38 protein-coding genes (1 of these 38 cut by a window edge) are annotated in these 44,105 nt (G+C 56.1%); 18 read left to right on the top strand and 20 right to left on the bottom strand.

The genetic code is table 11. The features are described from left to right. Positions 1-72: 72 nt before the first annotated feature. Positions 73-1,050 (top strand): HpcH/HpaI aldolase/citrate lyase family protein, encoded by a 978-nt coding sequence (locus tag GOX61_RS17035; protein ID WP_170335631.1) that lies wholly within the window; start codon positions 73-75, stop codon positions 1,048-1,050. Positions 1,051-1,113: 63 nt separating this feature from the next. Here the strand turns inward: GOX61_RS17035 and GOX61_RS17030 are convergent, their stop codons facing one another. Both GOX61_RS17030 and GOX61_RS17025 read right to left on the bottom strand, forming a co-directional pair. Then, entirely contained in the window at positions 1,114-2,244 is a 1,131-nt protein-coding gene (locus tag GOX61_RS17030) for an aminotransferase (RefSeq protein ID WP_170335629.1), read from the bottom strand. Between the two features lie 16 nt (positions 2,245-2,260). Then, entirely contained in the window at positions 2,261-3,208 is a 948-nt protein-coding gene (locus tag GOX61_RS17025) for an ornithine cyclodeaminase family protein (protein ID WP_170335627.1), read from the bottom strand. A gap of 116 nt (positions 3,209-3,324) precedes the next feature. Here GOX61_RS17025 and GOX61_RS17020 point away from each other — a divergent pair, with 116 nt between their 5' ends. After that, positions 3,325-4,134: a helix-turn-helix transcriptional regulator gene (locus GOX61_RS17020; RefSeq protein WP_367646978.1), complete on the top strand. Its 810-nt coding sequence runs from the start codon at positions 3,325-3,327 to the stop codon at positions 4,132-4,134. Between the two features lie 19 nt (positions 4,135-4,153). Here the strand turns inward: GOX61_RS17020 and GOX61_RS22560 are convergent, their stop codons facing one another. The 6 genes from GOX61_RS22560 to GOX61_RS16995 form a co-directional block, all read right to left on the bottom strand. Further along, a complete protein-coding gene (locus GOX61_RS22560) occupies positions 4,154-4,276 on the bottom strand; it encodes a hypothetical protein (RefSeq protein ID WP_302478305.1) in 123 nt (40 codons plus the stop codon). A gap of 115 nt (positions 4,277-4,391) precedes the next feature. Further along, entirely contained in the window at positions 4,392-6,071 is a 1,680-nt protein-coding gene (locus tag GOX61_RS17015; protein WP_170335625.1) for a thiamine pyrophosphate-binding protein, read from the bottom strand. 3 nt (positions 6,072-6,074) lie between these two features. Further along, on the bottom strand, positions 6,075-8,486 hold the full coding sequence (locus tag GOX61_RS17010) for an FAD-dependent oxidoreductase (protein ID WP_170335623.1): 2,412 nt from the start codon (positions 8,484-8,486) through the stop codon (positions 6,075-6,077). Further along, positions 8,483-10,873, bottom strand: a complete 2,391-nt coding sequence (locus GOX61_RS17005) for a GcvT family protein (protein ID WP_170335622.1) — start codon at positions 10,871-10,873, stop codon at positions 8,483-8,485. Before GOX61_RS17005 ends, GOX61_RS17010 begins: the two co-directional genes overlap by 4 nt. Beyond that, positions 10,870-12,162, bottom strand: a complete 1,293-nt coding sequence (locus GOX61_RS17000) for an aspartate aminotransferase family protein (RefSeq protein WP_170335620.1) — start codon at positions 12,160-12,162, stop codon at positions 10,870-10,872. Before GOX61_RS17000 ends, GOX61_RS17005 begins: the two co-directional genes overlap by 4 nt. Beyond that, entirely contained in the window at positions 12,159-13,703 is a 1,545-nt protein-coding gene (locus GOX61_RS16995; protein WP_170335618.1) for a trimethylamine methyltransferase family protein, read from the bottom strand. The genes GOX61_RS17000 and GOX61_RS16995 overlap by 4 nt, the downstream gene beginning before the upstream one ends. A 107-nt stretch (positions 13,704-13,810) precedes the next feature. Here GOX61_RS16995 and GOX61_RS16990 point away from each other — a divergent pair, with 107 nt between their 5' ends. Further along, positions 13,811-14,707 carry a LysR substrate-binding domain-containing protein gene (locus GOX61_RS16990; RefSeq protein WP_170335616.1) on the top strand — a complete coding sequence of 299 codons (897 nt, stop codon included), beginning with the start codon at positions 13,811-13,813 and terminating at the stop codon, positions 14,705-14,707. Positions 14,708-14,787: 80 nt separating this feature from the next. Here GOX61_RS16990 and GOX61_RS16985 read toward each other — a convergent pair whose 3' ends face one another. The 7 genes from GOX61_RS16985 to GOX61_RS16955 all read right to left on the bottom strand — a co-directional run bounded on the left by GOX61_RS16985 (position 14,788) and on the right by GOX61_RS16955 (position 26,369). Beyond that, positions 14,788-16,497 (bottom strand): ABC transporter ATP-binding protein, encoded by a 1,710-nt coding sequence (locus GOX61_RS16985; protein ID WP_170335614.1) that lies wholly within the window; start codon positions 16,495-16,497, stop codon positions 14,788-14,790. Between the two features lie 4 nt (positions 16,498-16,501). Next, positions 16,502-17,452: an ABC transporter permease gene (locus GOX61_RS16980; protein WP_170335612.1), complete on the bottom strand. Its 951-nt coding sequence runs from the start codon at positions 17,450-17,452 to the stop codon at positions 16,502-16,504. After that, positions 17,449-18,426: an ABC transporter permease gene (locus GOX61_RS16975; RefSeq protein ID WP_155147931.1), complete on the bottom strand. Its 978-nt coding sequence runs from the start codon at positions 18,424-18,426 to the stop codon at positions 17,449-17,451. The genes GOX61_RS16980 and GOX61_RS16975 overlap by 4 nt, the downstream gene beginning before the upstream one ends. A gap of 221 nt (positions 18,427-18,647) precedes the next feature. After that, the gene (locus tag GOX61_RS16970) at positions 18,648-20,213 is read right to left on the bottom strand and encodes an ABC transporter substrate-binding protein (RefSeq protein WP_170335611.1); all 1,566 of its coding nucleotides are present in this window, start codon (positions 20,211-20,213) and stop codon (positions 18,648-18,650) included. A 180-nt stretch (positions 20,214-20,393) separates the two neighbouring features. Then, entirely contained in the window at positions 20,394-21,974 is a 1,581-nt protein-coding gene (locus GOX61_RS16965) for an ABC transporter substrate-binding protein (protein WP_170335609.1), read from the bottom strand. Between the two features lie 481 nt (positions 21,975-22,455). Next, positions 22,456-24,876 carry a GcvT family protein gene (locus GOX61_RS16960; RefSeq protein WP_170335607.1) on the bottom strand — a complete coding sequence of 807 codons (2,421 nt, stop codon included), beginning with the start codon at positions 24,874-24,876 and terminating at the stop codon, positions 22,456-22,458. Between the two features lie 8 nt (positions 24,877-24,884). Beyond that, complete coding sequence (locus tag GOX61_RS16955) at positions 24,885-26,369, bottom strand: trimethylamine methyltransferase family protein (RefSeq protein ID WP_170335605.1); 1,485 nt, start codon at positions 26,367-26,369, stop codon at positions 24,885-24,887. 154 nt (positions 26,370-26,523) lie between these two features. Between GOX61_RS16955 and GOX61_RS16950 the strand changes: the two genes are divergently transcribed. Together GOX61_RS16950 and GOX61_RS16945 are read left to right on the top strand one after the other, a co-directional pair. Then, positions 26,524-26,958 carry an SRPBCC family protein gene (locus GOX61_RS16950; protein ID WP_170335603.1) on the top strand — a complete coding sequence of 145 codons (435 nt, stop codon included), beginning with the start codon at positions 26,524-26,526 and terminating at the stop codon, positions 26,956-26,958. 1 nt (position 26,959) lies between these two features. Next, positions 26,960-27,661 (top strand): maleate cis-trans isomerase family protein, encoded by a 702-nt coding sequence (locus tag GOX61_RS16945; protein WP_170335601.1) that lies wholly within the window; start codon positions 26,960-26,962, stop codon positions 27,659-27,661. 27 nt (positions 27,662-27,688) lie between these two features. On the opposite strand, the gene GOX61_RS16940 is transcribed toward GOX61_RS16945, so the two are convergent. Next, entirely contained in the window at positions 27,689-28,303 is a 615-nt protein-coding gene (locus GOX61_RS16940) for a TetR/AcrR family transcriptional regulator (RefSeq protein ID WP_170335600.1), read from the bottom strand. A gap of 105 nt (positions 28,304-28,408) precedes the next feature. On the opposite strand from GOX61_RS16940, the gene GOX61_RS16935 reads away from it, so the two are divergent. The 4 genes from GOX61_RS16935 to GOX61_RS16920 are packed head-to-tail and all read left to right on the top strand — an operon-like array spanning position 28,409 to position 33,960. Further along, complete coding sequence (locus GOX61_RS16935; protein ID WP_170335598.1) at positions 28,409-29,557, top strand: efflux RND transporter periplasmic adaptor subunit; 1,149 nt, start codon at positions 28,409-28,411, stop codon at positions 29,555-29,557. Between the two features lie 3 nt (positions 29,558-29,560). Continuing rightward, on the top strand, positions 29,561-32,689 hold the full coding sequence (locus GOX61_RS16930) for an efflux RND transporter permease subunit (RefSeq protein WP_170335596.1): 3,129 nt from the start codon (positions 29,561-29,563) through the stop codon (positions 32,687-32,689). Next, positions 32,686-33,105, top strand: coding sequence for a DUF2141 domain-containing protein (locus GOX61_RS16925; protein WP_170335594.1), 420 nt, complete (start codon positions 32,686-32,688; stop codon positions 33,103-33,105). Before GOX61_RS16930 ends, GOX61_RS16925 begins: the two co-directional genes overlap by 4 nt. A 6-nt stretch (positions 33,106-33,111) precedes the next feature. After that, positions 33,112-33,960, top strand: coding sequence for an ABC transporter six-transmembrane domain-containing protein (locus tag GOX61_RS16920; RefSeq protein WP_170335592.1), 849 nt, complete (start codon positions 33,112-33,114; stop codon positions 33,958-33,960). Between the two features lie 41 nt (positions 33,961-34,001). Here GOX61_RS16920 and GOX61_RS16915 read toward each other — a convergent pair whose 3' ends face one another. Genes GOX61_RS16915 through GOX61_RS16905 form a run of 3 tightly spaced genes read right to left on the bottom strand, consistent with a single transcriptional unit; the run spans position 34,002 to position 36,480 of the window. Then, positions 34,002-34,751 carry a formylglycine-generating enzyme family protein gene (locus GOX61_RS16915; RefSeq protein WP_170335590.1) on the bottom strand — a complete coding sequence of 250 codons (750 nt, stop codon included), beginning with the start codon at positions 34,749-34,751 and terminating at the stop codon, positions 34,002-34,004. Positions 34,752-34,770: 19 nt separating this feature from the next. After that, positions 34,771-35,988, bottom strand: a complete 1,218-nt coding sequence (nirK, locus tag GOX61_RS16910; RefSeq protein WP_170335581.1) for a copper-containing nitrite reductase — start codon at positions 35,986-35,988, stop codon at positions 34,771-34,773. Positions 35,989-36,048: 60 nt separating this feature from the next. After that, a complete protein-coding gene (locus GOX61_RS16905; protein WP_170335579.1) occupies positions 36,049-36,480 on the bottom strand; it encodes a pseudoazurin in 432 nt (143 codons plus the stop codon). 156 nt (positions 36,481-36,636) lie between these two features. Between GOX61_RS16905 and GOX61_RS16900 the strand changes: the two genes are divergently transcribed. Next, positions 36,637-37,347 (top strand): Crp/Fnr family transcriptional regulator, encoded by a 711-nt coding sequence (locus tag GOX61_RS16900; protein WP_170335652.1) that lies wholly within the window; start codon positions 36,637-36,639, stop codon positions 37,345-37,347. 8 nt (positions 37,348-37,355) lie between these two features. Here GOX61_RS16900 and GOX61_RS16895 read toward each other — a convergent pair whose 3' ends face one another. Then, complete coding sequence (locus tag GOX61_RS16895) at positions 37,356-37,571, bottom strand: DUF1858 domain-containing protein (protein ID WP_155147959.1); 216 nt, start codon at positions 37,569-37,571, stop codon at positions 37,356-37,358. 119 nt (positions 37,572-37,690) lie between these two features. Here GOX61_RS16895 and GOX61_RS16890 point away from each other — a divergent pair, with 119 nt between their 5' ends. From GOX61_RS16890 to GOX61_RS16855, 8 genes are all read left to right on the top strand, one after another. Next, the gene (locus tag GOX61_RS16890; protein ID WP_155147961.1) at positions 37,691-38,143 is read left to right on the top strand and encodes a c-type cytochrome; all 453 of its coding nucleotides are present in this window, start codon (positions 37,691-37,693) and stop codon (positions 38,141-38,143) included. Between the two features lie 21 nt (positions 38,144-38,164). Beyond that, entirely contained in the window at positions 38,165-39,514 is a 1,350-nt protein-coding gene (locus tag GOX61_RS16885) for a cbb3-type cytochrome c oxidase subunit I (RefSeq protein ID WP_170335577.1), read from the top strand. A gap of 3 nt (positions 39,515-39,517) precedes the next feature. Further along, positions 39,518-40,312 (top strand): CbbQ/NirQ/NorQ/GpvN family protein, encoded by a 795-nt coding sequence (locus tag GOX61_RS16880; RefSeq protein ID WP_170335575.1) that lies wholly within the window; start codon positions 39,518-39,520, stop codon positions 40,310-40,312. A 5-nt stretch (positions 40,313-40,317) separates the two neighbouring features. Continuing rightward, positions 40,318-42,204 (top strand): nitric oxide reductase activation protein NorD, encoded by a 1,887-nt coding sequence (locus tag GOX61_RS16875; protein ID WP_170335573.1) that lies wholly within the window; start codon positions 40,318-40,320, stop codon positions 42,202-42,204. 1 nt (position 42,205) lies between these two features. Then, positions 42,206-42,379 (top strand): protein NnrT, encoded by a 174-nt coding sequence (locus GOX61_RS16870; protein WP_155147968.1) that lies wholly within the window; start codon positions 42,206-42,208, stop codon positions 42,377-42,379. Beyond that, positions 42,376-42,615, top strand: a complete 240-nt coding sequence (locus GOX61_RS16865; protein ID WP_170335571.1) for an NnrT protein — start codon at positions 42,376-42,378, stop codon at positions 42,613-42,615. Before GOX61_RS16870 ends, GOX61_RS16865 begins: the two co-directional genes overlap by 4 nt. 10 nt (positions 42,616-42,625) lie before the next feature. Next, positions 42,626-43,813, top strand: a complete 1,188-nt coding sequence (locus tag GOX61_RS16860; protein WP_170335569.1) for an NnrS family protein — start codon at positions 42,626-42,628, stop codon at positions 43,811-43,813. A 186-nt stretch (positions 43,814-43,999) separates the two neighbouring features. Next, a protein-coding gene (locus tag GOX61_RS16855) for a patatin-like phospholipase family protein (protein WP_155147973.1) crosses the window boundary here: on the top strand, positions 44,000-44,105 show its beginning. The gene runs 944 nt beyond the window's last position; the window shows 106 of its 1,050 coding nt (coding positions 1-106); the start codon lies at positions 44,000-44,002; its stop codon lies off the right edge, out of view.

The following is a 44,105-nucleotide window of genomic DNA, read 5'->3' as shown; positions in this document are numbered from 1 at the left end:
AAGGCCGAGGTCGCAGAACTCTGCAAACGTTTCCCAATATATCCAAACCTGTAAGTTGAAGGACCCGAACGTATGAGCTTTCATTCCATTGATCAGGCACCAGCCCGTCTGAACCGCAGCGAATTGGCTGTTCCCGGCAGTCAGCCCGGCATGTTCGAAAAGGCAGCACAGTCAGACGTGGACGTCATTTTCCTTGATCTAGAGGATGCTGTCGCACCGGATGAGAAGGAACAGGCGCGCAAGAATATCATCGAGGCGCTGAACGATATCGATTGGGGCAACAAGACCATGTCGGTGCGGATCAATGGTCTGGATACCCACTACATGTACCGCGACGTTGTTGACGTGGTGGAGCAGGCCGGTGAGCGGCTGGACCTGATCATGATCCCCAAGGTTGGCACTGCAGCTGACGTTTACGCGGTCGACATGATGGTCACGCAGATCGAAGATGCGATGGGCTACAAAAAGCGCATCGGTTTCGAACACATCATCGAAACCGCGCTTGGCATGCAGAATGTCAGTGAGATTGCGGCTGCGTCCAAACGGAACGAGAGCCTGCATTTCGGGGTTGCGGATTATGCTGCCTCGACCCGCGCGCGTACAACAATCATTGGCGGTGTAAATCCGGACTATTCGGTTCTGACAGACCCGGATGCCGAAGCGCATCGTGCAACACATTGGGGTGACATGTGGCACTATGCGTTGGCACGTATGGTTGTTGCAGCCCGTGCCAACGGTTTGCGCCCCATCGATGGTCCATTCGGTGATTTTCAGGATTCCGAGGGTTACAAGGCAGCTGCGAAACGAGCAGCAGTTCTGGGCTGTGAAGGAAAATGGGCGATCCACCCCAGCCAGATTGCACTCGCGAATGAAGTGATGTCACCCGGAGACGCCGAGGTGAATAAGGCGCAGCGCATTCTTGAGGCAATGGCCGAAGCCGAAGCAGCTGGTAAGGGTGCCGTTTCGTTGGATGGTCGCCTGATTGACTATGCCTCGATCCGTCAGGCCGAGGTAATGGTAGAAAAGGCCCGGCAGATCGCAGCTGCCTGATCATTAGTCAAAGAGGCGGACACCGGTTTGGACGTTCGCCTCTTTGAAAGATTATCCGTTTGCTTACGCAGCAGCACTCATTTCGGAAAGGTAATCTGAAACGAGCGCCAGACCCTTGTTCAGGATGTCGGGGTTGTTGGCATAACCAATGCGGACATATCCCTCCATGCCCAGTGCCGAACCCGGTGTAAACATGACGCCGGTTTTCTTCAGCAACCCAACGCAGAACTCGCGGGAAGTCATCGGCAATTCATATTTGAGCAGGGCTGTAGTTCCGGACTTGGGTTCGATCCAGGATATCAACGGTTCCTGCGCAACCCAGTCCCGCAGGATTGCGAGGTTACCGCGCGTGATGGACTGACTGCGCGCCAGAACCTGATTCCGGTTCTCCAACGCCAGCGCTGCAAAATGATCGTCGATCATTCCGACCGAGATTGTGTCATAGTCCCGATGGATCGAAACCTGCTCAATCACGTCGGTCGGGCCGACAATCCAACCCAGACGCAACCCCGCCAATGAATAGGCTTTGGACATGCCAGCGGTAGAGATGCCTTTTTGGTAGATATCGGCGATTGAGTCGGTCATGCCCGAACCGCTCTGATCCGTCCCGCGATAAACCTCGTCGCACAGGATCCATGCGTCAGCTTCGCGTGCTATTTCTGCGATTTCTTCCAGCATAGAGCGATCCATCAGGGCACCCGTCGGGTTGTTGGGGTTGTTGATCGCAATCAGGCGGGTGTCGGGGGTTACCAGCGCACAAAGCTCACCCAGATCGGGAAGAAACCCGTTCTCTTCGCGCAGTTTCAACTGATGAACGTCAGCACCAATGCTGGCCGGTATCGAATAATGCTGCTGATATGTTGGTACGACTGCAACGACACGATCCCCAGCAGACACCAGCGCTTTGTGGATCAGCATGTTGGCGCCGATGGTTCCGTGCGTAACGATTGTATTCTCGACCTTTTGTCGATCATAGAGCGCAGCGATGGCGCGGCGCAGGCGATCCGACCCCTCAATCGCTCCGTATGTCATTTTCATCGTCAACAGATCGGACAGGTCCGTATGGTTTTTGCCCGCTAGCTTGAGCAATTCCTCAATCGTCAGGCTTTCCACACATGTTTCGGCGAGGTTCCATTCGCATTTGGTCTCCCACTCGTTCATCCAGATTTCGACGCCAAAGGGTTCGATATGCATATGATCTGTCCTTTTGTCAGGCGCGGGCAGCGCGATAGATGGCATTGGCGATGGCGATGTCTTCCAGGCCCAGGCCCACCGATCGAAAGAAGACAGGTTTACCGGCGTCCGGCAATTCGCTAGAGCCTGTGGCCAGTTCTGCCAGATCCCCTTTGACCTGTTGGGCGTTCCAGCCATGATCACGCGCCGCGATCAGCATCTCACCTGCGGTAGAGGGGGTGGTTTCGCGGTAGTCACAGTAGACTTGCGCAGCGGGCAGGAACGAGGGTGTAATCTCGTGCGCCAGAGCGACGTTGGTGCTGATCGAGGTCACCAACGCATGTGGTGCAACAGATTCCTCATCCAGCACGGGCGTTCCGGATGAGGTGCAAAGCATCACAACGTCCGAATTGAGAGCTGCGGCTTCTGCGCTGGCGGCAAAAGTGATGGCAGGGCAGAGTTCCTGCCACTCTGTTTGCAGTTTCTGATTGGCGGCCAGGTTCGGGGAGTAGATGCAAACCTCTTGCCAGTCTCTCAGTGTTTGTATGTGACGCCAATGGGCCTGTGCTATCGCACCAGATCCAATAATCGCGACGCGTTGGGCGGCTTTGCCAGCAAGCAGATCAACAGCCAGTGCAGTGGTTGCGGCTGTCCGCTCGGTCGTAAGGCGGCCAGAATCGCACAGCATCAACGGCTGCCCGCTCTGCATGGACATCAGTATCGTCCATGCGGTGATGATGGGCCCATTCTCCTGGATAAGGTAGGGGGATAGTTTGGCGCCAAAAGTACCTGCACCGGATGCAGCACCCAGGTAGGTGATAAAGTCACCCTTGTTTTCAGGCAGCAAGGTCAGGGTTTGCGCAGGTTGCACTGCCTGCTTGCGGCCAAGCTCGGTAAAAAGCTGGCGCATCTCCTGCAGGACGTCAATTTGTGGCAACAGCTGATCGACAGCTTCGGCATCTAGAACAAGCGGATGAGAGTTCATTGCGGATTTCCTTCTTTGATGCACTTCTAAGAAATTGAACGTTCCGCCACTATCATCCTCAAGGATGATGCGCTGCGAGTCTGCTCGTGCTACTGCGGCTTCGCTGTGAGGGTGACGTGAATTACAAAGACACCGAAATCGAGAATTTGAATCGCGCCCTTTGCCGGGTGATCGAAGGCGATGGTGACGCATTGGATATGATCAAGGCGGCAGGTCGGGTGCTGACGTTTTCAGCAGCCTTCTGTGTTGTTAATCGCAAGGGGCGGGCACCTGTCTATCTCGGCGACACCTATCCTGATGGTGCGGCAAAAGAGGCGGTGCAACTCTACGTTCGCCAAACCTACCTGCTGAATCCGATCTACAACGCATTTCTGGATGGTTTGCCGCCGGGTATCCATAGGATGATTGATCTGGCCCCGGATAACTGGGTTTTTGCTGCCGAAGGTTCAGAGGTTCTGATCGAGGACGGAGAGGAAATCGGGTATCGAACCCCTGGTTGGCCCGCTGGCCTGCAGGAAATGGCTCTGACAGTAGATCTGGGTGACGGAGCGATGGGGGAACTCAGCTTTGCCCGACCAGCCGAAGAGGGCGGTTTCTCATCTGATTTGATCGATCGGTTGGCCCCATTCCATTCGTTGTTTTCAACTGCATTCCGAAGCCTCTGGTCGAGGCAATCAAAGACAGCAATTGGAAACAAACCGACCGAAGTCGTGCTGAAGGATTTTGCCAGCGACATCCTCTCTCCGCGTGAGGCCGAGATTGTCGGATTGATCCTGAAGGGCCATTCGAGCCTTTCCATAAGTCTGTCTTTGGGTATCGCTTTGCCTACAGTCAAAACTCATCGAAAGAACGCTTATTCTAAGCTGGGCATCAGCACACAGCAGCAGTTGTTTAACGCGTTCTTGCAGTGGAATGGCAATGTTTAGAGCATTATTGGCGGATCTATCAGCCGGAAGCGATCTGGTCGTCAGGCTTTACCAGCGCGATCACCAGCAAGACGACCAAAAACGGATCCTTGATCAGGCCAGTGCCGCCCGGATAGTCGAAAAAGAACGGCCCGAGGAGCATTTCACCGTCCTGAAAAAAGGCCCGAATGTTGCCAACGCCATCTTAGGCGAACCGGATTGTGCCTGCGATAAAGCGGGATTTCCAGCGCTGATTACAATCGAATCTTAGGTGGCCATCACTGCTTTCCATTTTGCGGCGCTTTGAACAGATCTTTGCGCAGTGTCATCAATGCGCCGGGGTCAATTTTTGCCTGAATGATAGTGGTTTGGCCGGAATCAATAGCTTCTTTCAGGGCAGGACCCATGGCCCCAGGACCATCGACCCAGATACCTTTGCCTCCGCAAAGCTCAGCAAATTTGTCATAACGCGGGGATTGGATTTCCGCACCCAGCAGGCGACCGCCGTAGAACTCCTGCTGATAGGCCTTTTCGGCACCCCAGGCTTCGTTATCCAGAACGATGATTGTGATGGGCAACTGATGACTGATCGCGGTTTGAATTTCGATCATGGTGTATCCCACGGCACCATCTCCCATGATGGCAACAGTGTGTCGATCTGGCGCAGCCGCCTTGGCTCCAATCGCTGCGGCAAGGCCAAAGCCCACGAGGCCGAAATCCAATGGGGTAATCAGGCTCATGGGGGCGTAGTGCGCCAGTCGGTCGGCGGCTTGTAGACAGGTATTTCCGGTGTCGAGTGTGACAATCGCGCTTTCGGGCAGGGTATCGCGAATTTCCGCCAAAGCTCTGCGCGGATGCATAGGCAGGGTGTCAATTTCTGCTTCTTCGGCACGCTCGGTCCAAAGTGTATCCATATCGTCTTTGAACGCTTGCCGCCAAGCATCGCATTTTGGTTTTGTAGTCGTTTGGCACAAGGCTTCTGCCGTCAGCCGAGCGTCCCCCTGAGCCGCTATCTCGGCGGGGAAGTACCGCCCAACCGCCGACCCTTCTATGTCCACATGAACAATGCGGGTGTCGGCCCCGACATAGTCATTGCTATGGAAAGTCGAGTTGAACCCAAGGCGCGCTCCCAGAACGACCATTACATCGGCCTCTTTCGTCAGGCGGCTTGCGACGCGATTGCCTCTGGGTCCTGCTTGCCCGGCAAACCAGGGATGGCGATGTGGCATTACATCTGCATGGCCCGTCGAGGCAACAACCGGTATCTCGAGAGTTTCCGCCAGACTGGTAAGAGCCTCGCGACCAATGCTCCATTTAAAGCCGCCACCGGCAAAAATGACGGGGCGTTCCGCTTCTGCCACCAGCGCAGCAATGGCTGCGATGTCGTCATCCGAAGCAGGTCCGGGACGGGCGATATTTACCGGCGCGGGATCAAAATCAGGAAGCTCTTCGGCGAACAGATCGCGCGGCACATGCAGGACGACAGGCCCGCGGCGGCCCGTATTGGCCAACCGGAATGCATCCTCAAGCATAGGTACAAGCCGTGAGGGATCTGTCACCATCACCGACCGTTTGGAGATCGGAGCAAACAGCGCGACCTGGTCGACTTCCTGAAACGTGTCTTTGCATTGATCCGCGCGTGTTATAGCACCAGCAATGACCACCATGGGTGAGTAGGCCAGATGGGCCTCGGCAACTGCGGTGACGATATTGACCACACCGGGACCGGCCTGAGCACCAAGCACGACGCCAGGTTTCCCTGTCATGCGGGCCCAGGCATCTGCCATATGTCCGGCTGCGCGTTCGTCCCGTGCGCCGACATAGGCGATTTCGCCGCCTTGATACATCGCATCATAAAGTTCCAGCATCGAACCACCCAGCAGGCCAAAAACCGTGTCGATACCGTTGGCTTTGAGTACGCGATAGACGGCTTCTCCGCCGGTGATCATGTTAGTCATCACTTAGTCCTCGGATCGGGGCCGCAGATTTTGCGGATCAAACAATGCGGCCTGATGAACGGTTACATCGTAGTTGCGGTTGAGTATCTGAACGGACAAACCCTTGTGCGGCATCCCCTTACGCACGAACAACCAGCCAAGACACTTGTCGACAGTGTACCCGTATCCACCTGAAGTGGTCAGACCGACGGGCTGCCCATTCAGCAGAACGGGTTCACCGCCGTGGATGTCGATGTTATCTGAATGCAGTTCAGCATAGAGAAGCTCCCATCCCGGCTCTGTTGCCATCAAAGCGGTTTTCCCAAGAAAGTCGCGGCCCTCTGAAACCACGAAACGATCCAGCCCGACGTCATAGGGCCCGACATCTGTCGTCAGCTCTCCGGACGCGCGATAGGCCTTCTCCATTCTCATGCCGTTGAATGCATAGCTGCCCAGATCGGTCAGCCCATGTTTTGAACCGGCTTCAAATAGAGCGTCGTAAAGTTGCGCTATCTGGGCCAGCGGCGCGTGCAACTCCCATCCAAGCTCTCCAACGAATGAAACACGCAATGCGTAGCAGGGAATTCCCGCCACGCTTATTTCTTGACCAGAAAGCCAAGGGAAAGCGGCATTTGTCAGATCTGCATCTGTCAGCTCTGACAGAATGCGACGTGACGCAGGTCCTGACAAAGCCAGCATGCCCCAATTGGCCGAGCGGTTTATGACCTGAATATCCTCATCCGGATGGATATGCGATTTGATCCAGTCAAAGTCTGGGTTGGCGCGCGCGATGGGCGACCCGGTGAAATAGCGATCCGCAGCGATGCGCCAGACCGTGATTTCGGTTTCGAAGCGTCCATTGTCCGTAAGCAGATGATTGAGGCTCATCCGGCCATCTTTTTGTGGAAGCTTGTTCGCAGACAGCCGATCAAGAAGTTTGCCTGCATCTTTGCCTGTGATCTCAAACTGGGCGAATGCGCAAAGGTCGATGAGACCCGCGGCTGCACGGGTCGCTCGGGCTTCGCGCTGGGCATTCTCGTGCCACGGTTGGTGTCCCCAGCCAATCTGCTCGACCTCGCCAACTTCACCAAAGTATCGGGGCCGTTCCCAACCGGCGACCTCGCCGAATACCGCGCCTTTTGCGGCAAGCCGATCATACAGCTGGTGCCGATTCAGTGGGCGCAACGAATGGAACTGCTTGCCGGGGCAGGGCGTATCATGGCGGCGCCTGAATTCGTCTTTGGTACGCTCAACGATGAAATGATCATCAGCGAAATTGCCATACCGGCGCGGGTCAAAACTGCGCGTGTTTATTTCGGCCTCGCCATGAACCATCCAATCAGCCAGGACTTTGCCAGCCCCGCCACCCCAGGCAAGACCAATGGAGGAGCCGCAAGACAGCCAAACATTCGGTACCCCCGACGGACCGACCAACATTCCCCCGTCCGGTGTATGGGTGATGGCTCCACGAACCACCCGTTTGATGCCAAGATCAGCCAATATCGGCATTTTATCGAATGCGATCATCAGGAAATCGCCAATAGAATCATAGTCAGCTTCGAAAAGTTCATTCTCAGCCGCCCAAGGCGCACCATCGGGCATTTCCCATACCGTAGGACAGACGTGATCTTCGTAGATGCCGATCAGCCCGGATCTCTGCTCCTGCCGGATATAGCCACCGAAAGCATTGTCACGCATGACCGGCAATTCCGGGCGGTTTGCAAATTCGGGCACGGTGTCTGTGACCAGATAATGGTGCAGGCATGAGACGCTGGGGATGGTAAGGCCGAACCACGCCCCGACTTGGTTGGCATATGACCCTGCAGCAATTACGACATGCTCGGCCAACACGTCCCCTTTTTCAGTCCTGAGCAGCCACATGTCTCTTTTGCGGCTGGCGCCGACCACACGGTTATGGCGCTCGATCTTTGCGCCACGCGCCCGTGTCGCTGCCGCAAGGGCCATGGTCACACCCGATGGGTCGATATGCCCGTCTTCAAAGGTGCGCACTGCCGCTTTGACGTCATCGACCTTGTAGAATGGGTTGACCTTTGCAACGTCTTCTGGCCCCACCAACTCCATAGGCAGGTCCAGCAGTTTGCCGACCCCCATGATGGATTTCATCCAGTCCACCTCGTCATCGGTGGTTGCGATGCGAAAACCGCCGACTTCGTGCCAGCCGATGGATTGGCCAGTTTCTTTTTCAACTCGTTTGTAGGTCTCGATCGACGTCTTGTTTATCCAGCCCATGATCCGGCTGCCAACCGCGTGGGCGATCTGTCCTGCGGCGTGCCAGGTTGAACCGCTGGTCAATTCGGCCTTTTCGAACAGGATCGTGTCCGTCCAGCCGTTTTCAGCCAGCTGAAATTGAGTGGCGACCCCCATGATGCCGCCACCGATGATGGCGACTTGAGTTGTGCGGATAGTGTCGCTCATGCAAACGCCTCCTTGGCGGGCTTTGTCGAGGCTTTGGCGGAAAAGCGGGTGCAAGCGATTTCGACCTCGAAACCACTCACGACGCCGGGTGTGCCCAGTGGCTCGTTGATCAAAGCCAGAGCGATGCTGCGTTCGAACCGATAGCTCCACGCTGATGACGTAACCTGCCCAACGACTTTGTTGTCGAAGTAAACGGGCTCATCATGGATCGGTATTGCGTTTGGATCGTCAAACAGCAGGGAAACAACCTGTCGCTTTGCTGTCCGATCCTGCATGGCATTTTCGCCTACATATCCTGTGCCAAAGGCGCAGAACTTTGCCAGCCCGGCCTCAAGCGGCGTGATGCCGGGCGATAGTTCATGACCAAACGCGCGAAAACCGCTTTCGATACGCAAAGAGCCGCTGGCGTAGAGACCCGCATGTTCCGCACCGGCCTCTGTCAGCGCATCATGAGCCGCCATCGCCATGTCGGCGGGGATATAGAGTTCATACCCTTCTTCGCCGGTGAAACTCAGGCGACCAGCCCAACCGCTGGCCAGACCAATTTCAACCGGTGCAAATTGAAACCGCTTCAGGTCCGGAACTGGCATGGATGTTGTGGATTGCAGGATTTCCCGTGCCTTGGAACCAGCGAGACCCAGGATGGCATAGCCACTTGTAATATCAGTGAACTCGACCTGAAAACGACCCCGCGTTTCGCGCATTCGTTTGAGATCACGCACGACCTCTCCTGCGCCGCAGATTAGTAGATATTCATCTGAACCATGTCGCTGAACAGTGACATCGCTTTCAATGCCGCCACGGGCGTTCAGGATCTGGCTATAGGCGATCCGACCGGATGGGATATCCATCTGTGCTGCGCACAGATGGTTGAGAAAGGCGCAGGCGTCCGGCCCTTGCACCAGGATTTTGCCAAAGGCGCATTGATCCAGAATAGCCGCACCGGTGCGACATGCTTGAACCTCCTGTCCTACCTGATCTCGCCAGGTGGGTATGCCAAAGGTCAGAGGCAAATGCGCTGCTTCCCCACCGAAATGCACCGCACGTTCCCAACCTCCACGCGCTTCGAAGCGCGCGCCTGCCGCTTGCAGTCCTGTATGGATTGGTGATCGGCGCTGGCCACGCGCGGTTTCCATCGAACGGCCGGGGTAGGGGTTGTCATAGTGCCGACCCAGAACTTCGGGTATTCGCGCCTCCAAAGCACCCAGCACGTTCATCTCCGGGCTGAACCGGCGAATATCGGCTTCGTTAAGTTCCATCGTCGGTTCACCCGCAATGATCCATTCAGCCATGGCTTTGCCCGCCCCACCGGCGAGCGCGATACCGGTGGAATTCATACCTCCCATCAGGAACAGGCCGGGAACTTCGGGGCTTTCCCCAAGCATGAACTGACTGTCCAGCGTAAAGCTCTCAGGTCCGTTCAGCAGCATCCGCACCTCAGCCTTTTCCAATGCAGGAATGCGGCGTAGCGCGTTCTCCATCATCGGCATGAAGTGGTCCCAATCCTCGTCCAGAAGATCAAAGCTGAAATCAGCAGGTAAGCGATCCAGTGGCAGGCCCTTCGCATGTGGTTCAAACGAACCAACCAGCAATCCTTCGACGTCGTCACGGGCGTATAGGAACGCATCCTGATCATTCAGCGTTGGCAGATGCGCGCCTTTGCCAAGCGCCTGAACCTCTGGCAGAGGTTTTGTCAGGATGTAGAAGTGTTCGCAGGCATAAAGAGGCATGTGCGCGCGCGCCATTGCGGCCACTTCACGCGACCACAACCCGCAGGCGATCACCACCTCGTCGGCTTCGATAACATGGTCACCGATTTCGACCCCGGATATCCGCCCGTTTTTCTTTTGCAGACCAGTTACGCGAGTATCTTCGAATATCTGAACCCCGCGCGCCCGCGCGCCTTTGGACAATGCCAACGCCACATCTGACGGGTTTACACGACCATCAGCCGGCGACCAGACCGCCCCGATTACATCGTCCACTTCGATCAGAGGCCAAAGCTCTTTTGCACGTCTGGCATCGACCACTTCGGCTTCAAGCCCGAAGGCTCGGCCCAGTGAAACCTGACGCTTGATGTTGGTCAGCCGGTCTTCATTGGTCGCAAGTGTCAGAGAGCCGGTTTGCGTCCAACCTGTGGCCTGACCGGTCTCAAGCTCCAACTCTCCATACAAATCAATCGAATAGTTGATCAGTTTGGTCAGCGTAGCAGATGGCCGCAGGCGCCGAACCAGACCAGCCGCATGCCATGTCGTGCCTGAGGTGAGTTTGGAACGCTCGAGCACCACGATATCTTTTCGGCCTTCGCGCGCCAGATGATAGGCAATCGAACATCCGATGACACCGCCCCCGATCACAACGGTGCGCGCTTGATTGGGAAGCTTCATTGAAGAACTCCGTCGCGGATGAGGTCTGAAATGGTGTCGCGGAAATGGTCGACGGTTTCATCGATCAGTTCAGGTGTGTGTGGCAGACCGGTGACGCAGGAGGTAAAGGACATGAAATCGACGCCACGGGACAGCAGCCCGTCCCTCAGCCCTTTGACCAGTTGTGGAGAGGTCCGGCGGATTGCGGCGGCATCCAACCCATCAATCGTGGTCCCGCCGAAATAGAGATGGCAGGTAGAACTGTCGCCATAGGCCAGCGCCTGAACATCCAAATCACCGAACACTTTGTTGAACCCGTCGCGCAGACGGTTCGCCATGGCATCTGCGTGGTTCTGAACATCGCCAGTAGAGAGAATTTCCATCGCTTTCACGGCCCCGGCCGCAACTATGGGGGCGGCATTGAACGTGCCCTTGTGACTGACTGGCGGTGACAGGCCATCGCGCGTTTCACCGGGGCTCAGCAACTCCATGATGTCAGTTCTGCCAACAACAGCGCCACCGGGCAGCCCCCCGGTCGCCACTTTGGCCAGCGTCGTCAGATCAGGGGTCACGCCATCGCGTGCCTGACGCCCGCCCGGAGCCCAGCGCAACCCTGTGATGACTTCGTCGAAGATAAGCACATGACCCGTTTTCGAAGTCAGTTCACGGATGCCGCTCAGAAAACCTTCTGGCAGGGGCACGGAGCCATAATTTGCACCCGACGCTTCCACAAAGATGGTGCCGATCTCGCAATCGTTATCGAGCGCGTCGGAAATCACTTGCAGATCGGGTTGTGTTACGACGGTCAGATTGCTCACGACTTGGGGAACACCGAGTGAAGGCGGCGAGTTGGTTCCGGGTTTTGACCCTTTCAGCAACATATCGTGCCAGCCATGGAAATGACCGTCTATGCGTAGCACTTTGTCCCGACCTGAATGCGTCCGTCCCAACCTAAGCGCTAGCATCGTCGCCTCGGTGCCTGATCCGGCGAAGCGCACCCGTTCAGCTGATGGGAACAGGCGACAGAGCCATTCGGCCCATTCCACCTCTAGCGGGTGGCAATCGGCGGTGTAGGGCATCCGTGTCATCTGTCGTGCGACAGCTTCGGCAATTTCAGGATGCGCATGACCCAGAATTTGGCTGGCTGCACCGAGTTTGAAATCTATGTACCGCTTACCTTCTACATCCCACTTTTCAGCGCCCTTTGCGCGTTCGAAGTAGATTGGATAAGGCTCCCGGTAGCGCAGTTCGTGGCTGACACCGCCAGGAAGGCACTCCCTGGCGCGTTGGCAGAGGCCGTGATTGTTCATGATAGACGCCCCATTTGCGCCCGTGTCAGCCGGATATCGAAACGCGCCCGAAGCTTTCGATCCAGATCGTCGGACAGGTGGGCCGGGTAATAGTGATCAAGTATTTCGCGGGCTTTCTGTCTGGCCACATCACCCACGCGCAAAGCGCCATCTTCCTGCCACTCACGCGGACTTCGGCGGTCACCGACCTCTGGGTAGAAGTAGTCTGATTTCATGCGGTTGAATGTGTGTTGCTCGCCCAGATAGTGACCTTCGCCTTTGCAGACCGAGGCAATGACGTCAGCAGCGATGTTCTCTGGCGTGGCTTCGACGCCGCGGATGGTGCGCAGGATGTTTCCAAGCAGGTCATTGTCGCTGACGTAAGCGGCATGGCTGACCCCCAATAAGCTAGACATCATGCCTGCGGCCTGCGTGACGATGTTGGAACCGGCATGTGCTGCCATCGTTACGGCAAGGGATTTTTCTGCCCCGTACTGGGCGTCCAACCTTTTCGCATCCGTGATCCCCGCGATCGAGCTTGTTGGCAGATCCCAGTGTCGCCCCATTTGCGCAGCGCCGGCCATCAGGATGGCCTGCTCGCCACCGCCGCCACACATGGAGCCTGTGCGCAAATCAGCAACCAATGGTTTGGGGGCAAAGATTGCCTTCACATTAGGATCTACCAAACGGGCAAACACCAGACCTGCCAGTGTCTCGGCAACAGCCTGAACAAGGGATCCCGCTATCGTTGCCGGGCTTGTGGCTCCGGCTTGGCCGGCGCTGATAAGCTGCACCGGAAAGCCCGCAGTGATGGCGGCTTCTAGAACGTCGCAAGCTTCTTCGGCAAAGCGCATCGGGGGGACCACGTGGCACACCATGACGGTTAGGAACGGTCGTGCTCGGAATTCCGCTTCGCCTCCGGCGATTTGGTAACAAAGCTTGGCGATCTCGGGGACATTCCGAGGTTCAGTGATTGAGATCGACACGTGCTTGGAGGTTCCGCTCAGGCACGCGAAGGCAGTGTTCAGATCCATCGCTGCATTGTCATCGATATCGCGGGCAACCACCGGTCGGCTGAAGTGATGGATGTTTTCCATCCGGTCGACAATTCGCGCAGCGTCATAGAGATCCTGCAATGTTGAATCGCGATATTCGTGTGTGTCGAGATCGAACACTCCTGGCGCGGCACCTCCGGTGGACATATGAACCCGCGCGCCTTCGATCCTCAGGTCATTTTCAGGCACCTGTCCGCAAAGAGTAAAGCCGCGCTGCGCATCCTCGATTGCCCATTCGACTAGATCTCGTGGAAACAGCAGGCGATCATCATCTGTAGTCTGTCCACCTGCTGCAACGACCTGTTCGATCATCGATGGGGTGGCCTGGCTCAGGCCGAGCGTTTCCAGCAACTGAAAGGCCGTCTCTTCGATGAGTGTAGCTTCGGAAGGGGACAGGGGTTTGAAGCGCCCGCTTTCCAATCCCGGCCAGACCGGAGGATTGTCCTCAGGCGCCTTAGCCTGTTGAATCCGGGACTTGCGTCCTCGTCGTTGTTTAGTCTCGCTCATCGGTTGACCGATCTCTTTTGGCTTAGCCAAAGCAGACCATTGATTTGCTGACTTTACAAAGACAGCTTTCTCAGCAACAGATGAGTAAAACTTGACAGTGCTTTGCTATGTTGCCGTCTCTTTCAGCTCTTCGTGCCTTTGATGCAGCCGCCAGACTGGGCAGTTTTCGAGCCGCTGCCGAGAACCTTTCGGTTAGCGCAACGGCGATCAGTCACCATGTGCGCGGGCTGGAGGAGTACTTGCAAACATCTCTGTTTGACAGGGTAGGGCGCAATGTCACTCTGACCGAAGATGGCAAACGGCTTGCTGATGCGACTGCTTCTGCGTTCACCACTTTGCAGGACGCGATCGAGAGTTTCCGGACCGTGCCGCGCAGATCGGTTCGGATAGCGGCCGGTCCCATATTCACAGCACGGTGGCTGATGCCTCGGATCAGTGATTTTTGGGCACAGTATCCGGGTATCGAGCTTGAATTTGTCCCCAGTTATCGCCCCGGGGAATTTCAGCAAAATCATGCGGATATCGTTATTCGATGGGACCGCCTGAGCGAAATGCCCGGCGAGGCGGTGAAGCTGCTTGAGTTGCAACCCATTGCTGTTGCCAGCCCCGAGTTTGTCGAGAGGTTCGGCCCCTTTGAGCAACCTTCTGATCTGCTAAGCGTTCCGATCCTGCATCAACGAAATCACTGGGGTTGGATCGACTGGTTCTCGGCGCAGAATGTCAGAATTCAAGGAACCCCGCGTGGCGCAGTCTTTGAAGATGCTAATGTGCTGATCCGTGGTGCGGCGGAGGGGCAGGGTGCTATTGTCGGCTGGCTTCCATTGATAGATCAGGATCTGAAGGATGGGAGAGTCGTCCGTCTGTTTTCGGAAGAGATGCCGCCGACACACGGTTACTTTGTCCAGCAAAGGGACGGCGCAAGTACTCGACGTGAAACCCGCATTGCGTTCGAATGGCTTTGCGGATTTGGACCAACGAGCCAATCAGAGCATATTCTGAGTTAGATGTAGATTTCTGACGTGAGCAATGCACTTGCGGCAATACTCACGTCAGGTCTTATGTGTCGAACAAGACTGGCTGTCCGCTATTCGGTAACGCCCAGCCCGTCGGTCGAGAGATCATCCAGTTTGGGCATGAGCCTCAGAAGTTCACTGGCGTACTCGGTTTGCGGATTGGCGAACAGTTCGTTGGTTTCTTGCAGCTCAACCACCTTGCCCTGCTTCATCACGGCCACCCGGTCGCACATCTGGCGCACCACTGGCAAATCGTGACTGATGAATAAAAGTGTCAGGCCAAGATGCTCCTGCAGGTCCTTCAAGATGTTCAGGATCTGCGCCTGAATCGACACGTCCAGCGCGCTGGTGGGTTCGTCACAGATCAGGAACCGGGGTTGCGTGGCCAGAGCCCGCGCAATCGAAATCCGCTGGCGCTGACCGCCCGAGAACTCATGCGGATATTTCAGTCCGGCCTCGTGACCCAGCCCCACCTGATCCAGCAACTCGTCAACACGGCGTTTGATATCTGCCCCATCCATCAGTTTGTGATGGCGGATCGGCTCGGCCACGATGTCGTCCACCCGCATACGGGGGTTGAGCGACGAATACGGATCCTGGAAGATCATCTGGATATTCTTGCGATAAGCATCCAGAGCGGCCTTGTTGGTAAGATCACTGACCGTTTGACCTTCGAATTTGATCGTGCCGCCGTCTACGGGATAAAGCCCAGCAATCATGCGTGCGACGGTGGATTTGCCCGAGCCGGATTCTCCTACAACACCGAACACCTCGCCTGCGCGGATATCGAAGCTGACTTCGTCAACCGCGGTGAAATAGGTGCGATCCCACGGCAAAAGGCCGCGCCGCTGCAGGAACTTCTTGGTCAGGTTGCGGATTTCGAACACCGGTTTGCTGGCGTCATTCTCCACTTTGGGCCAGTGCCTGGCCATATCCTCAATCGCGAACCGAGTCTCACGACCGCCATAACTGATCTGCGGGAAGCGGTGCAGTTTTAGTGTCGGGCGCGGGACGGCAGCGATCAGCGACTTTGTATACTCGTGGCTCGGCTGGCCCATAACCTGTGAGGTCGGGCCGGTTTCAACCACCTTGCCCGCATACATCACCGTCACCTTGTCCGTCGTATCCGCGATCACACCCATATCGTGCGTGATCAGGATAACGCCAACCTGACGCTCCTGCGCCAGTTCCTTGATCAGATCCAAAATCTGCGCCTGCACGGACACATCAAGCGCCGTGGTTGGTTCGTCCGCGATGATCACGTCCGGCTCGGTGCACAAAGCTAGCGCGATCACAACACGCTGCCGCATGCCGCCCGAAAACTGGTGCGGGTACTGGTCCAGCCGCGTGTCCGGGTCAGGAATGCCAACGCGGTCGATCAGATCACGGGCGCGCTGGTTCGCCTCGGCATCGGTTCCGCCAAGATGGGCCTGGATCGTCTCGACCAGTTGCTCACGCACGGTGAACAACGGGTTCAGTGAGGTCAGCGGATCCTGGAAGATCATCGAGATCTTCTTGCCGCGCAGGCTGCGCATCGCATCAGCATCCAGACCGCTGATCTGGTCGCCGCTCAGCTTGATGGTTCCGCTGGCAATCCGGCCGGGTCTGTCCAGCAGACCCATGATAGCTGCACCGATGGTGGATTTACCCGCACCGGATTCGCCCACCAGACCGTGGATTTCGCCCGGCTCAACAGACAGGTCCACATGGTCCACGGCGGTGAACAATTGGCGGCGCGTCGGGAATTCGACCGTCAGGTCATTGATCGTCAGAAGGCTCATGTAATCACCGCAGCTTGGGGTTCAGCGCATCGCGCAGCCAGTCACCCAGCAGGTTGACCGAAAGGGCCAGCGCCAGAAGGGTGCAGGCCGGGAAGAACAAGATCCACCACTCACCCGAGAACAGGAAACCCTGCCCGATACGGATCAGTGTGCCCAGTGACGGTTGCGTCGGAGGCGCACCCACGCCCAGGAAGCTGAGCGTTGCCTCGGCAATAATTGCCAGTGCCAGCGAGATCGTGGCAATCACCAGAACCGGGCTGAGCACGTTGGGCAGAATGTGACGGAACATGATCGGGAAAGAACCCCGCCCGATTAAGCGCGCGGCCTGAACGTATTCCTTGTTCTTTTCCACCAGCGCCGCACCGCGCACGACCCGGGCGAACTGCACCCAATCAGACAGCGCGATCGCGATGATCAAAACATAGATCGCCATCTCGTTCCGGTATTCCGGGGGTGTCACCCCCTTGGCGATACCAAAGATCAGCATTGCTACGAGGATTGCAGGGAAAGTCAGCTGCACATCTGCTACCCGCATGATGAAGGTTTCGATCCAACCGCCGTAGTAGGCGGCAATCAGACCAAGGATCACGCCAATGATCATGGCAAGCAGAACAGCAGCGGCTCCAACAAACAGTGAGATGCGCAAACCATAGAGGATGGTCGAAAACACGTCCCGCCCCTGATCATCCGTACCCAACAGGAATGTATCCTGCGTAAAGGCATTTGGCGTGCCGGGAGGAGTAAAACCGTTCATCAGGTTCAGCGTCGCCGGATCGAACGGGTTATAGGGCGCGATCAGCGGAGCGAATATGGCTGCCAGTACCAGGATCACAACCACCAGCGAAGCGATGATAGCAATTGGCGAATGACGGAATGACCATGCAAAGTCGCTGTCCCAGAATTTGGCAAAACGCGACTTGGCGGGGGCTTTTGGGGTTTCGATAGTATCGGTCATGTGGCCCTCGCGTCGACACGCAGGCGCGGGTCAATGGCATAGTAGAGAAGATCCACGATCAGGTTGATCGTAACGAACATGACCGAAATCAGCATCAGATATGCGGCCATGACGGGGATATCGACGAACTGGATCGCGTTGATGAACAGCAGACCGACGCCCGGCCACTGGAACACCGTCTCGGTGATAATGGCGAAGGCGATGATCGAGCCCAGCTGCAATCCGGTGATGGTGATCACGGGAACCAGAGTGTTCTTAAGCGCGTGGCGGAAGTTGATCACCCGATCCGACAACCCACGGGCACGGGCAAACCGGACATAATCAGCACGCATCACCTCAAGCATTTCCGACCGAACCAGACGCATGATCAGCGTCATTTGGTAAAGACCCAGAGTGATAGCAGGCAGGATCAACGCCTTTAGACCAGAAGCTGTCAGGAAGCCGGTGGACCAGCCGCCAATCATAACGGTTTCGCCCCTCCCAAAGCTGGGGAGGAGGTCTAATTCCACCGAGAATATGTAGATCAATAATATCCCGATTAAGAAGGTGGGCAGGGATACTCCGATCAGGGATACGGTCATGATGACATTCGCGGCAATCCCTTGTCGTCGGATGGCCGTGAATACCCCCAGCGCAATCCCCATGGTGATTGCCAGAAATCCTGAAACAAAGGCCAGCTCTAACGTCGCGGGTGCGCGTTCGGCAATAATCGTCGAAACTGGTCGTCCCTGACGATAAGAGACACCGAAATTGCCCTGAACGGCACCTTTCAGAAACTTGAAGTACTGAACCGGAAACGGCTGATCCAAGCCAAGCTCGGTCCTTAGCCGGTCGATATCAGCCTGAGTGCGTTCCTGACCCAGCATGTTGTCGATTGGATCACCGACAAAACGAAACATCGAAAATGCAACCAGACCCACGACCAATAGCACGATCACGGATTGGAACATCCTTCGGACGATATATGCGAACATTCATTTTCCCCGTTGATCCGCCTGTCTATGCTTTCCCCGACCGGATGGTCAAGCAATCGCTAAAGGGAAACGACAGGAAAGTGTGGCTTTCCGGCATTGCGGTTCTGAGACGGCCCGTGCTTTCCAAACTTGGTGCTTTTGGTCGGCACATTCTTGGTTTGTCTGACTATCGGGTGGGCACCGTTATTGAAGACAATACCCACCTGATCGAACAAAGGTATCTAGTTCACTGTAACCCACCGCAAGATAAAGAAGTTATCCGGTCTTTGGGTCAGTTCGATGTTGTTGCGCGTGCCCCAGACGAGTGGCTGGACATATAGTGGCACATAGACCTGTTCATCCTGAATGATCTGCGCAACCTCGTCCAGCATGGCCTGACGTTTACCCTCATCCAGTTCCGACTGGATCATCGGAAGCAGTTCATCGACACGCGCATTCGAAAAGCCGCCAAAGTTCCAGCTGCCCAGTTTCTTTTCCTCGTTGGGCGTTGCAACCAGGAATCGCACCGGGTGTTCTGCATCGAAAGTTCCAGGGCTCCAGCCGAGCAGGTACATATCGTAGTTATCTTCACGAAGTTCTGGCCAGTAGTTGCGTACAGGCATCGCATCAAGCTCCGCCTTTAGCCCGATCTGAGCCAGCATGCTGACGACGGCCTGACAAACAGCTTCGTCATTCAGATAACGATCATTGGGGCATTTGAGGCCGAAGGAGAAGCCATCCTGATATCCGGCCTCTGCCAACAAAGCTTTGGCACCTTCCACGTCAAAAGCCGGGCGATCCGAGTTTGCGTTGGAATAGCCACTCATCGCTGGACTGACCAGTTGCGAGGCTGCTTCGGCATTCCCGCGCATGATGGTGGCAAGGATCGCATCGACATTCACCGCCTTGGCAACCGCCTGACGGACGCGTGCGTCCTGAAACGGATTGGCTTTGCCTGCATCGTCGGTGTATTTGAGAGTCTCTGCTTCGTGGTCAAAACCCAGCATGATCACGCGAGCTTCGATACCCTGAATGACGTCAACATCCCCATTACCTTGCAATCGCGCTACGTCCTGAATCGGCACAGGGTTGATCATGTCAACGTCGCCAGACAACAACGCAGCGACTGCGGTGGCAGGATTCTGGATAGGGTTGAATTCCGCGCGTGTCAGGTTGTGTTCAGGTTCGCCCCACCAACCCTCGAACGGTTCAAGAACCGTGCGCAACCCCGGCTCTCGCGCAGTTACCTTGAATGCCCCGGTTCCGTTAGAGTTGATCGTCGCATAGTTGCCGGTTTCCTTGTCCGGGAGTGCTGCGTCATTTGCCTCGGTCCAGCCTTGATCCATAATCATCCAATTCGCGATCGAAGACGGGAACAGAGGGTTCGGGGCAGTGGTCATGAAGTCGACCGTGTAGTCATCTACCACTTTCACTTCGCTGATCGGTGCGAACCAGCTGCGTGTGTCTGCGACTTCGTCGGAGGCGCGCTGATAACTGAACAGGACGTCCTGCGCGTCAAACGTGCTGCCATCATGAAAGGTAACATCCTCTCGCAGCTTGAAACGCCATCCTTCACCATCTCCGATTGGTTCCCAGCTGACCGCAAGCGCCGGTTCCACGCTCATATCCTTGCCGCGACGAACCAGCCCCTCATAAACGTTGTTGAGAAATCCCAACACCGCGGCAGAGTTCACCGCATGCGGGTCCATCGTTTGCGGATCAGTAGTTGAGGCCCATTTGAATTCCGCGGACTGCGCCGCGCTGGCAAGCAACATGGTCAGGCCGATGGCACTGTTCCTGAAGATCATGGCGAAAACTCCCTGTTTATTCAGCAAGTGTTCTCGGTTTTTGTTGATTGGTAAAGAAAATCTCAATTCGAGATCACGTGTCTGTTACTGCGTAAGGAATGTTTCAGAGAAATCGGTATCTGAAACGGAAAAAAGACAGGGCGCGAAATCGCGCCCTGCTTCCCAGTTCAACTAAGAACCTTAGTTCAGTGTGAAGTACTTGAACTTGGCTGTATCGTCCGGCGCAACACCGGTACCAACATCCGACTTCATGCCCCAGTTCAGCACCTGATGGTGGATCGGGATGTAAAGCTGTTCATCCTGAACAACCTGCCAGATTTCGCCAATTTGCTTGTCACGTTCAGGTAGGTTGGTTTCCGATGCCAATGCTACGATCTTCGCGTCCAGGTCTGGGTTGCTATAGCGTGTACCGTTCCACGAGCCGTACTTTTCACCCTTTGTGTGAACCAGGAAGTTGAAGATGTATTCCGAGTCATAAGTCGGAACGCCCCAACCCAGCATATAGAAGTCGGTTTCCAGGTTGTTGATCAGCGGGAAGTGCTGTGCCTTTGGTTTGGCATCCAGATTCACAGTGATCCCAATTTGCGCCAGCATGCCAACGGCTGCCTGACAGATCGCCTCATCATTGATGTAACGATCATTCGGGCAGTTCAGCGTGATCGAGAAACCGTCAGGATAGCCTGCCTCAGCCATCAGTGCCTTTGCACCTTCGATATCCGTCGAGGACGAACCGTCCATGGTCTCATCCCAGCCGTTGACGAACGGTGGTGAGATCATGCCGGCAGGTGCTGACTGGCCGCGCATCACAACCTGTTTGATTGCATCGCGGTTGATCGCTTTTGACATCGCCTGACGTACGCGCACGTCGGACAGTGGGTTCTTGCCATCGACGTTGTCAGACGACAGGTCTGCATCACCCATGTTCATACCGAAGAAGATCACGCGGTTCTGTGGTGCCGTACGAACATCCAAACCATCGGTACCCGAAACGCGCTGAAGATCTTGCACTGGTACGTCCTGAATGAAGTCCACTTCACCCGACAACAAGGCCGCAACACGGGTTGCCGCGTTCTGGATCGGTGTATAGACGATTTCAGTTACCTGCATCGGGAACTCGTCTTTACCCCAATAGTTCTCGTTTGCCGCCAGAACAGTTTTCACATCAGGCTCACGGCTGACCAGTTTGTAGGGGCCAGTGCCGTTTGCATTTTTGGCGGCATAGGTGTCTTCGCCGCCCTCATAGTCTTGAACCTTGACGGCGTTGTTTGCCTCGGCCCAGCCTTTGTCCATCATGAACATGTTGGTCAGGTTGTTGGGCATGATCGGGTTCGGACCATCGGTTTCGATTTCGACCGTGTATTTGTCGGTCGCGCGAACCTCTTTGACCGACGCCAGAAGTTCTTTGTAGTCGGAATCCGGTGTCATCGCCCGGTTCAGCGAGAACACAACGTCTTCACTGTCGAACCCGGCACCATCGTGGAATGTGACGCCCTCACGCAGCTTGAAAACCCAGATGTTCGGATTTTCTTCCGACGGGCCCCATTCGGTGGCCAGTGCAGGAACCATGGCTCCGGTCATGTCGCGCATGACCAGCGGCTCCATGATCTGGTGTGCCAGAGCAGAAGTCGGACCTTCGTTCTGTGCGTGTGGATCAAGTGTCAGAGCATCGCCAGCACGTGCCCAGCGCAGTGTTTCTGCTGATGCGCCTGCCGCAAGCAGCGCCGTTGCACTGGCAGCAAGCATCAAATTCTTCAGGACCATTTTTAGTCTCCCCAAGTTTATTTATATGAACCGCACCACGTTGCGGGTGACCGATTATTCCGGCCAACATGCGCCTGATCATCCAAATCAATCAGAAAGTTGCAACAACAGAATTTCGGGACGTGAATTGAAAGTACTGGTTTAGAAGAAGATATGAGGGCGTGAGACCAGGGGGTTGCTGTATTGGCGGGTTTGATGGTCGAGCGGCCAAAACCCAATGTCGGTGGGGTAATCGGTTTGGTATTTTTGATTTTCTGCACATGCCTGCCGGGTTGTCTGGGTGGCCTATGTCCTTCCTGATTACGTCGTCTATAACTCTGGGAGTGAGTCAACAGGCGCGATCGATGCGGCAACCAGCGATACTGATCAGAAGGGACTCCCAGGCAATTTCTTGAGACCCCGCAATCGGAGTGGTTCCCCGCCCGTTCTACCCGGGCAGGTTCTAGTAGGGGGCTTCGATGGCATTCTGCACCAAAGAAGTTTACTGGCGCATGCGCTTGTTTTGCGGATCGTATTGGGCAGGGGAATGCCTTGTGGCTTGGTAAGTTTCACCCAGTACACAGATTTCGCATTGTTCCCCCATCGCGATGGTTCCGCGCTGAATATAACCCAGCACAAGCATCTTGCCTGTTCGTGCGCCATGCGTTGCTGAGGTGATGTATCCGACGTTTTGGTTTTCCTTGAGGATTGGCTCAGAGGCCAGCGGCCACGGAGAAGGAGTGGTGACTTCCAGTCCAACCCATTCCCATTCGGCAGCGCTGTTTTGTTGATTTAACAGTGCGGATTTTCCCTGAAAGTCGCCCTTGTCAGGCCTGGCGAAAGCACTCAGGCCTGCATCGAACAGCGTGTATTCAGTGCCAAAATCTGAACCCCAACCATGATATCCTTTTTCGATCCGCATCGAGTTCAACGCGTAAGATCCAAATTGGGTAACCCCGAATTTCGCGCCTTCGGCCATGATTGATTGATAGAGCGCAGGCAGATCAGAACTCGCGACATGCAGCTCCCACCCAAGTTCTCCGACATATGAAACTCGCATCGCGATGACATCGAAGTCGGCGATCTGTATTTCCGCGACAGACATCCACGGTGCCGCCTCAGCCGAAAGATCTGCATCAGTCAGTTGAGCCAGAATATCCCTAGATTTTGGTCCCATGACCATCAGCGCACCGTCTTTTGCGTGGCTGGGTGAAAGGGTAACGCCGTGCTCTGGCAACATTGCATTCAACCAGTCGAAATCCCGAAGGTTTGCGAGCGTTGGGCCACACAGCAGGAAGCGGTCATTGGATAGCCGGGCGATGGTCGCCTCAGACCAGATGCGTCCTTTTGGTGTGAGCATATAGCTCAGTTTTATGCGGCCTGGCTTGGGTATCGTTCCGCAAAATACGCGGTCCAGATAAGCCTCGGCACCAGGGCCTTCTACGGTAAACTTCGTGAAACCACCATGATCCATCACACCCACGGATTCGGCGACTGTCAGACATTCTTGGCGAACGGCGGCGTGCCACGGTTCCTCGATAAAACTCAGCTTGCCAGTATCGAGACATTCGTTAGTTTCAAACCAGAATGCGCGCTCCCAGCCAGCGATCTGGCCCATGACCGCACCTGATGATTTCAGTTGTTCGTACAGAGGCGTCCTTTGCACTGGTCGTCCTGAGGCCATGTTTCGATGCGGGTAGGGGATCGCATATTGCAGATCATAATGTTCGGATGCGCGCGCATGGGCGTAGTCGGGTGTCGCCCATTCACCAAAGCGGCGGGGGTCCCACGCGGCAAGATCCCATTCCGTTTCACCTTCGGTAATCCACTCGGCCATTGCCTTGCCGATGGCCGCAGAGTGCGTAATGCCGATCTGAACGCCCGTCGCATGGTAGAAATTGGGTGCCCCTGCTGAAGGACCGACAAGGGGCAAAGCATCTGGTGCATAGGCAATAGGTCCGTTGACAAAGCGCTGGGCACCCGCCTCAGCCAGCAGCGGAACATGGACAATCGTGTCTTCCAGCACCTCAAGAATGTCTTCGACACTATCCGGAAACAACTGATGGGCAAAATCATCAGGGGGACCGTCTTCAGGCCATGCAGGGCGACCGGCATGAGCATAGGATCCCAACAGGAACGCATTCCGCTCACGCCGCAGATAGAAACGGATGTCAGGGTCCCGTACCAACGGGAACAGTTCAGGATGCTCTTCCAGCGCTGCGAGAGGTTCAGTGACCAGATACTGGTGTTCCAACGTAATCACTGGTGTTTTCAACCCTGCCATCTCTGCGATTTTTGCACCGTAAAATCCTGCAGCGTTGATGACGATTTCGGCGGTAATTTCGTCATTGGCTGTTGAGACTATCCATTCGCCATTTGGCTTGCGGGCAATACTGGTGACCGGTGAAAACCGCCGAACTTCAGCACCCAGTTCTCGCGCGCCTTTGGCCAACGCCTGTGTAAGCTGGCTGGGATCAATGTCACCTTCATAGGGATCCATGATACCACCCAATACAGTGTCATCCGGCGACCAGAACGGATGCATCGCGTCCATCTCGGAAGGGCTCAGCCGATGCAGATCAAACCCCGCGCTGCGGGCGATGCCTTCGATGTGACCGAAGAGTTCCATCCGTTCTTTTGTGTGGGCAGGCCAAAAGGCGCCGGTATGCCGATAGGTAATCGGGCTATCGACTTTCTCGGCCAGATCTTTGTACATCTGCCAACCATAGTTTCCGGCCCTCATTCCAAGCCACGAGGTTGCGTAGGTCGGAATGTTGCCCGCAGCGTGCCATGTTGAACCGCTGGTCAGTTCGTCCCGTTCCAGCAGAAGAGTATCTGTCACCCCGGCCAAGGCCAGATGATAGAGGATCGAGCAACCGACAGCTCCGCCACCGATGACAACAACGCGCTTATGTGATTTCATGAACGATCCTATGATAGTTTGATGTCAAAGGCGGCTCGAATGGCCGCTTCGCGATCCGGTGGCAGGTGATCGGGTGGCTCATCCGTCAACTGGTCAACTTTGTCTCGGGCGCGATCCACAAGATCAGGGCTACCCGCGTCTTGCCAATCCTGTAGGCTCTTCCGATCCGCAAGCGATGGGTAGACGTACTCGCTCTTCATTCGAGCAAGGGTCTGGGCCTCGCCCAGGAAATGCCCCGGTCCACATGCGACGGCTTCAATCATCTCAAGATCAAGCGCGTCGTCCGTCAGCTCCACTCCACGAACTGATCGCAGAATGGCGCCACACATGTCATCGTCAATCACTAATGCCTCGGGTGAGGCCACCATCAGTGAACCCAACATACCAACGCTGAGGTTGATCATGTCAGCGCCCGCCTGAGCAGCCAGAGCCACGGTGTATCCCTTTTCGTATCCGGCCTGAGCATCCGGTACCTTGGAATCCGTCATGCCTGCAGAAACGGTTGAGGGCAGGCCAAGGTTCAGCAGCAACTGAGCAGCGGCAGCATTGGCAACAGCGGCTTCTCCGCTACCACCGGTCATCGCGCCAGTGCGCAAATCACTGATAAAGGGCATGAATGCGAGAATGGTTGGAAACCCGGGCTTGAGAACATTTGCAATTACAAGCCCGGCCAAAGCCTCTGCCAGTCCTTGCGCCAGAGCACCTGCGAGTGTCACAGGGCTGGTCGCACCTGCTTGTGCTGCCGTACAGATCTGCAGTGGCATACCCGCATCTATAGCGGCCTTCATGATCTCAAGACCTTCTTGCGCAAATCGCAAAGGCGAGACCGCATGGACAATTACGCCCATGCAAAACGGTTGCCGCCTGAACGCATCATCCTGTCCCAGCGCCATATCGAACATAGCGGCTACGCTCTGCACATGGGTGGCGTTATCAAAACTTATACCGATGGGTTTTGGGCATGCTTTGAGGCAGGCAAAGCCGGTATTTAGGTCAAGTTCCCAGGGCGAAGGCATGTCTCTGGCCACGATCGGACGAACGCCATAGTGGATGTTCTCCGCGCGACCAACGATCTGCATGAGCTGATAGAGGTCAGCGAGTTGGGCTTCGCGGAATCCACCAGCTTGATCCGGAACTTCCACGGCAGCACCGCCGGTGCCGATATGCACGTTTCCACCGCCGATGGTCAGACCCAAATCCTCAACAAATCCCGGAATGTTCACCCGGCGGGCCGCCTTTGCGATTATGTCGTCCACCATGGTTTTGGGAAAACAAACCCGGCCATCGTCACGTAGGTCGGCTCCGGCTTCAACCGCGAGGGCGGTGATATCGGCCGGGCAATCTGCCATTCCAATCTTCTCAAGTATCGAAAACGCAGCTTCGGTGATCTCAGCAAGTCGTCTGGGACCAAGAGGTTGAAATCGCCCTCCCTGAGGCGGAGGCGTTACCTGCAGTTTTAGCGGTTCCTGAATAACCCTTTTCCGTCTGGCCAATATCGGGGTCCAAACTTGCTGTTGTCTGCTCAGGGAATGCGGTGCGAGGCGCAGATGCTATAGACAAAACGACATCTTTGGCGTCGTTTTCTGCAGGCAGTTGTCGGTCATAGTCGATCTAAGCTGATTACAATTCAAAGGAGTAGGGGTGGCGATGCACGTATTTCGAAGCATGATCCTGGATGCACCGGTTGATCAGGTCTGGTCTGCTGTCCGGGCATTCGACGGTGTGTCGGGTTGGAACCCGGCCGTTGCGAACGCCAGAATGGAAACAGGTTCGGCAACCTCACCGGGCAGTATCAGGCATTTGGACATAGTGGATGGGACGGTGTTTCGCGAAACACTTCTTGAGCTTTCCGATGTCGAACATTTCTACACCTACGATATCATCGAAAGCCCTTTGCCGGTTCGAAATTACGTCTCAACCCATCGGTTTGTGCCAATCACGCATACGGATCAGACCCTCGGTATCTGGGAAAGTCGCTTTGACTGCGACATGGAACTGGAAAACGAGATGGCGGCGATCGTAGGGGAACAGATCTACATCGGCGGCATGACCGGGTTGAACGAATTTCTGAAAGGGAACTGAGATGGCTGACACTCTCGCACCCCGTGCTGTGATCGGTGTAATGACACCAGCAATGAACACAGTCGTGCAACCTGAACTGGAGTTGTTGAGGCCAGAAGGCGTGACCAATCAGATGCAGCGCTTTCGATTGGGCGGTGACAGTGTCTCGGACGACCTGATCGAAGAAGCTGAGAAGCTGATGGATTGCAATCCTGCTGCGTTGTGCATCGGCTTGACCACGGATGCAGGCCCCGGTGGTGTTGAGAGATTGGCGCGCCGCTGCACCGAATTGGAGGAGGCGGTGGGTGTACCGGTGCTGAATGCTTCAGCTGCGGATCATGCGGCGCTGCGGGCACTGGGGGCCAGAAGAGTTGCGGTTGTGACTCCATTCAATGCTGAAATCGACCAGCACGTTAAAGCAAATACCGAAGCTGCGGGATTTGAAGTCGTTGCGATCAAGGGAACCTGCGCACCAAGCTTACCCGAGATATGCGAAACATCGCTTGAAAAAATCCGGGCAGTGTTTCGCGAGGTCGGAGCGGCGGAATGCGATGCTGTCTTGCAAGTTGGGACCGCTTTGCCCGTCGTGTCCTTAATTGGTGAACTCGAGGCAGAACTGGGCAAGCCCATTGTTGCCTGCAGCGCCGCCGTCTATTGGCAAACCTTGCGTGCGATTGGCATCAAAGATTCAGTAACTGGTTACGGCACTCTTATGACGATCTGACTTTCGTTGTTCAGGTCCGCAAAGACTTCAATGCGAAACGACTGACGTCATTATGAAATCCAAAACATTATTGGTGATTTTGCGCATGGGGGTCGTCATCAATACGCTGCGAAAAGCGCTGCCCTCGATGGTCTCGATTATCAGTTGCGATGTCTGATTTGAGTCAGGGAGTTGTCGGAAATCATGCTCTGAAGTACCGCGTTCGAGCAGATCTGTGAGTGCCCCGACAAGTTCGTTCCGGTTTTCCAGAAAAAGCCGCCCAATATCCGGCTGGCGTATTGCTTCGCTGGCGATTTCCACACTCAGAATGACGTTCTCTGGGGCAGCCAGGTATTTGGCATAAGCCTTTATGAATTTGTTCAGAACGCGCGGGGCAGTAGATCGCTCTGCGAGAATTTTGAGAAACGGCTCCATCTCCTGCCGTTCCAGTGCAGCGATCTCAACCAGAACATCGTGCTTGCCGGGGAAGTGATTGTACAGGTTTCCCAGGCTAACGCCGGCCCGAGCGGCGATGTCGCGAACACCAGTCTGGTGATATCCGCGCTCAAGAAAGCACATCACCGCTGCTTCCAGTATCTGGTTGCGCCGTTTGGCGGTGGCTTTGTCACGTTTGGTGGCTTGTTTGCTTTGGCTCTCGGTCATTTTTTATGTCACATATTGAACGAACGATCGTTCATAGTATATAGCGAAAAGCCAGCCTATGCAAGTTGGCTCACTGATTCTGATCGCAATTGAAAGGCTTCGAACATGCCTGAAGAACCTAATGCAAAAGGCGGAACGCACTGGCGCCGATGGTTATGGATCGGCCTCTCGTTGTCGCTTCTGATTGCCGTGGTGCTTTTGGTGTTCGAAGCCGAAGACACAATTGATGTTCAAAAAACGGATACGCCACCGCCTCCACCCATGGTTTCGGTGGTCTCAGTGTCCGCGCAAGCTGTTCAGGCAGAGATTTCAACTTTTGCAGAGGTCCGGCCACGATGGGATGCCGAGCTTCGCTCTGCGGTGACCGGACGAATTACTGCCGTGCACGATGGCGCGCTTGCCGGATCAAGGGTTGATTTGGGTGATCCGTTGTTTTCTGTCGAAAAGGCGCAGTATGAAAGCGCGGTTGCTGCAGCCGAAATGGAACTGGAGCAAGCGCAATTGGCTTTGTTGCGGGCGCAAAACGACGTTACTGTTGCGCGCCGCCAATTCGAGCGTGATAAAAAAGAACCTCCGACGGAACTTGCTATTCGTTTGCCGCAACTGCGTATTGCGGAAAAGACCGTAGCCTCGGCGAAATCAAGACTGAATGCAGCGCAGCGCGATCTGGCAGATACCGAGGTAAGTGCGCCGTTTTCCGGTTTTGTCACCAAACGCGCTGCCAGCCTCGGGCAAACTGTTAGTCCGGGCGATCCTTTAGTGCGATTGTCCGACGATCGCCAGTTTGAGTTGGTCGCAGAATTCAATCAGGACGACTGGGCGTTGCTACAGCATCCAATTTCCGGATCTCTGGCCACTCTGACGCTTCGCAATGGTGACCGGATCGGGCAGGCGCGTATCCGTCGGGGCGGGGGGTTTCTGAATCAGGAAACACGGCAGATGCGCGTTTTTCTGGAGGTTTCCGAGCCGGATGAGCGGGTGCTTGCAGGTGACTTTGTGCGGGTATCCATTCCCGGAAGAACGATTTCTGACACACTGACCTTTCCCGAAAGCTCATTGACCCGCGCAGGTTATGTTTGGGTGGTTGATGGCGGCAATCTGTTGCAACGGATCAAGCCGCATATTCTGTTCCGCGCTGATAACGCAGTGACAATTACTGCGCCCGAAGGGCAGGGCCCCTGGCACATCGCGAAAACTCCGCTTGCGTCGTTTCTGCCGGGTCAGCGCGTCACCCCCCGCGTTGATGAGGGTTAAGCCATGCACACCCTGACATCCTGGTTCATCCGCAATCCGGTCGCCGCCAACCTGCTGATGGCGCTGATCCTTTTTCTTGGTGTGCAGACCCTGATGAATATCCGTATCGAAGGGTTCCCGCGTATTCCACCTGAAAGCGTCACGATCTCGATCGAGTATCCAGATTCCACTGCCGAGCAGGTGGATGAACTTATTACCCAGAAGGTCGAGCAAGCGCTCGAGGGTCTGGAAGGTGTACGCAGTATCTCATCACGTTCGCAAAACGGTCTTAGCACGATCTCAGTGCGCAGAGCCGGAGGTGAGAAACTGCAGGCAGTTCTGGATCGGGTGCGTATTCGCATCGACGGCCTGACGGACCTGCCAGACAAAGCGCGCCGACCAGTGATTGAGGCGTCGGGATATGACTTTCCTGCGCTTTATGTAAACCTGCATGGCGACGCGGATCCGGCCACATTGCAGACCTTGGCACAACGGCTCAAGGAAGACCTTCTGGCCCAGCCAGAGTTGTCGCGCCTGAACATCTGGGGGCTGATCCCGCGTGAGTTGCGTATCGAGATCGACCCCGAGCGTTTGCGCCAATACGGGTTGACTGTTTCAGATATCACCCGCGCCATTCGGGGGAACTCACTGACCTTTCAGGCCGGTCAATTGCGCACCGAAGGCGGCACCATCTTTCTGCGCGCTGACGACCGGGCAAAATATGCACCTGAATATGCTGAGTTGCCGGTTATCGAACGGGATGACGGGTCATTTGTGCCGCTCGGTGATCTTGCAACGATTGAAGATGGCTTTCTGGATGGAGAGTTTCTGTTCCGCCTGAACGGCAATCCAACCGTCGGCATGGAAGTTCTGATCGGGCAGAAGGAAAACTTGCTCGAGATCAGCCGCGTTGTCCGCGATACCGTTGACGATTTCAGTCACCAGTTGCCCCCGCAGATTCAGGCCGAAATATGGGGTGACAGTGCGGGATACATCTCGGATCGCCTCGAGCTGTTGCGATCGAACGGGGTGCAGGGCTTGATCCTTGTGACGCTGATGCTGTCGGTCTTTTTGAATGTACGGCTGGCGTTTTGGGTGGCCATGGGGATCCCGATCTCAGTTATGGGCGCGATCGCGGTTTCGGGCTCAAGATGGATCGATTATTCCCTGAATGATGTGACGACCTTTGGCCTGATCATTGCCTTGGGCATTCTGGTAGATGACGCAGTTGTTGTTGGCGAAAGCGTCTTTGAAGAGCGAAGTAAGGAAAAGGACCCGATCAAGGGCACCGAGCGCGGAGTGAACCGGGTTGCTGTTGCGACGGTTTTTGGCGTGCTCACAACCATCGCGGCGTTTTTCCCCATGTTGCTGATCGATAATCCGCTGGGCAAAGTGCTGGCTGGTTTCTCAGGCATCGTGATCCTGACGCTGATCTTTTCGCTGATCGAAAGTAAGTTCATCTTGCCCGCCCATCTGGCGCATGTCCCGCTGGGGCAGGAGCGTCGATATTTGCTGACCCGGATTTGGGGGCGAATTCAGGATGCAGCTCAGGGCGGCTTGATTTGGTTCCGCGACCATATTTATCAACCGGTCTTAGTCGCCTCGGTACGGCAACGTTACGCAGTTCTAGTCCTGTTCATTGCGGCGGCGACGCTTGGTTTGGGACTGATGTACAAAGGGAAGGTCAAAACCGTCTTCTTCCCAGATGTTCCCGGGCAGATAATTACTGTTAACCTGGAAATGGATGCGCGTGCGCCCTTCGCACTGACACGTGAAAATGTTGATCGGATCGAAGCAGTTGGTGAGGAACTGAACGCTGAACTCGCAGCAGATACGGGCATGGTTTCGCCCCCGATCCAGACCATTTTTACCATTATCAATAGCTCAGGCAGCGCCCAGATTTTTGCCGAAATGTTGCCAGTGGCTGAACGGCCTCAAGTACCAATCCTGGATGTCGTCCGAGAATGGCGTGAACGTGTGGGAGAAGTCGAAGGGGCGACCGAGCTTGAATTTACAGGGTCAGAAGAACTCGCTGGTGGCTTCCGTATCCGGCTGATGTCCAAGGACGAGGATCTGTTGCGCCTGGCCAGCGAAGAAATGCAGGAATTTCTGGCTGATATCGAAGGTGTCAGCAACATCCGCGATGGTTTGGTCGGTGGGCAACCTGAACTCAAACTGAGCCTGCGTCCGGATGCGCGTAGCTTAGGGTTCAATGCTGAAACTCTGGCCAGCCAGATCGGGTTCGGATTTGGCGGTGCCGAAGTGACTAAACTGCGCCGTGACGGTTCAGAGGTGAGAGTTGTCGTTCAGAACGGGCGTACCAATCGGGACACGATCGAAGACCTGATGCAGACAAGGTTGCGTAGCACCAATGGTGCATGGGTTCCGCTGGAAACTGTGGCCGATGTGCAGGGCAGCTATGTTTCGGGAACGATTCAGCGTCGCGACGGGCGGCGCATGAATGTTGTTGCTGCCTCGATTGACCGGGACCTTGTGGCTCCGGAAGAGGTTGCTCAGGCTGTTTTTGAACAGCTTGTGCCGGAATTGACGGCCAAGTACCCGAGCGTAAAGGTCTTGCCCGCCGGCGAGCTGGAAGAAATGGGAGATATCAGCGGTGGCCTGAAACGGGCGCTTCTGCTGGCGGCAGTCCTGATCTATGTACTGATGGCCGTGCCGCTGAAAAGCTATTGGCAGCCATTTGTCATCCTGGCCATCGTTCCATTTGGCTTCATCTCGGCAGCTGTCGGACACATGATTATGGGTGTGTCCCTGTCGCTCTTTTCCTTCTTTGGAATGCTCGCACTGACCGGTGTGGTCGTGAACGACAGCCTGGTGATGATAACCCGCTACAATCAGGTGCGCGACGAAGGTGACACCGTCGACCGTGCCATTCACAGCGCAGGTATCGGTCGCTTCAAAGCTATCTTTCTGACCACTGCTACTACGGTGATCGGCTTGCTGCCGTTGCTGACCGAGACGTCAGAACAGGCGCAGTACCTGATCCCTGCGGCTGTATCGCTTGCCTTCGGAGAACTATTCGGCACGGCCTTGATGCTGATCCTAGTGCCGGTGCTGATCGCGATCTCAGAAGATTTCATCGCGCTCTTCCGCAAGACCCCTTCTCAATCCTATCAACAGAGGTCCACAACATGACACGTTCTATTTTCTATTCTGTACTCGCGACGCTTGCGTTTTCTGCCCCAGCCTTGGCGGATGGCATTGCGCTAACGGTTGAAGGCGTCCGCAACGCTAATGGAAAGCTGTTGATCATCGTGTTTGACGACGCCAATGCTTTCGACACACTGGATATGACCAAGGCTGTTGACTATGCCGAGGTTCCGGCAAAGCAAGGCGTGGTGCAGCACGAATTCAAAGCGCTGAACAAAGGTCCGTATGCAGTGCTGGCGCTGCATGATGAAAACGGCGACCAGAACCTGAACATGGAAGGTGAGCGGTTGCTGGAAGGGATCGGCGCATCCGGAGTGCCAACACCAGAGTTTGATACCGATTTCGCGGCGGCCTCGGTCATGCCGGGGGATGTCAGCATCAGCCTCTACTACGACAAGTAAACTGCAATGCTGAACGGGCAGACCTTTTCGATCGGTACGCTGCTGCGTGTTTTCCGCTGGCAGGTTGGATTGACCTGGCTTTTGATCCTGTCCGAGACAGGGATCACCGTATTGATCCCGCTTTTCATCGGGTTTGCAATTGATGGGCTTTTGGCCGGGGAAACCCGTGCCTTAGCCCAGCTAGCCGCATTGCTATTCGTGCTGATCGTACTGAGCGTGATCCGACGCATCTACGACACGCGCGTCTATGGCACTATGCGTGTTGAGATTGGCAAAGCGCAGGTCGCGCGGTCACGCGATTTGCCTGTGTCAAAGCTGAATGCGCGTCTCGGAATGGGCCGCGAGTTGGCCGATTTTCTGGAAGGCATTTTGCCCGAGGCAATCGCTGGCACCGTACAGTTCGTTGCTGCGATTGTGTTGTTGTATCTGTTTTCGCCCACTTTGGCATTGGCGGCAGCGGTGGTGCTGATTGGGATGGTCCTTATCTACTCTCTGTTCCACAGCGGCTTCTATCGCTGGAACGGGGCGCTCAACCATCAGAGTGAGCAGCAGGTCAGTATACTCGAAACACGGCGCGACCGACCTGTTCTGCTGCATCTGCTGAGACTGCGCCGCTATGAAGTTGCCCTGTCGGATGTCGAGGCGGTGCTATACGGCGCGATCTTTATACTGCTTCTGGGAATGCTGCTGTTTAACCTGTGGTTTGCGACCACTCAGCTTGGAGTAACAGCGGGAGCTATCTTTTCTATCGTCAGCTATTCTTGGGAATTCACAGAGGCGGCATTGGCATTGCCGATCACACTGCAGTCATGGTCGCGTTTGTCGGAAATTACGAAACGTCTGGCGAGTAACTAGCGTTCCGCATTCGAACTTGAGGCAGCATGGTATCTGACCTGTTAACTTCCGACCGGTGTATCCGATACCAGACGCATACCCAGATGAGCAGGAGGCGAGCCAACAGCGCAGCCACCTCGGGCGGGGTCGCGAACAAGGAATGGCACGGCGGCCAGATGTTCGCCGCCGACGAAAAAGGCCGGACAGCGATCAGGATCGGCTTCTGTCCCTGAGTAGCATTCCTGCGTCCATTCCCAGACGCTGCCATCCAGATCAACGACACCTTCGGGCGAGGTTGAAAAGCTGCCCTGTGGCTTCAAAGCTCTGGGTGTGAGGCCTTCATTGAGGTAGCTTGAGGCCCAAGTCAGCGATGGGTCAGTAAAGATTGGATCCGGTTCTTCTGGCAGGACCGTTTGGGCCATATGTTCCCACTCTGCGGTTGTGGGCAGCCGGAAATCGTGCCGCGTAGCTTCGTTAAACCAGCGAAGATATTCGGAAACGTCAACAAAGCTGAGACCGGTTGCTGGTGTTGTATCGGGTGTGAACCCATTGCGAGTATGCAATTTCAGGGTGCAACCGCCATCGGCATGGCAAAGGTTCCATTCTGCAACCGTCACCTCGTGACGCTGTACATAAAGCTGTTCACCATCTGGCAGAGTAACCGGCCTTTCAGCCATTTCAGGTGGTGGTTGAGATGCGGGAAGAGGGGTGTTCAGCAAGAACACCCCTCCGGCCAGAGCCGCCGCCACTGCTGCACCAACCCCGATGATGACGATCGGTTGGGTGAATTTATGTGTGGCGACGGTTTTCATGATTGTTTGGTTCCCGAAATCAGGTTGCAAATGGGCGGGGTGCTACAACCTGTTCCATCAGGTTATTGTCCCACTCACCTTCAACGATGAAGTGCGCGGTGGCTCCAAGAAGCGCAGCTTCGATCAGATTGTGGTTCACATAGGCATAAACGCCGGGCTGTTCAAACGTGTACATCGCAGCCGCTGCACACCCTCCGCGAACGAACCAAGTTTCGACACCGGTCAGAGGATCATCGCTGAACGAAGTTTCCCAGACATAGTTGCCGTGACCACCAATCAGGTGCGGACGGGTGTCACGGTTTGCCTGGTTGTGGATCATCAGAACCGTCTCGCCCACATTGAACTTGAGCGCATTTTCACCAGTCAAAGCACCAACTGCACCATTAAAGACCGAATGGGTCGGTGTCAGAGTACGCATCGCATCCAGGCTGTCGGCGTAATCATCCCCTGCAACTTCGTAGGTTTTAAACTCGCCGTTTTCATCTTTGGGCAGGTAGTAATCCTGCTCACCGATATAGGCGATCTTGTCGTATTTCAGCGGGTTACCGTCCTTGTCCTTCAGGCCATCGCGTGGCAGTACCATCACCGCACCATTCATGCCGTGGGTGACGTGATACGGGATCATCGCTCCGCCTGGCGCACAGTGATAAGTGAAGCAACCAGGTTTGGTCGCCTTCCAGCGCAGAACAGTCTCTTCGCCCGGATAGACGTGGGTCAGGCCACCGCCGCCCAAGGCACCAGTCGAAGCATGGAAGTCGATATTATGTTCCATCACGCTGTCTTCGGGATTGCGCAGGGTCAGCTCGATCATGTCGCCTTCGTGGCAGATGATCAGCGGGCCTGGGACTGAACCATTGTAGGTTAGTGCCCAGACAGACGCGCCGGTATCCTCGTCAACGACCATAAGACGTTCGGTTGTCTCCATGGTGATTTCGATGATCTTTGGTCCGCCTGTGGCCACCTGCTCGTGCTCTGGTGCAAAGGGTGGTGCAACGAGCTCCTGTTTAATACGGGTATAACCAGACAAATCCGCCGATTTGGCTGTGCTGTCAGCCGTTTGTTCACCCGCAACTTTGTAGAGTTTTGCCGAGGTTGCATCTGCCTTGAGTGGCATTGGTGTACGACGAGCTGCCATGGCACCTGCGCCGGTCATTGCTGCAGCGCCTGCCAGAACCGATCCTCGCAACACATTGCGGCGGCTGGTTTTCATGAGGCCGGGGTTGATGAACTTGGTCATGGTATCCTCCTTGAGGTCGGATGGGTGCAGCGGGTAAGTATTTCGCTGCCGTATCGGGGATCAGAAGTTTTCAAGTTGAGCTGTGAAACGCGCCTTGGCTTTTTTGGGGACGCGGCCTTCAAGGAAATCTTCGGGAACCGCGACGTCACCCACCGCAATGGTCATCACCATGCCCATCGCGTAATGGGGTTTGCAGATCACGCCATAGACGCCTTCGGTATCCAGCGTGACTTCGATTTCCTCGTTGATCTTGCCCTTGAAGGGCTCGGCGCCATCAGGAAGCATGCCTTTGGCTGTTTCAGCGTTGTGGCCCTTGTCCGATGCGATGAACTTGATCGTGTCGCCCGGAGCAGCATGGATAAACGCGGGTTCGAACACCATGCGCTCGCCATCACTGCCTTTATTGAGCATTTGCACCTCGAAGGTTTCCGCGAAGGCGGCACCAGCCAGCAGGGTGGCCAGTGCAGCGCCGGTTGTAAGCGTGCGGATCATCGAATTGTCCTTTCCTGAATGATCTCTTGGGCCTGACTCTATTGATTTCTGCGATCTGTAATTTGCGCTGGCGCAAGGTTTGCTGCGTTTTCGGGAAACACTGACCGTTACGATCTGGTTTTGCGGCTGTGATTGTGCCAAATCAGGTAAGCCATGATGGAAGCAGCCAAGAAAATATTGCCGCGGCTTGATGAAAGCCTGCTGACGCATTTGCCACCATTCTCAAAACTGGATCGTCGGCAAATCCGCACGATTCTGGATCAGGCCAGTTCGCGCCGCTATGAAGCGGGTGCGCATATCTTTGAAGAAGAAGACCCGGCCGATCGTTTCTTCATGTTGCTGGATGGCTATGTTCGGGTGGTGCGGGTCACGCAGACCGGTGAGCAGGTCACCGCGTTGCATATCCCAGCAGGTCAACTTCTGGGAATTGCAAAGGCGATCGGGCGCGAGACTTATCCAGCCACGGCAGTCACGGCGACAGAGTCCATTGCACTGAGCTGGCCCACCAGACTGTGGGATACTTTCGTCACCGAATATGACGGTTTCGCCACTGAAACCTACAAGACGGTTGGCCACCGTGTAGGAGAAATGAACACCCGTATTGTGGAGCTTGCGACGCAACAGGTGGAACAGCGCGTAGCTAACGCGCTCTTGCGTCTGATCAATCAGACCGGTCGCAAGGTGGAGGATGGGATTGAGATTGACTTTCCCATCACCCGACAGGATCTCTCGGAGCTTACAGCGACCACCTTGCATACGGTCAGCCGATTGCTGAGCGCATGGGAAAAGCAGGGTATCGTTGAAAGCAAACGCAAGCGCATCAAAGTATGTGATCCCCACGCGCTGGTCGAGCTCAGCCAGGGCTAGCCGTCCGGTCAGGCACAGTTGGAAATTGCGCTCTTCAGCTCTTCCAAAAAGGCCGTTTCATCCAGATCGTATTCCAGACAGGCGTCTGAGATGGTGTGAAACGGGTTCACAAGACATCCGACACATAACATTCCGTGTTTCAGGAAAACACGAATTGTCTGCGGCCATTGCGTCATAAGATCCGCAAGCGTCAGGTCTGGATCGTCAATGTTCGGGCAAGGCATTGGGGTTCCTCTCACCCTCGACTTTAGGCTTGGAACCGTTCCAAACGTTGCGCTGGCGCAAACAGTGCCTTCTTCGCTCGGGCTAGCAATAGGCATCCCGATCTGAAGGAGGCCGACGCATGGCTGAAATCTTAACCAAATCGCGGGCGCGAAACATCTTCTACGGGGGCTCGATCTTTTTCGTCGTGATCTTCGTGGCGATGACCGTCCACAGCCACCGCTACGTGGTTAATACGTCAACCGCAGGCATGGAACTCAGCGAAGAGGTTGTCCTGGGCAAACATGTCTGGGAACGCCATTCCTGCATCAACTGTCATAGCCTGCATGGTGAGGGCGCTTATTTCGCCCCAGAGTTGGGCAACGTGATGACCCGCTGGGACGTCATGGACTCGCCCGAGGACGCCTATGAAATCCTCGATGGCTGGATGAAGGCGCAGCCCTCAGGCGTCGAGGGTCGCCGCCAGATGCCCTATTTCGATCTGACCGAAGAAGAGATGCGCGGCCTTGCCGAGTTCCTTCGCTGGGCGGATCAGACCGACACGCAGGGCTGGCCGCCCAATGACGCTGGCTAAGCGGCACGAAGGAGAAATCACATGAAATACCAATCTCAAAAAGTGGCGTATTACTATTTTCTGGCTGCAATCGCCCTGTTCGGCATTCAGGTGCTGGGCGGGCTTCTGGCTGGCTGGATCTATGTCTCGCCCAACTTCCTGGCCGAACTTCTGCCGTTCAACATCATCCGTATGATCCACACCAACGCGCTGATCGTCTGGCTGCTGCTGGGCTTCTTCGGGGCGGCGTACTTCCTCATCCCCGAGGAATCCGAGCGCGAGATCTACTCGGTCAAACTGGCCTATCTACAACTCATCATCCTTCTGGTGGGGACGCTGGGTGCGGTCGGCTCATATCTGGTCGGCATCCACGGCGGGCGTGAGTTTCTTGAACAGCCCCTGTGGGTCAAGTTCGGCATCCTTGTCGCGGCGCTGATCTTTCTGTTCAACGTCTCGATGACCGTTCTGGCGGGCAAGAAGACAGCGATCACTAACGTTCTGCTGATGGGCCTGTGGCTGCTGTCGCTGCTCTGGGTGTTTGCGTTCATCAACCCGGACAACCTGAGCCTCGACAAGATGTACTGGTGGTTCGTCGTGCACCTGTGGGTCGAAGCGACATGGGAGCTGGTGATGGCCGCCATCCTCGCCTTCCTGCTGCTCAAGCTGACAGGCGTGGACCGGGAAGTGGTGGAAAAATGGCTCTATGTCATCGTCGCCACTGCGCTGTTTTCCGGCATTCTCGGCACCGGGCACCATTTCTACTGGATCGGTCTGCCGGGCTACTGGCAATGGATCGGCTCGATCTTCTCGACTTTCGAGGTGATCCCTTTCTTCCTGATGATGAGCTTTGCCTTCGTCATGGTCTGGAAGGGCCGCAAGAACCACCCGAACAAGGCGGCGCTGCTGTGGTCGCTGGGGTCGTCGACCGTGGCCTTTTTCGGCGCCGGTGTCTGGGGCTTCCTGCACACTCTGCACGGGGTCAACTTCTACAGCCACGGCACGCAGATCACCGCAGCTCATGGCCACCTTGCCTTTTACGGGGCCTATGTGGCGCTGAACCTGGCGGTCTTCACCTACGCGATGCCGATGCTGCGGGGCCGCGCGCCCTACAATCAAGTGCTGAACATGGCCTCGTTCTGGCTGATGACCGGCGGCATGGCGTTCATGACCTTCGTGCTGACTTTCGCGGGCACCATCCAGACCCATATGCAGCGGGTGGTCGGCGACTACTACATGGATGTTCAGGATGCTCTGTCCGTCTTCTATCTGATGCGGTTTGGCGCGGGTGCCGCCGTGGTGCTCGGTGCGCTGCTGTTCATCTACTCGATGCTGGTCGTGCGCAAGCAAGAGATCATCACGCCCGGTTCGGCCAGCTCGGTTCCCGGAGAGTAAGTCATGAACATGCAAACCCCTCCGACCCTGCCGTTCTATCAGCCTGTCGCGCGTGAATGCGAGCTGTTCGAGACGGCCTATGACAATGGTTTGCCCCTTCTTCTGAAGGGGCCGACCGGCTGCGGCAAGACACGCTTTGTCGAACACATGGCGGCCAAAATGGGCAAACCGCTTTATACCGTTGCCTGCCATGACGACCTGTCGGCGGCCGACCTGATCGGGCGCTACCTGCTCAAGGGCGGGGAAACCGTCTGGGTCGATGGCCCGCTCACCCGCGCAGTACGCGAAGGCGGTATCTGTTACCTTGATGAGGTGGTCGAGGCCCGCAAGGACGTGACCGTGGTGTTGCACCCGCTCACCGACACGCGCCGCACGCTGATGATCGACCGCACCGGCGAGGAACTGGTGGCGCCTCCGGGCTTCATGCTCGTGGCCTCTTATAACCCCGGTTATCAGAACGTGTTGAAGCGGCTGAAACCCTCGACCCGGCAGCGATTCCTGTCGATCTCGTTCGACTTCCCCAACGAAGAGACCGAGATCGCCGTCGTGGCTCGTGAAAGCCGTCTTGAACCGGGCCGTGTCGCGCCTCTGGTCCGTCTGGGCGGGCATATTCGGGCGCTGTCGGGCATGGACCTCGAAGAGGGTGTTTCGACCCGTCTGCTGATCTATGCCGCCACGCTGATGGCTGGGGGCATGGGGGTCAATCAGGCGATTGAGGCTGCCATCGTCGAACCCCTGACCGATGAGGCCGACATGCAGCAGGCGCTGCGCGATCTGGTTGCCACCATTTACGGATAAGCGTCATGCGACTTCTCGATCTCATGGAACCCGAAGAAACCGTTGGCAATCTCTGGCACGAGATGGCCAGCGGGATCGCGGCGCATGTCAGCTACCCCGAGGCCGGTGTTTCCCTTACCTCGGTCCGGCCCAGCCTTGCGGTCCTGTTCCGTGCGCTGGGCGGTGCGCCCGGCGTGGAGCTGGCCGGGGCCCCCGCGACGCTTGTGCGCCACCGCCGACCCGTCCGCCGCAATCTGGGGTCCGAGCGGGACCGGGAATGGGTGGCCGGTTACGACGGTGAACGTCTGTCGCTCCCCCCGGTCATCGCCGCCTTCCCCGAGCCCCATCTGAACCGCGCCGCTTATTTCTGGCTGGCCGCGCTTGCGGCGGTCAGCGAAGTGGCCGATTTCGATCTGGAAGGCGACGGACCCGCCATGGACGGGGCGCAAATTCGTGCCAATGCCGCAGCCGCCGACCGAGCCTATGCCCGCTGCCCGGGCCTGCGCCAAGACTACGCCCGAATGGCCGAACACTGTGCCGCCACACGTCCCGACGTCATGCGCCCGACACCCGAGGCACAGATCGAAACCGCGATCCGCGATCAGCTCTGCGGTGCGACACCGGTGATCGGGGTCGAAACCGCCCCGCGCGGCTATAAACCCTTTGCCCCGGTGCCGATCTGGCTGCGCTTTGCCCGCCCCGGATCGGGTGCGGCGGCAACTGAAGAACAGGCTGATCCTGCCGCCCCTCCACCCAATGCGGCGCTGACCAGCCGGAAACTTGGCCAGCGCAAGGATCAGGATCAGCAGAACCGCAAGGACAGCTTCATCATCCACCGCTTTGAATCGATCCTGTCCTGGGTCGAGTCGATGAATATCAACCGCAGCGTCGATGACGACGATGACGAGAACGCCCAAAAGGCGGCCGAGGATCAGGACCAGATCATTCTGTCGAAACAGCGCCGCAAGGCGGCAACGCGCCTGCGCCTGCATCTCGACCTTTCCCCCGCCGATGCCGATCACGAGGCTCTGGCCGGTGAGCATACCTATCCCGAATGGAACCACCGTTCGCGATCTTACATGGAAGGTCATTGTCGCGTGCTGGATGCACCGGCTCAACCGGATGCGTCACAGCCGTTCTTTCCGAACCAACGCCGCGTCCGCGAGGTGCGTCGGCAGTTTGAGGCCCTGCGTCCCCGCCGCATTCTACAGCCAAGGCAGGTCGATGGGTCAGAACTGGATCTGGACGCGTTGCTGACCACGCGTGCGGATCTCGCCGCGACCGGGCGCGGTTCAGACCGTATCTGGCAAGCAGCCCGTCAAATTGAGCGTGACCTGTCCGTCGCTTTCCTGATCGACAGCTCACGATCAACCGAGGCGGCCATCGGTGATACCTCGGTGATCGAAGTTGCGCGCGAAGCCATGACTGCATTGGCAGCAGGCATTGATGCCGCAGGTGATCGGTTGGGCATCTGGGGGTTTTCCTCGTTGCGGCGTGACAGGGTTTTCCTGACCCGTTGCAAAACCTTCAACGCCCCGATGAGCGCAGAAATCACGGCAAATATAGGCGCACTTACGCCCAGGCACTACACGAGATTGGGGGCTGCGATCCGTCACGTCAGTGCCCAGCTGGCCGAGGAGCCCTCGGCCCACAAGCTGCTGATCGTGATGACCGACGGTAAGCCAAACGATCTGGACCATTACGAAGGTCAGCACGGGATCGAAGACAGTCATATGGCCGTTCGCGAAGCACGCCGTGCCGGTCTGAGCTTGCACGGTGTTGTCATCGACGAAGACGGGCAGGATTGGTTTGCGCGCATCTTCGGGCGTGGCGGATTTACTCTGTTGCCCTCACCCGAGCGCCTGACACGCGCCTTACCCGATATCTACCGCACTCTGACGAAGGAAACCTGACATGCGTATTGCAGCTATATTCCTGACACTTGTCGCCGCCCCAGCCTGGTCCGAAGGGTTCGACCGCCCCATCCCACAACCACAATCTGCGACAGCAGAGTTCTGGTTTGCCATCGGCAGCATCGCCTTGATCATCGCGCTGATTGCAGTGCAACGGCTGGTTGCGCGCAGATGAACCGACAAGGCTGGTCCACCATACATATAACGCTGGCCTTGTATCCGTTCGGTGCAGGGGCTGCGGCGGTGAATGTGTTCTTTGCCTCGCTGATCTTCAGCTGGCTGGGAGTTCCGGTCATTTCAACCGGGTGGTCCATCGTATTGGGCTGTCTTATCGGCCTGCCTGCAACCTGGTATTTTGCACGCCACATCCGGCACCTGATGGATGTCGCGGATGGTCTCAACAAGAAGTAGGAAACACCAAATGGCACAAACGTCGTCAGAGCAAATGCGAGCCTGGAACGGACCAGCGCTGCTCAGCTTTGGGTTTCGCCCATTCTTTCTGTTCAGTGCGGTCTGGGCCGTGTTTTCCATGTTGCTATGGATCGCGACGTTATCGGGTGCGCTTGATCTGCCTACGCGGTTTGATCCGGTTTCCTGGCACGCTCACGCATTCCTGTTTGGGTACCTAAACGCCGTTCTGGCAGGTTTCTTGTTGACGGCTGTGCCGAACTGGACCGGAAGACTTCCACTGGTTGGCTGGCCCCTTTTGGGGCTGGTTGCTCTCTGGATCGCAGGTCGGGTCGCAGTACTTGTTTCTGCTTACCTGCCGCCGTGGGCGGCTGTCTTGATCGATTTGTCTTTCACCATAGTACTCGGGTACGTCGTTCTGAGAGAGATCGTGGCAGGCAAAAACTGGCGGAACCTGATCGTCTTGGGACTGCTAGCGGCGTTCACCATAGCCAATGCGCTGTTCCATATCGAAGCGGCAACCGGCGAATTCGCGGCTCAGGGGGCAGGGCTGCGTTTGGGGCTGGCAACGGCAGTGATGATGATCGCTGTCATTGGAGGCCGAATTATCCCATCGTTTACCCGCAACTGGATGGTTCAACACAATTGCCAGACTTTGCCCGTGCCACCCATGCAGCGGTTCGATAAATTTCTGCTTTTGCTGACGATTGCAGGTCTTTTGATTTGGGCTATTGCGCCTGAACTTACTTTGTCTGCATTACTGCTGTGTACCCTTGGCGCTCTGCATCTGGTGCGCTTGCTGCGTTGGAAGGGTTATCACACGGCTACTGAGCCCCTGGTTTGGGTGCTGCACATTTCTTACACATTCATTCCAGCCGGGGCTTTGGTGTTGGGTATGGCCATTTTGAAAGGCGATGGGATAGCCGCGGCTCAGCACTTGTGGATGGTCGGTGGCATCGGGGGGATGACTTTAGCAGTCATGACCCGCGCTACCCTTGGACATACCGGGCAACCTCTGCATGCCAATCTGCTGACTGTCATTGTCTATTGCTCGCTCTTTGGTGCTGTCATCGCTCGGTTCGGCGCGGATAACTTTCCAGTTTTGACAGAAGTTTCCGGGTTGCTCTGGCTACTGTCTTTTGGCGGATTCCTCTGGGGATATGGTCCTCTCTTGCTGCGGCCAAGACAGGCGAAGGTGTAAATCACACCAATTTGAGTGCCCCAGACTTTGCGGTCTTGTCTGGCGTGGAATTATTAACGTGATAAAAAAGGGTGAGGGAAACGAAGCAGTCAGTGTGAACATTTGACGGAAAGTTCCGGGGGTAGTTGGAACAACCGTTCAGTGATCATCAAACGCACTGGAAGCGAACGAACGGAATGAAGGCGGATGGCATTCAGGCTGGTATCCTGCGATGGGGGCGGGATCAGAGGATATCTAACATGTTTGATCTTGCAGGGTCTGCAGGAGGAAACTCAGTTTCTGGAAAAGGCCG

It is taken from the genome of Ruegeria arenilitoris (genome assembly GCF_013030265.1).
Lineage (GTDB): Bacteria > Pseudomonadota > Alphaproteobacteria > Rhodobacterales > Rhodobacteraceae > Ruegeria > Ruegeria arenilitoris_E.
Note: the sequence above shows the minus strand (reverse complement) of the source record. Positions and strands in the feature narration are given on the sequence as shown.

Coding starts and splice junctions, on each gene's coding strand:
- GOX61_RS17035 (WP_170335631.1), top strand. CDS start 73: ATGAGCTTTCATTCCATTGATCAGGCACCAGCCCGTCTGAACCGCAGC.
- GOX61_RS17030 (WP_170335629.1), bottom strand. CDS start 2,244: ATGCATATCGAACCCTTTGGCGTCGAAATCTGGATGAACGAGTGGGAG.
- GOX61_RS17025 (WP_170335627.1), bottom strand. CDS start 3,208: ATGAACTCTCATCCGCTTGTTCTAGATGCCGAAGCTGTCGATCAGCTG.
- GOX61_RS22560 (WP_302478305.1), bottom strand. CDS start 4,276: ATGCTCCTCGGGCCGTTCTTTTTCGACTATCCGGGCGGCACTGGCCTG.
- GOX61_RS17015 (WP_170335625.1), bottom strand. CDS start 6,071: ATGACTAACATGATCACCGGCGGAGAAGCCGTCTATCGCGTACTCAAA.
- GOX61_RS17010 (WP_170335623.1), bottom strand. CDS start 8,486: ATGAGCGACACTATCCGCACAACTCAAGTCGCCATCATCGGTGGCGGC.
- GOX61_RS17005 (WP_170335622.1), bottom strand. CDS start 10,873: ATGAAGCTTCCCAATCAAGCGCGCACCGTTGTGATCGGGGGCGGTGTC.
- GOX61_RS17000 (WP_170335620.1), bottom strand. CDS start 12,162: ATGAACAATCACGGCCTCTGCCAACGCGCCAGGGAGTGCCTTCCTGGC.
- GOX61_RS16995 (WP_170335618.1), bottom strand. CDS start 13,703: ATGAGCGAGACTAAACAACGACGAGGACGCAAGTCCCGGATTCAACAG.
- GOX61_RS16990 (WP_170335616.1), top strand. CDS start 13,811: ATGTTGCCGTCTCTTTCAGCTCTTCGTGCCTTTGATGCAGCCGCCAGA.
- GOX61_RS16985 (WP_170335614.1), bottom strand. CDS start 16,497: ATGAGCCTTCTGACGATCAATGACCTGACGGTCGAATTCCCGACGCGC.
- GOX61_RS16980 (WP_170335612.1), bottom strand. CDS start 17,452: ATGACCGATACTATCGAAACCCCAAAAGCCCCCGCCAAGTCGCGTTTT.
- GOX61_RS16975 (WP_155147931.1), bottom strand. CDS start 18,426: ATGTTCGCATATATCGTCCGAAGGATGTTCCAATCCGTGATCGTGCTA.
- GOX61_RS16970 (WP_170335611.1), bottom strand. CDS start 20,213: ATGATCTTCAGGAACAGTGCCATCGGCCTGACCATGTTGCTTGCCAGC.
- GOX61_RS16965 (WP_170335609.1), bottom strand. CDS start 21,974: ATGGTCCTGAAGAATTTGATGCTTGCTGCCAGTGCAACGGCGCTGCTT.
- GOX61_RS16960 (WP_170335607.1), bottom strand. CDS start 24,876: ATGAAATCACATAAGCGCGTTGTTGTCATCGGTGGCGGAGCTGTCGGT.
- GOX61_RS16950 (WP_170335603.1), top strand. CDS start 26,524: ATGCACGTATTTCGAAGCATGATCCTGGATGCACCGGTTGATCAGGTC.
- GOX61_RS16945 (WP_170335601.1), top strand. CDS start 26,960: ATGGCTGACACTCTCGCACCCCGTGCTGTGATCGGTGTAATGACACCA.
- GOX61_RS16940 (WP_170335600.1), bottom strand. CDS start 28,303: ATGACCGAGAGCCAAAGCAAACAAGCCACCAAACGTGACAAAGCCACC.
- GOX61_RS16935 (WP_170335598.1), top strand. CDS start 28,409: ATGCCTGAAGAACCTAATGCAAAAGGCGGAACGCACTGGCGCCGATGG.
- GOX61_RS16930 (WP_170335596.1), top strand. CDS start 29,561: ATGCACACCCTGACATCCTGGTTCATCCGCAATCCGGTCGCCGCCAAC.
- GOX61_RS16925 (WP_170335594.1), top strand. CDS start 32,686: ATGACACGTTCTATTTTCTATTCTGTACTCGCGACGCTTGCGTTTTCT.
- GOX61_RS16920 (WP_170335592.1), top strand. CDS start 33,112: ATGCTGAACGGGCAGACCTTTTCGATCGGTACGCTGCTGCGTGTTTTC.
- GOX61_RS16915 (WP_170335590.1), bottom strand. CDS start 34,751: ATGAAAACCGTCGCCACACATAAATTCACCCAACCGATCGTCATCATC.
- nirK (WP_170335581.1), bottom strand. CDS start 35,988: ATGACCAAGTTCATCAACCCCGGCCTCATGAAAACCAGCCGCCGCAAT.
- GOX61_RS16905 (WP_170335579.1), bottom strand. CDS start 36,480: ATGATCCGCACGCTTACAACCGGCGCTGCACTGGCCACCCTGCTGGCT.
- GOX61_RS16900 (WP_170335652.1), top strand. CDS start 36,637: ATGGAAGCAGCCAAGAAAATATTGCCGCGGCTTGATGAAAGCCTGCTG.
- GOX61_RS16895 (WP_155147959.1), bottom strand. CDS start 37,571: ATGCCTTGCCCGAACATTGACGATCCAGACCTGACGCTTGCGGATCTT.
- GOX61_RS16890 (WP_155147961.1), top strand. CDS start 37,691: ATGGCTGAAATCTTAACCAAATCGCGGGCGCGAAACATCTTCTACGGG.
- GOX61_RS16885 (WP_170335577.1), top strand. CDS start 38,165: ATGAAATACCAATCTCAAAAAGTGGCGTATTACTATTTTCTGGCTGCA.
- GOX61_RS16880 (WP_170335575.1), top strand. CDS start 39,518: ATGAACATGCAAACCCCTCCGACCCTGCCGTTCTATCAGCCTGTCGCG.
- GOX61_RS16875 (WP_170335573.1), top strand. CDS start 40,318: ATGCGACTTCTCGATCTCATGGAACCCGAAGAAACCGTTGGCAATCTC.
- GOX61_RS16870 (WP_155147968.1), top strand. CDS start 42,206: ATGCGTATTGCAGCTATATTCCTGACACTTGTCGCCGCCCCAGCCTGG.
- GOX61_RS16865 (WP_170335571.1), top strand. CDS start 42,376: ATGAACCGACAAGGCTGGTCCACCATACATATAACGCTGGCCTTGTAT.
- GOX61_RS16860 (WP_170335569.1), top strand. CDS start 42,626: ATGGCACAAACGTCGTCAGAGCAAATGCGAGCCTGGAACGGACCAGCG.